Consider the following 57,671-nt stretch of genomic DNA (forward strand, 5'->3'; position numbering starts at 1 on the left):
ATTCTGTAAAATATATGCAGGTAAAATATATGCAGGATCACAAGGATGAAGAGTTCTTGGGCGTTATATCAGGTGTGACCGAATGGGGTATTTATGTGGAGATACTTTCGAATAAATGTGAAGGCATGTGCCGCATCCGCGAGATTAAAGACGATTATTACACGTTCGATGAAAAGCAATATGCTTTGGTCGGGCAAGTCACCAAAAATACCATCCAACTCGGTGATGAAGTCTGGGTCAAAGTGAAGAACGCCGACCTGGTCAAGAAACAACTCGATTTTACTTTTTTACGAAAAAATGAAAACTGATATGAAAAAGATCATTCTATTTTTTAGTGTCTTAGCTGCAATTACATCATCGGCCCAGGTTACAAAAGATCCGGGCGATTTTACCAAAGTCAAGATTTATGACAGGATTTCAGCAGAATTGATCCCGTCATCTTCAAATAAAGTGGAAATCACAGGTTCACGCGCCAAAGACGTTATCGTGGCAAACCAAAACGGTGAATTGAAACTGGCTTTGCCACCACAAAAATTAATGCAGGGAGAAGAAATTCAGGCCAAAATCTACTATAAATCATTGAGTAGCATCGATGGAAGCGAAGGTACCTATATTTCGAGCCAGGCCACCATAGAATCGGCCAAACTGGAAGTAGTTGCCAAAGAAGGAGCGGAAATCAAATTGATGCTCGACGTGGAATTGCTCAAAGTGAAATCGGTAACCGGCGGTACGATACGTTTGTCCGGAAAGGCCGATGAACAGGAAATTTCAATAGGTACCGGCGGAATGGTTTATGCCAAAGAACTTCAGACACAAAATACAGATGTCAGCATAAATGCCGGCGGGGAAGCCGAAGTCAATGCTTCCAAACTGGCAAAAGCCCGAACCAAAGCAGGTGGAAACATTACCATTTACGGAAAGCCACAAACCGTTGACCAGAAATCGATACTTGGCGGGAGCATAGATTTAGCCGACTGATAACAGATCATTTCGCAATCGATTTTTTCGGTTATATTTGTTTGACAAACCACCACAACATTTATGCTTTTAGAAGACATTCTCGCCGCGATTCCGCTTGGATTTTTCCTGAGTTTTTTGATTGGCCCTGTCTTTTTCGTATTGCTTGAAACCAGTGTTGTCAAGGGTTTCAGGGCTGCAGTCTGTTTCGATTTGGGTGCTGTTGTGGCTGATGTGATCTTTATCCTGATTGCCTATTTCAGTTCCTATAAACTTCTGGAAGCTATTAAGGACGATCCGGCTTTATTCATTTTCGGTGGACTTGTGATGCTGACGTACGGCATCATCAACCTGGCTAAAAACAAAAAATCGAGTAAGAATATTGACCCGGAAGATCCCGCGGAACTTGCCAAAACCAATTATTTAAACCTGTTCATCAAAGGATTTTTCCTCAATTTCATAAATATTGGTGTATTGGGATTTTGGCTTGCGATCATCATAGCCATGGGACCGAGATTGGAACTCAAACCGGTTCGTATGTTCACTTTTTTCGCTTCGGTAATCCTGAGTTATTTTATCATTGATGTTTTCAAGATATTGCTGGCCAAAAGATTACGAAATTATTTGACGCCGAATAATATCCTGCTGATCAAAAAAGGAATCAGTGTAGTACTTATCATTTGTGGTGTTTTCCTGCTGGCACAAGGTTGGTTTCCGCGTGAACGCAAGATTGTGGATAAAGCCTTGGAAAAACTCGAACAACACGATTAACCCGAATTTTTAAGGCAAACGTTTTAATTTTTGAAAGATTTGCCTACATTTGCCCACCTGTACAAAATGGCGTCGTGGCCGAGTGGCTAGGCCGGGCTCTGCAAAAGCTCTTACAGCGGTTCGAATCCGCTCGATGCCTCCAAAAACCTGTGAGATTTCTTGCGGGTTTTTTTATTTAATGAAGTCAGGACCTGAATTCTTCCAGAACGACACTGACACTTTCCACATCGCCACCCAAAGGCGGATTCACTTTTGAAACAGATACGGTGATTGTCGAAACCTGCGGCAACTCGGTGAAAATCCGGTCCACAATTCGTTTGGCGACTGTTTCCAGAAGCTTGGAAGGAATTGCCATTTCGTTCACTACGATTCTATTGAGAAGTACATAATCAACAGTATCCGCGAGTTCGTCACTGACAGATGCTTTGCACAAATCTGCTTTGACTTCAAGATCTACGGTATATTCGGAACCGATTTTGGTTTCTTCCGGCAGGCAGCCGTGGCGTGAAAAGGTTCGGATGTTTTTGAGGCGGATGATTCCCATTTTGATATGACAAGGTAAAAAGTTCCTCGCAAAGATAAGGTTTCAATTCGACCCGATTGCCTAGCCCCGATGGACGCGGCAGCCTTTTGAAAAAGCGCCGGATTTGTTGCCCAAATGTGCAGCGACCCCGGGAGCTCTCGACATTTGGCCGCAACAAACCACGATTTGAGAAAGCTATAGCAGACAGCGGGATTAGCTTCAAATACTTACAATCTTCCGAACCACTAACTTCCGAACTTTCCCTACCTTTGCACTTTCAAAATGCTATCATGTCAGAAGAAAAATCGCTCAATTTCCTTGAGCAAATCATAGAAGATGATTTAACGAACGGATTGCCGCAAAGCAAATTACGGTTCCGTTTTCCGCCAGAACCTAACGGCTATCTGCATATTGGACATGCGAGTTCCATTGCACTAAATTTTGGGCTTGGCGAATCCTATAACGCACCCGTAAATCTTCGTTTTGACGATACGAACCCGGAAAAAGAGGAACAGGAATTTGTCGATTCCATCAAGAAAGACGTGGAATGGCTGGGTTATTCCTGGGCTGAGGAACGTTATGCTTCTGATTATTTTCAGCAACTTTACGATTGGACAGTCGAATTGATAAAGAAAGGTAAAGCTTATGTTGACAGTCAATCTTCTGAAGAAATTGCAGAACAAAAAGGAACACCGACACAACCTGGAATAGCAGGACCTTATCGCGACAGATCTGTAGCAGAAAATTTGGATTTGTTCGAACGTATGAAGAACGGCGAGTTTCCGGATGGAGCTCATATTGTGCGTGCCAAAATCGATATGACATCTCCGAATATGCTCATGCGTGATCCATTGATGTACAGAATCATGCACAAACACCACCACAGAACCGGCGACGATTGGTGCATTTACCCTATGTATGACTGGGCTCACGGTGAAAGCGATTATCTCGAACAGATTTCCCATTCGCTTTGTACGCTTGAATTTTTGCCGCACCGTGAATTGTACGATTGGTTCCTCGACCAGATTTTTGACGATAAGAAAGTGCGTCCGAAACAACGTGAATTCGCCAGACGTAACCTGAGCCACACGGTTGTTTCCAAGCGGAAATTGCTCAAACTGGTTACTGAAAATTTCGTTTCCGGCTGGGACGATCCGCGTATGTCAACTATTTCGGGTATGCGCAGACGTGGCTATACGGCAGCTTCACTTAGGAATTTTGCCAATACGATCGGGATTGCAAAACGCGATAACCTGATCAATGTGTCGCTGTTGGAATTCTGCATCCGTGAAGATTTGAATAAAATTGCGCCTCGGGTTATGGCGGTCATCGATCCGGTGAAACTCATCATTACGAATTATCCCGAAGGAAAAGAGGAATGGCTTGAAGCTGAAAACAATCCGGAAGATGAGAATGCCGGTTTCAGGAAAGTACCATTTTCAAGAGAAATCTACATTGAGCGCGAAGACTTTATGGAAGAAGCGCCAGCCAAGTTTTTCAGGTTGTCGATAGGAAAAGAAGTGCGTTTAAAGAATGGCTATATTATTCAGGGAGAAGCTGTTGTAAAGGATTCCGACGGAAATACCACAGAAATTCACGCCACGTATGATCCGGAAAGTCTATCCGGAAGCGGAACCGAAGCCAGCCAGCGTAAAGTGGCCGGAACACTACATTGGGTCAGCTCTGCTCACGCATTGCCAGCAGAAGTCCGTTTGTATGACAGGTTGTTCACAGACGAATCTCCCGATACACATAAAGGAAAAGATTTCCTCGATTTCGTGAATCCGGATTCGTTGAAAGTGGTTCATGCTTTCGTTGAACCGAGTTTGAAATCTGCTGTAAACGAAGACAAATTCCAATTCCAACGCATCGGATATTTTACGGTAGATAAAGATTCGACTGCTGATAAGCTGGTATTTAACAAAACCGTCGGGCTTAAGGATGCGTGGGAGGAAAAAGGCAAGAAAGAAGAAAACCTGGTCAATAATTCGCTCAAAGAAATTAACAGGTATTTTAAATCGGCTTCAGATTCGGATAGGGATGACATTGAAAAGGCCATTGCAGCGAATATCGCCTCACTTGAAAATTTCAGCCTGATCCAGAATTCACTTCGAAAAAATATCGATAACAATAAAAGTGCACTGCTTTTTGCCAACTGGCTCCTTACCTATTCGGCTCATGTAAAACTTGACGATCTTGAAGATGACCAGCAATTGAAATTTGCAGGAATGAGTTTGAAAAGTGACAACCTGGTTCGTGAAGCTTTTTACAAGTTGGCAGATAAAGAACAAATCATAAAAGACAAGTTCAAAGATTTGCTTTTGGATAATTAAAAACACCAAATCAATTTTATTTATAAAGAGCCGGCTAACAAAAGTCGGCTCTTATTATTTAAAAAATCTATGAAAAAAATAAATCGATAGTTTTTTACTTTTAAAAACGGATCGTATATTTTGCTTCTGAGCGACTTTTTTGAAATTGTCGATTTCTGATACATTTGTAAAAATTTAGTTCATCAGATTTACGCTAATGAATTTTCGTTCATTTTAACCTAAAAATGGCATCTTCAAAATCGCTTCGGTTCAAATTTTAGGTAACTTTAGGTTCCTAATTAAAAACACAAAAAATCATGGCTGGAAATTCAAAAGCGGTTGCGGCACTTTTACTCGGAGCTGTCATTGGAGCGGGACTTGGAATTTTGTTCGCTCCTGAAAAAGGATCGGACACCCGAAAAAAGATAAAAGATGGATTCGATGATAAAAAAGATGAACTGAAAGACAAAGCTGATAAACTGGCGTCGTCACTGAAATCTAAATTCAGCAGTTCAAAGGCAGATCTGGAAACAGCTTTCGATGATCTTGCTTCGAACGTAGATGACAAAACCCAGGAAGTCGTCGCCACTTTGGAAAAGAAACTCGCCGATCTCAAAAAAGCCGCCGATTCATTCAAAGCGAAGACCACATAAAAAAAGAGGCCCTAAAGCCTCTTTCTTATTTTTGTTCGGTATCGTCCTGATAGTCAGAATTCTTGTCTTCCCTACTCTTTCGATTCGTGTTTTTGATTTTCGTTTTCATGGCTTCACCAACCTGGTTCGAAGCGGCGAAAGAAACCACCATGTTATTGAGCATTTCACTTGCGGCCTGGGGAGAATTCGGCAACAGGATCAGGTTTGAATTCGTATCGGAACCAATCGCCTGCAATGTATCGTAATGTTGTGTCACCACGATCAATGCCGAGGCTTCCTGGGAATTGATGCCAACATTATTCAGTACTTCGACACTTTCTACCAAGCCACGTGCAATCTCGCGTCTTTGGTCTGCAATACCTTGACCCTGAAGTCTTTTGCTTTCTGCTTCGGCCTTTGCTTTGGCCACGATTCTAATGCGCTGGCTTTCTGCCTCGAATTCCGTTGCGGTCTTTTCACGGTCGGCGGCGTTGATCCGGTTCATGGCATTTTTGACCTGTATGTCCGGATCGATGTCTGTGACCAAAGTATTGATGATGTCGTATCCGTAAGTCGTCATGGCCTCGTTGAGTTCGCGTTTTACGGCGATGGCGATGTCGTCTTTTCGTTCAAAAACATCGTCTAGGATCAGTTTCGGAACCTCGGCACGCACCACATCAAACACATAAGCGGTAATCTGATCGTGCGGATATTCGAGTTTGTAAAAGGCATCATACACTTTTTCCTGTATCACCTTGAACTGGACAGAGACCTTCATCTTCACAAAAACATTGTCTTTTGTCTTGGTCTCGATGATTACATCAAGCTGTTGGATCTTAAGATTAACACGACCTGCAAGCCTGTCGATGATTGGAATCTTCATTTGCAGACCACTGTTCCTTACGCTGTGGAATTTTCCAAAACGTTCAATCACAACGGCACTTTGTTGCTTTACCGTAAAAAATGCTGCGAATAAAATAAATAGGGCAAATACTATTATGATAATAGTTGTAATTTCCATGATGTTGGTTTTATTTGTATTGCTGTAAATTACAAAAAAAGCGGCTTCTTTATCCCTATAACTATGAGACATCTGATTTTGCCAATTGTAGCGCTATTTTCTTTCAACGCCTTTTCCCAAATGGATTACAAAGATTCGAACCGGATTGGTATTTTCGGGGGAATCACATCTTTCGATTTACAGACCAATGATTTCACGAACAAATCCGGAATTGGGTGGACAGTAGGAGCGGGCATACGCGGAAATTTCTACAATGATTTCGACATGATCTACACAATCGGCTTCTTCGAAAGTAAGTTTTCAGCTCCAATTGCCCCGGTTGCGGGATTTCCAACCCAGGAAACGGACTTTAAGATCCAGGGTGTGCAGATTGCACTGATGCCAAGTTATAACATTGTATACAACCACTTGTCAATTGAGGCGGGACCGGTATTTCAGGCAAACAGCAAATTAGGATATAAAAAAGACTTTGAAAATTATTATATGGACAAGCTTCCGTATACGTTGAATGATATGGAAAAAGTAAATTCATTCAATTTTTTGGGTGCTGTTGGGTTTACTGCAGGTATCCGTGAGTTGCGTGCAAGCTTCAGGTATATGTACGGATTTTCTAATTTTCTTGGTAAAATAGACCAGCCGGGAGCGAATTTCAAATCACATCCAAGTACGTTGGTCGGTACGCTTACGGTGTTTTTCTGATGAAATTAGTTGTCCAGATATTCGTATTGTTCTTTGGTTTTCAGATGGTTGCCCAACCAGTCTTATATCAAAAAGGTGGGAAGAAGCTAACGGTGAAATATGTTATTTCAGATCCGAAAAAGACATTCGTAAAAGTGGAATCGGACGGAAAAATCTCCAAAATCAACAATTCAGAAATAGACTCCATCCGAATGGAAAATCAATTGATGAAACCGATTCTGGACGGAAAAAAACCGAAGCTGTTTTTTATCATTTCCAAAAAAGGAAACCGGGAACTCGCTGTCAATAAAAGTGAAATAATCAAGAATCGCGGCGGATTCGAATCGGTTCAAACCTTTTATAATTTAGTTGTTTCAGAAGATGGTAAGATTTCCAAGACGCTGACTTTTTCAAATAGCGAAACCGAAAAGGAAGTATCAAACCGAAACCAAATATTCTCTTTCATAACAGATAATTTTGCCGACTGTCCAAAAGTCACATCTCATTTCCAACTCTTTAAGAACGATACGGACAAACTGAATCTCACGATTCTGAATTATCTCGATAAGCCTGATACAGTGAAATGCAAATAAAAAAGCTCCTTTTTACGGGAGCTTTTTCTTTATAAGTTGGCAATGGCATATTTGATCCTGCGGATGCTTTCGTCTTTGCCAATCAGTTCCAGAATGTCATACAAATGAATGCCTTTCATGCTTCCTACAAGGCTCACGCGCAACGGTTGCATGATTTTTCCAATCCCGATTCCATTCGCTGCCGCCCAATCTTTTACATAGGTTTCCAATGCCGATGCGTCAAACCCAGGTGCATTTTCCAACAATTGGAATAATTGGCTCATGATTTCCGCCGATTGATCGTTCCATTTTTTGGCGGCTCCTTCTTCAAATGTTTCCGGCGCCACAAAAAGGTAATCGGATAATTCCCAGAATTCAGATACAAAATGTGCGCGGTCTTTTATAAGGGAAACGATGCGTTCTGCTTTTTCAGGTGAAATTGAAATCCCTTTTTCAGACAGTATTTCCAGATAGTACTCCGCCAGTTCCGAATCTGGTTTTCCAACGAGATATTGATGGTTGAACCACTTATTTTTATCCGGATTGAACTTCGCACCGGCTTTGTGCACGCGTTCCAGATCAAAAGATTGTGCCAATTCATCTAATGTGAAAAGCTCTTTTTCCGTTCCGTCGTTCCAGCCCAAAAGAGCAAGGAAATTGACTACGGCTTCGGGGAAATATCCGTTTTCGCGATAGCCCGATGATATGCCTTCAGCTGTCTTCCATTCGAGTGGAAACACCGGAAAGCCCATTTTGTCGCCGTCGCGTTTGGACAATTTTCCATTTCCGATTGGCTTTAGGATCAACGGCAAATGCGCGAATTCAGGCGCCTGCCAACCGAAAGATTTATACAGCAAGGCGTGGAGCGGGAGAGAAGGCAGCCATTCTTCACCGCGTATTACGTGAGACGTTTCCATTAAATGATCATCCACAATATTAGCCAGATGATAGGTCGGCATGCCATCGCTTTTGAACAAAACCTTATCGTCGAGCAAATTCGTATCGAACTTAATTTCACCCCGGATCAAATCAGTAAGGATTAACGTTTCTCCTTCCGGAATCTTAAACCGGATTACATATTCGGCCCCATTTTCCAGGCGCTCTTTCGTTTGGGTCGCAGTCAGCGCCAACGAATTGTCAAGTACGTCGCGAACGGAATGATTGTATATGAATGTATTCCCATTAGCCTCGGCACTTTTGCGAAGGTTATCGAGACTTTCAGCCGAATCGAATGCATAATAGGCATGACCCAATTCCACCAATCTATCTGCGTATTCGCGGTACATTTCCTTGCGCTCGCTTTGTCTGTACGGCCCGAATTTTTCATTCTTCCCAACGGTTTCGGAAGGTGAAATCCCCAGCCATTCCAAAGCCTCGAAAATATAGGCTTCGGCACCGGGAACGAACCGATTCTGGTCGGTATCTTCAATACGAAGGTAGAATGTCCCGCCGTGTTTTTTGGCGAACAAATAATTGAAAAGAGCCGTACGGACACCGCCAATATGGAGCGGGCCTGTCGGGCTTGGCGCAAATCGAACGCGAACTGGTCTTGGCATTTGTAGAAATTTTTGCAAAGATATACTAGTCGTCAGTCAAATGAAGAAAGCGAAGCACTAAAACATAAATTGCCCGGATTAAACTATAATTATTTAGCAAATTAAGCCTGTTTACAAAAATCGCGTTTACAAAATTTTGTAAACGACTCATACGTAAACATTTTTTCGGCACTGCTCGACAATTCGTGCTTTTAGCTTCACATTTAGGAGCTGTTCCGGCTGTGCGCTATAGCTTTTTTGAAAACTGCCGCAATTTCAACGCGCTTCGGGAGCTTCCGTTGGTCGCTCCTTCGCTGCGGCAATTGCAGGCGGTTTTTTTCAAAAGGCTGCCACTTCCATCACGGGCTAGGCTGCTTTTCCATCAACAATCCCTTAACATATATTAAAACCGAAATCCTTACTTTTATCGGTTATAGGAACAAATTCCACCATTTTGGAAACATCGAACGTCATTTACGAAAAGCTTGAGGCTTTCATCCGGAAATATTATACAAATGAACTCATTCGCGGCAGCATCTTTTTTGTCGGAATCGGTTTGTTATACTTTTTGCTTACGCTTTCGGTGGAATATTTCCTGTGGCTCAAACCGGTTTACCGGACCATTTTATTCTGGGCTTTTGTAGCCGTTGAGATTTTCCTGTTGACACGGTTTGTTTTGTTCCCGATTTTTAAACTGACACGGTTGCAAAAAGGAATCGGTTACAAAGAAGCATCGGTCATCATCGGCAATCATTTTGGAGAAGTCAGCGACAAGCTCACGAATTTCCTGCAACTGAGCCAGGATGGAAGCAAATCTGAACTATTGCTGGCATCAATCGATCAAAAGGCATCAGGACTCAAACTAGTTCCATTCACCAATGCCGTCAACTTTAAATCGAATACCAAATACCTGCCGCTAGCGATTCTTCCGGTGCTTTTCGTGTTGTTCTTTTGGCTATCAGGGAATAACGAATTCCTAAGCCAGAGCCTGAATCGAGTTGTCCATTACCAAAGCCAGTTTTTACCGCCGGCTCCGTTCGAACTTACCGTTTTAAATAAAAGCCTTCAGGTGGAGCAGAACCAGGATTTTGTGCTGCGTGTCAAAGCCCAGGGCAAGGTAATCCCGGAGCAGGCGATGATTTTCCTTGGAGATGAAAGCTATTATATGGAACCTGTGGGAGCAGGGGAATTCCAGTATGTTTTTTCAAAACCAAGAGCGGATACTGAATTTTATGTGCAGGCGAATCAGGTTCAGTCGAAGGAATATGAGCTTTCTGTTGTTACGGTTCCGTCCATCGAGAACTTTGAAATGGTGCTGAATTTCCCATCGTACCTGAATAAGAAATCTGAGAAAGTCCAGGGCGGCGGAAATGCAATCGTCCCCGAAGGAACCAAAATCACGTGGAACATCAATACCATAGCGACAGAGCGCGTCGATTATACATCGGGTGGAAGCAATCTTGCCTTCGGGAAAAACGGAGATGCATTTTCACTCTCAAAATCAATCACGCAAAACACCGAATATCAAATCCGGACGTCGAATAAAAAAGTTCAGGATTACGAAAAGCTCAATTATCGCATTTCGGTCATCAAAGACCAATTCCCGACCATAAACGTAGGAAATGCGCCCGACAGCCTTAAAGTAGAGAAAAAGTACGTTTTAGGCCAGGTTGCGGACGATTATGGATTGTCTAAACTTCAGGTCGTTTATTATCCACAAGGCCAGCCGTCACAGGCAATCAGGGCCAATATCAATGTGAAAAAGGATGTTTTCGATCAATTCGTATTTGCTTTCCCGTCGAATCTTCAGGTCAAGGCAGGCATTTCGTATGATTATTACTTTGAAGTATTTGATAATGATGTGCTTAACGGATACAAAAGCAGTAAATCGTCTGTATTCTCGAATAGGATCCAAACCGAACAGGAAAAACAGGATGATGCTTTGCAACAGCAGAACAGCAACCTGAACAGCCTTGAAAAGTCGTTGCAGAATCAACAGAAGCAATTATCTGAACTCGACAAAATCCAGCAATCGGGTAAAGAAAAAGAAAGCCTTGAATTCAAGGATCAGCAAAAAGTAAATGACTTCATCAAACGCCAGCAACAGCAGGACAAGATGATGAAAGATTTTGCAAAGAAGCTTGAGGAAAACCTGGAAAAATTCAATCCGGACAAAAAGGACGAGTTCAAGGAAGAATTGCAGCGTCGTCTGGAAAAGACCGATAAGGAAATGGAGAAGAATCAAAAGCTTCTTGACGAATTGAAGGAACTCAATGATAAAATCAGCAAGGAAGAATTGTTTGAAAAAATGGATGAGTTCAAGCAGAATGCTAAAAATCAGACCAAGACTCTGGAACAATTGGTAGAACTGACCAAACGGTATTACGTTGAGAAAAAAGCCGAACAGATTGCCGATAAACTTGACAAACTCGGCGACAAACAAAACGAGCTTTCCAACAAAGACAAGGAAAATACCGAAAAGGCACAGCAGGAAATAAACAAGGAATTCGACGATCTCAAAAAGGAACTCGATGACCTTGAAAAAGACAACAAGGAGCTCAAGTCTCCAATGGATATACCTGACACGGATGCTCAGGAGAAAAGCGTAGAAGACGACCTTAAAAAAGCTACGGAACAACTGCAAAAGAATGATTCCGGAAAGGCCAAGCCCAAACAAAAAAGTGCAGCCAATAAAATGAAGGAAATGGGTGGCAAGATGATGGAAAGCATGGGAGGTGGAGAAATGGAACAACTGGAAGAAGACGTAAAAATGTTGCGACAGATTCTTGACAATTTGCTTGCATTTTCTTTTTCAGAAGAAGATTTGATGAACGATTTTAAGTCGCTCAGGAGGAATGCACCGTCGTTCAACAAAAACCTCAAATTACAACAGGATTTGAAACTGCAGTTCCGCCATGTGGATGATTCGTTGTTTGCCATGTCTCTGAGGAATCCGAAAATCACTGAGAATGTAACGGAGGAAATAGGAAATGTCCATTACAACATGGATAAATCGCTTGAAGCTTTTGCAGACGCACAGGTTCCGAAAGGCACGTCACATCAGCAATATGCCATATCAGCAGCCAATAGACTCGCCGATTTCCTCAGCCAGATCATGAACAGCATGCAAATGCAGATGCAAATGTCAGGACAAGGTCAAGGCGGAAAACCAAAGCCGGGCCAAGGACAAGGGTCAGGAATGCAACTGCCGGATATTATCCAAAAGCAACAAGGTCTTGGAGAAAAAATGAAACAAGGCATGCAGAAAGGGGATAAGCCCGGAGACAAATCTGGCGAACAACCCGGCGATGGACAAAAACCGGGACAGGGAAAGAAACCAGGTGAAAAAGGACAGAATCCGGGTCAGGGCGGACAAGGCCAACAGGGACAGAACGGTAAATCTGGCCAGAATGGAAAGAGCGGAAATTCAGGTGGTGGAAACGGGCAAGGTCAGGGTAATCAGGATAGCGATGGACGCGATGGGGAAGGAGATGCCAAAGCCATTATGGAAATTTATAAGGAACAACGTCAGTTGCGCGAAGCCCTTGAAAAGGAATTGCGTAAACAAGGCATGGGTGGAAACGGACAGGCTGCTTTGGATCAGATGAAATCCATTGAGAAACAGCTTCTTAACAAAGGTTTTAATAACGATGTGCTTCAAAAAGCATTAAATCTGAAATATGAATTGCTAAAACTTGAAAAAGCCGTCCAGCAGCAAGGTGAGGAAAAGAAGCGGCAATCTGAAACCAATCGCAAAGCGTTTAACAATCAAACCAATGCGCTTCCGGCCTCTCTTCAGGACTATTTGAACAGCATTGAAATATTAAACAGACAAAGCTTACCTTTGCGCTCCAATTACAACCAGAAGGTTCAGGAATATTTTAAAGCCAATGATTAGTTTTAACTACGAAACGGAATTTGAATTGGAAGACGAAGCATATTATGCCGATTGGGTTTCCCGTATCATTTCTTCCGAATCCAAAATAGAAGGAGACATCAATTATATCTTCTGTGACGATGACTATTTGCTTGAATTGAACCAGCAATATCTGAATCACGATACGTTGACCGACATTATCAGCTTCGATTATTCTGTAGGAAACGAATTACACGGAGATATTTTTATTTCTATCGATCGCGTCAAAGAAAACTCAGATGAATTTACCGTTTCGTTTGAAGACGAACTCAAAAGAGTTGTCGCCCACGGTGTATTGCACTACTGCGGTTATAAAGATAAAACAGAGAGTGACGAAAAGGTAATGCGGAACAAAGAAGAAGAAAAAATGTCTATGTTCCACGTGAAACAATAATGAAGGAGAAGTATGTTCAATGAAGTATACGATGTGATTGTTGTCGGAGCGGGACACGCAGGTTCTGAGGCTGCGGCGGCATCGGCAAATCTTGGGTGCAAGACATTGCTGGTGACTATGAGTTTGCAAAATATCGCCCAAATGTCGTGTAATCCGGCCATGGGAGGTATTGCTAAAGGCCAGATTGTTCGTGAGATTGACGCACTTGGAGGTTATTCCGGTATTGTGTCCGATAAGACAGCCATCCAGTTCAAAATGCTCAACAAATCGAAAGGCCCGGCCATGTGGTCGCCACGTGTGCAAAGCGACCGAATGCGTTTTGCCGAAGAATGGCGATTGATGCTCGAGGCAACCCCAAATCTTGACTTTTATCAGGAAATGGTTTCGGGGTTGATTATAGAAAGTGGGAAAGTTGCCGGCGTCAAAACATCACTGGGAATTGAAATCCGATCCAAAGCTGTTGTGCTTACGAATGGGACTTTCCTGAACGGATTGATCCACATTGGTGAAAAGCAATTTGGCGGTGGAAGAGCTGGAGAAAGTGCATCTTACGGAATTACTGAAGATTTAGTAAAAGCAGGTTTTGAAGCCGGTAGAATGAAAACCGGAACGCCGCCAAGGGTTGACGGTCGGTCACTTGATTATTCGAAAATGAATGAGGAAAGGGGAGATGAGAAGCCGCAGAAATTTTCCTATTCGGACGAAACTTCACCATTGAAAAACCAGCGTTCCTGTTACATGACTTATACTTCGCTCGATGTCCATGATATTTTACGTGAAGGTTTTGACAGATCGCCTATGTTTAACGGCCGAATCAAAAGCCTTGGGCCGCGTTATTGTCCTTCAATCGAAGATAAGATCAATCGATTTGCAGATAAAGAAAGGCATCAGCTTTTTGTTGAACCTGAAGGTTGGAATACGGTTGAAGTCTATGTGAACGGATTTTCTACTTCTTTGCCGGAGGATATTCAGTATAAAGCATTGAAGTCTGTTGTTGGATTTGAGAATGTAAAATTCTTCCGCCCGGGATATGCCATAGAATACGATTATTTTCCACCGACACAATTGAAACACACACTTGAAACCAAATTGGTTGATGGTTTATTCTTCGCCGGACAAATCAATGGAACTACAGGCTATGAAGAAGCCGGTGCACAAGGGTTGATGGCCGGAATAAATGCAGCATTAAAAGTCAAAGAACAAGATCCGTTGATTTTGCGACGTGATGAAGCTTATATTGGTGTTTTAATTGATGATTTGATTACCAAAGGAACAGAAGAACCATATAGAATGTTCACCTCACGTGCCGAATACAGGACCTTGTTGCGTCAGGATAATGCCGATTTCCGTCTTACCCCCAAATCATTCGAAATTGGTTTGGCATCTGAGAAACGAATGAAACGTATGGAACAAAAAATGGCTGAAAGCGAAAAAATGGTTCAGTTCTTTAAGCAGACGAGTGTTTCTGTTGAAGAAACGAATCCGATACTTTTAGAGAAGGAAAGCGCTCCCATTTCCCAGTCTGATAAAATGTTCAAAGTGTTTTCGCGTCCGCAGATTGAACTCGAAGATATGTTGCGATTTCGAGATGTTTCCGATTATGTCCTAGAAAACAATCTCGATGAAGAAATTGTAGAACAAGCAGCCATACAGGTCAAATATTCCGGATACATAGAAAAAGAGCGCAACAATGCGGATAAATTGACCCGACTCGAAGACGTTCGTATTCCGGACGCGTTCGATTACAGCCAGATTAAGTCCATGTCAATAGAGGCAAGACAAAAATTAGCTAAAATCAAACCCATAACTATATCGCAAGCATCTCGTGTCAGCGGTGTTTCCCCAAGCGATATTTCAGTTCTTTTAGTCCATATGGGACGATAGTTTCACGTGGAACAATCAGATTTTTACAAAAAGTGACAAAAACCATCTATTTATCAACCAAGGATCACTCAGTTAGCGGTGAAATTTTTGATTTAGAGTACAATTCTGAATCGGACTTGCTCAAAACGATTCCACAACCACCAGAATCGCAACTCGGCAACTATTATCAAAGCGAAGATTATATTTCCCACACCGATTCTAAACGAACGTTATTTGAGAAAGTATACCATTGGGTTCGGTCGTTTGCATTGAAGTCAAAGCTCAACCTGATTCAGCCATGGAAAGCAGCAAATTCCCGGTTGTTGGACATTGGTGCAGGAACAGGGGATTTTTTATCCGAAGCCACAAAATCAGGTTGGCAAACCACCGGATTCGAACCAAGTGAATCGGCCCGAAAAATAGCTTTGGGAAAAGAGGTAACACTTACAGACGACTTAAAGAATTTACCCGATTCCTCTTTCGATGCGATAACCATGTGGCATGTTCTGGAACACGTTCCGGACGTTGACGTACAAATTTTGGAACTCAAAAGGCTTTTGAAACCAACAGGGATTTTAGTCATCGCCGTTCCCAATTTCAAATCATATGATGCGAAGATCTATGGATCTTTTTGGGCAGCTTACGATGTACCACGTCATTTGACACATTTTTCGCGTCAGTCGATCTCAAGATTGTTTGCGAACCATCATATGGAACTCATCAAATATAAACCCATGTGGTTCGATGCCTTTTATGTGAGCTTATTGTCGGAAAAATATCGTTCCGGAAGTATGAAACCTATAAAATCTTTATTCAACGGATTGATTTCCAATATAAAAGGGTGTTTTTCAGGTGAATTTTCATCTCATATCTACCTCATTCGGCACAAAGCCTGAAATACTTTTCCCTACTAAACGAATTTTTATACTTTTACGCGAATTTTTTAAAACCGACAACCATAATGAAAAAGATAGTAACAGTGCTTGCCTTTGCTTTGACCCTAATTGCATGTGACAAACCGACTGAGCAAAAAGAGTTCAAAACCGCCTATGTAGACACGGCCAAAATGATGGAAGATTATACTGAGGCGAAAGATGTTGAGGCAAAATACAAAGCCAAATCTGAGGAAATGGGTAAGGAACTCGAAGCAGATGCCGCGCGTTTCAAAGCAGATGCCGCCGCGTTTGAACAAAAAGCACGTGCGTTGGGAGAAATCTGGGCTCAGCAAAACAGCGCTCCGTTGGCCAGAAGACAACAAGAATTGCAGTACAAGCAACAGGCACTTACACGCCAGATCCAGGATGAAAGCAGTACTGAAATGGATACGTTGGTGAAAAAACTAAAGAAATTCATCAAAGATTACGGTAAAGAAAAAGGATACGATTACATCTTTGCCACAGGTGATGTCGTTTCTATTTTGTCTGCCAAAGACCAATATGACATAACCAAAGATGTCGTAAAGGCACTAAACGATAAATATGCTTCCGAAGGCAAAAAAGAAGCTGCTGCTCCTGCGGCCGCTCCTGCGACAAAGCCGGAAGAAACCAAATAATCTTGCCGACCTAGCTTTGAAATGCTCTCTTAAACGGAGGGCATTTTTTATTTTGCAAACATCCAATCTGTTCCAAAAAATTGTAAATTCCCTGAATTATTCTAAGCCAAAATGATGAATCCAACTTCTACCGCAGACTATGTGCTGCGCTTTATCAATCACACCAACAGGAATATCTTCCTTACAGGTCGCGCGGGTACGGGAAAAACTACGCTGCTTCGCGAAATCATCCAGACCACTCACAAGAATACGGCTGTGGTAGCGCCCACTGGAATTGCCGCTTTGAATGCCGGCGGAGTCACCATCCATTCACTTTTCCAACTACCTTTTGCGTGTTTTTTACCGACCGATTCCGCTGCTGATTTTTCCACTTCGGTCAAATGCGAAACCCGGTCTTCGCTGCGTCGTCATTTCCGCATCAGCAGCCAGCGAAAAGCCGTCATTAAAAATCTGGAATTACTTGTAATCGACGAAGTCAGTATGCTTCGGGCCGATTTATTGGATGCGATGGATTTCATGCTTCGAAGCGTCCGGAAACGAAATGTTGCGTTTGGAGGCGTGCAGGTTTTGTTCATTGGCGATTTGTTGCAGCTTCCGCCTGTCGTGAACAATCAGGAATGGAATATCCTTCGGAATTATTATTATGGGAATTATTTTTTTCACGCCCAATGCCTTCGGGACCAACTGCCGCTTTACATAGAACTTACCCATATTTACCGTCAGACGGACGCTGAATTTATAGGCATTTTGAATAATCTGCGCAATAATGATCTGCAGCAACAAGATGTCGACCGGTTGAACCTTCAGGTAAAACCACATTTCAGCCTCGACCAAAATCCGGGTTATATCATCTTGACAACCCATAATGCCAAAGCCGATGCCATCAACACATCGGCACTTGAAAGCATCGATGAAACGGTTTTTGAATATCATGCGGAAATCACCGGAGAATTTCCGGAAAGGATCTTTCCCATAGAGGAAACGCTCAGGCTCAAAGTTGGCGCCCAGGTTATCCTGACCAAGAACGATCTGTCTGCAGAAAAAAGATACTACAATGGAAAAATGGCTGAGGTCACTTTTCTGTCCGATGAAGAAATCCAGCTGCGTTTTCCGGATGACGGCTCGTTCATAGAGCTCGAAAAATACGAATGGCAGAACATCAAATATTCTGTCAATCCAAACACACATGAAGTTACTGAAGAAATCATGGGAACGTTCGTGCATTTTCCCATCCGGTTGGCCTGGGCGATTACCGTCCACAAAAGCCAGGGATTGACGTTTGACAAAGCAGCACTTGACGTATCGCACATTTTCGCTCCCGGACAGGCCTACGTTGCTTTTTCGCGACTGCGTTCGTTAGACGGCCTTATTTTGCTTTCCAGGCTAAACATCAACGGACTTGACAACGACCGCGATGTGATTGATTTTGCCAAGAACAAATCGAACGAAGAAAGCCTTTTCGAGAATTTCTCCCATGATTCCAAACGATACGCCGAACAGAAACTGATCGATTGTTTCACGTGGCCTAATCTGGAACAGGAATGGCGCGATCTGTTTTTCCTAAAAGACAAAGATGAAACTACTGCGGCCCGGCGTAACGATGAAAAATGGGTTGTGTGGACTTATGAAAGATTCAAATTATTGCTTGAACCGGCCGCAGGTTTCCGGAACCAGATCATGCGTTTGTTTTTGGCAGATGAACCGGACATCAACTTTATCCGAGAACGACTTGAACTCGCCGTCAATTATTTTTACGAACATTTGAATGCGCTTGAAGAAGAATTGTTGCTCAGGATAGAATCGGTCAGTCGCATGAAAAAGGCAAAGGCCTATTTCGAATCGCTTTGCAGATTGGAAGACGAAACCAGCGGTGTCATTATCAATATGCTTCGGATCAAACGATTTATGGAATTGATTTCAGAAGGATCGGATCTGAATAAATCGAATCTTGAAAGCGCGGAAGCAGCCTCTTACCGCAAAACCAAAAACGATGAAGCCGCCGCAAAATACCGAGAGCAAAACGGCACACTGACCGGAGATGTGGAACCGGCCAGGAATCGAAAACCCGCAAAGAAAGAAAAGAAAGCGCCCCAGAAACATACATCGGAAGTCACATATGAGCTTTACCTGCAGAAACTTTCCGTGGAAGAAATTGCTAAAGAGCGACAGTTGACCGAGCAAACCATATACAATCACATGGCAAAATTGATAGAGGATGAGCGAGTGACGATTGACGAATTCATGCCGGACGACAGGCAACAGGAACTAGCCCAAATCTTCAAAGGACGCGACCACGAAGAAGCACTTGGCCCGCTAAAAATAGAATTGGGCGAAACCGTCACGTGGAACGAACTCAAATTATACCGGTCGGAAATCCGTCGTCAGCTGAGCCAGAACACGGCAAGCACTGCAGGAATAAAGTAAATGCCTATGGTGCGTGCCCCGTCGTAATCTTTGGCGATGCGTTGCCCGGCGAGCAAAAAGAGCAAGGTAATACTGCTGCAGACGGCACCGTAATATCCATATTCCGTCAATCCGTTGACCATGATCTGTATCGGGCCCATGATGCACAGGATTCCGGAAATGATTTCAAGTACGAGTATCATTCCAAGAGCGGCGGGAATGTTGTTTTTGAGAAAGGTAGAAGCAAAATGCGATTTCAACCAACCTACGTTTCCGCTCCAGTCGGCCACTTTATCATAACCCGATTGCAGAAAAGTGATCGCCAGGAAAAGCAGTACAAGAATAGCAGCTGTGTTCATTATTGTTTATGGATTAAGCGCGTGAGTTTTATGGATAAATCGGTCAATACGATTTTCGCGTTTGCATTTCGTTCAATATGGTACATGGCATCTGACAATTCCCTGAAAATATCGGCTATGTTCTTATCATTGACATAGGTGGCAAAATTCTCGAGGCGGAACTTTTCGACTTTCGGTTCGTAATAGACCAAAGGTGTAACCTGATAATTCAAAAGCAACGCCTGCCGGAACATATCGGTACAAAAATCAAGAAATTTCTTTTGGGTTTCGCGTCCCAACGAGGCAATCTTTTCACTCCAGCCAATCAGGTCATTGATTGCGGCTGCGTTTCCTTTCGCCCGAAAAGCAGCGCGTACCCAAACGACGAACCATTCCTCGAACGGGTTTTCCTCTGAATCCGAATGTACCAATTTCTGGGCTTTGTTGAAGTTTCCCTGTGCCTGGCGGGCCAATAACAACGCTTCACGTGGAGCAAGGCCGGTTTTTTCCATCAACGCATCGGCCATTACTTTTTCGGGCAAGGGTTTGAACCGGATTACCTGACAACGCGATTTGATCGTCGGTAGGATATCTTCTTCGTTTTCACTTATGAGGATAAAAAGCGACTGAGGCGTAGGTTCTTCGAGCAATTTGAGGATTTTGTTCGATGCCGCGATGTTGAGTTTGTCGGCCATCCAGACAATCATCACTTTATAACCGCCTTCATAGGCTTTGAGTGACATGCTTTTGACCATATCATTCGCATCCTCGACCCGGATTTCGCCTTGCTGGTTTTTGACGCCGAGCAGTTGCAGCCAATCGTAAAGGCTCCCATAGATATTCGTCTGAAGGAAATCACGCCAATCACCAAGGAAATCCAGGCTTTTGGGATTTTTCTTGACATCTTCATTGGTTACGGTCGGATAGACGAAATGTAAATCGGGATGGGAAAAATTCGAGAATTTGAGATTACAAGCCTGGTTTGGGCCGTTATTTTCTCCCGATTCATTTTTACAAAGAATGTATTGGGAATAGGCGATCGCCATGGCCAATGTTCCGCTTCCTTCTGCTCCGACAAAGAGTTGGGCGTGCGGAATCCTGCCTGAATCGGCACTGCTTGCCAAGTATTCCTTGACATCGTCCTGTGCGAGAATTTCCGAAAAAAGCATAGGCAAATATAGCCAACCCGAACCAGAGATAAGATGTTGGTCAGCGCAAATTACAACTCCGCAGGAATTCACTACTTTACCGAAAAAATTAGCCCGTCTTTTTTATGAGCAATACTTTTGACGGCAGAGTGGGATATTTTGCCAAACGTAATTTTGCTTTTTACGCCACGCATGTGAGTTTGTGTGTCGCGTTCCTGTTGTTGCCGTATATTTTTACAGCCAGCGGATCGTTCCTTCGCATTCCGAATTTCTACAATGGGCACGACCGGTTGTATTTTACGGTCTATGTTTTCCTGCTGCTGTTTTTTTATTTCAACTATTACATCCTTACGCCCCGATTGTATTTCAATCGGAAAAAAAGCCTGTATTTCTTTATTCTTTTTTTGTTCCTGACATTCTTCCTTGCCGCTTCATTTTTGTTCGACAGACCGGAAATGAGCATCATCCATACCGATATGCCGCCACCGAATATGCCGCCACCGCCCAAGTTTTTCCCAAATGGTCCGGGACATATGCCTTTTGGGCCGCCTGGAGGAATGCGCCCGAATGAAAATTCACATACCATCCTTATTTTCCTGACCGGAGTTCTGGCGAGTCTTTTCCTATCAATCAACCGAAGGCTTCAGGCCAGTGAACGCGATAGGATGGAAGCCGAATTGTCTCTTTTAAAAGCACAGATCAATCCGCATTTCTTGTTCAACACACTGAATTCGATTTATGCTTTGGCAATCCGGAAAGATGATCGTACGGCGGAATCCATTGTTCAGTTATCCGGGTTGATGCGATACATCATGAACAATTCCACGGGAAACAAAATCCGGCTCGATGCGGAGATTGGGTACATCGATAATTATATAGGGCTTCAGAAATCAAGATTGGGAGATACGGTTAATATAAAATATCAGGTATCGGGCGAAACGAAAAACCAGCAAATCGCGCCGCTGATTCTCATATCGTTCATAGAAAATGCATTCAAGCATGGTGTCAATCCCGACGAAAAATCGGAAATTGAAATCAAAATTGTAACCGACGGAAACAAATTGAAGCTTTATGTCTGGAATAAAAAGGTAAATTCCGTCCAGACGGAAAGCGGAATCGGGCTCAAAAATACACGGGATCGTCTCGAACTCACGTATTCCGGCGATTACAATCTTGAAGTATCTGATAAAGAAAATGAATACAGCATTGAACTAAAGCTCGAATTATGATCAGGACTATCGCTTTGGATGACGAACCGCCTGCACTCGAAGTACTTCACGCTTTGTGTGCTGATGTAGATTTCATCGAACTGCAAAAAACCTTCAGCAGCGCGTCCGAAGCCATGAAGTATATTCGCAAACAACCCGTAGATTTATTGCTTCTCGACGTGAACATGCCGTCGATTTCAGGTCTGGATTTCATTAAGGAACTGCCCCGTAAGATCCATATAGTTTTAACAACGGCTTATCCGGAATATGCGGTTGAAGGGTTCAATCTCGAAGTCGCCGATTACCTGCTAAAACCTATTGCGCCGGCCCGTTTTCGCCAGGCGATGGAAAAGGTGCGTATGCAGATGGATCTGCTTCAGCAACAGCCCGAACAAACCTTTCTGTACATCCGTGCCGATTACAGCCTGATAAAAATTGCAGTGGAAGACTTGCTCTACATTGAAGGCCTTGACGATTATCTGAAGATCCATATCGAAAACCACAGAACCGTTGTGACCCGAATGACGATGAAAGGGATCATGGAAAAACTTCCTGCCAATTTTATCCGTGTCCACCGCTCGTTCATTGTGCCCATCGAGCGCATCGAGCGGTTCCGCAACAAAACCATTTTTATGGGAAAGACAGAAATACCCGTAAGCGCGAGTTATGAGAAAGACCTCAAGGCCAGGCTAAATCCAGATGGATAATGGAATTGATACGATTTTGCCATAAAAGACATATTTCAGCCAATGATCCCAATTCGTGGAATCAGGCAGCGCATCAGTCGAGTTGGTTCGAATATAAGTTGCAAGTCCAGAATTATCCGGAATTCAATCCGAAAATGAGCTTTTCCGAATTTCTCAAATCGGTGCCGAAAGCAGATGAAATACATGCCCGTGTCAGTCCGTCGATCCGTGGACTGATCGGGTCTTTTGGTGGAAACCTTCCCGGTTTTCAAGATGCGAATCAAGACGCTATCGGACTTCAGCAATTCAAATTCACGATCCTCGATTCCGATTTCGAAGATGCATCGAAACACCGTATCGAAGTTTCACTATATTCGGCCCAATGGCTTAAAATTTTTGTGTCCCCGGCAGGATTTTTAGTTTGCGATCCGGAGTTGATTGAAAATTTAAAACGAAAAGAAGAAGTGCCTACACGATTGATTCCAATCCAACATGGGCTTGGGATTTCACACCTTCAATTCATCTGATGGAACAAACGGCACGTATTTTTTTATCGACCAGACGCGAAACCGAAGAAACGGAAATCTATCGCAAACAAAGTCTTTTCGCAGATTCCGGAATTGGCGATTTTCGTCAATTGAGCGATGAGGTCCTGGCTGCCGATACATCCAAAAACTATAATGCGGAACCTTTCGCGACACTGATTTTTCCGTTGATCGGCAATCTGGAATTCGAATCGGAAAGCCACCAGATTACGTTGATGACAGGAAATGTTTTAATTATTCCGGCTGATACGGTTTACATCATCCGGAATTTTTATGACGATTTGCAGGTTAATTTTCTTCAGATAAAGCTCAGTGTATCTTTAGTTTTCGAGCAGATTCCGCTTGAGCCGTTGCGAAACCAACTTCAGGTTATTGCCGAATTTCCCGGAATCAAACTCTCGCTCGGCATTTACGACGGACGGCAAAAAGCAGAAATCGAAACCAAATCTTCACTACTGGCATTCGTGATAAACGGTGCTTTTGAATTTCAGGACCGGCTTTTGGAAACTCGTGATGGATTGTTTTTGGAAGGATTTGGCGCAATCGATTATGAATCTTTATCTGGCGACGCCGTTATTTTATTGGCGGAAATCCTGAAATAAAACCTGTTTACCGCGGCGGTAAGTGTCTTTACCTCAAAAAATTGTTTAAATTGTTTTGTATTTCTTTTTTTGTCCAGCTAATACAAATGGTATGGAAAGAAAAGTATTTTTAAGAAACAGCATCGGGTTTTTAGGATTGGCGATGCTTGCACCGGAAATGCTCACAGCCGGAAAATCGGAATTGGAAGAGGCGTTGGTGTGCAGCCAGACGAATTCAGAAACAGCAGGTCCTTTCCCAACCATCAATCCGTCATCTTATGTTACTTCGGATATTGTTGGAGACAGAACCGGAGTCGGTTTCACGGTCAACATCACGATCAAAAATGTAAACGGTGGCTGCAACGGATATGAAGGCGCATTGGTCGATATCTGGCATTGCGACAAAGACGGCAATTATTCCCAATACGGCGGAACCGGAATGCAACCCACGAACTACACGGCGTATCATTTTCTTCGCGGACGCCAGGTGACCGATGCCAACGGATTGGTGACGTTCACTTCGATTTTTCCGGGTTGGTATACGGGCCGTGCCACTCATATCCATGTGCATATTTACAATGCCTCGGGAATTTCGCTTTTGGTGACCCAGATCGCTTTTCCGGAAGGAACTTCAAGTGCCGTAAATACCGTTAACGCCGCAACATCTTACGGTTATACCAAAGGAATGACAGGATACACCTACAACAGCAGCGACAATGTTTTTTCAGATGGCGTCAGTAATGAATTGTCGACCGTTTCCGGAAGCCTCGCAGATGGTTATGTATTGGATCATGAAATTTATGTAAACGGACCGACACTTGGCATATCGGATTTTGAGGCCGCCGAAGATTTCGCAGGTCAGAATTATCCTAATCCCGTGAAAGATACGACTACGATTCCAGTTGTGATGACAACATCCGGGAACGTAAGTTTTGAACTTTTTGATGCTGGCGGACGTCGTATCGGTCAGCCAAAACACTATCAATTATCTGCCGGGAACAATACTATTTTGCTTGATAAGAACGAATATAAGCTTGAAAGCGGCTATTATTTATATAAAATTACAATAGACAACGGAACACGTCTTGTTTCATTCACCCGGAAATTACTTGTAGCGTAAGCCTAAACTACCTGTATCCAAAACCCTTTTGCGGAAGAAATTTCACAAAAGGGTTTGTTTTTTTGAACCTATTCGTAACCAAAGCGGCGGACCAAAAAACTATATTTGCATTCCATCTAAACATAAAAGAATGAAAACGGTAGACCATTTCGATTTCAAAAATAAAAAAGCGCTGATACGTGTTGACTTCAATGTGCCTCTCGACGAGAATTTCAATGTGACCGACGACACACGTATTTCTGCAGCAAAACCAACGATAGATAAAATCCTGAACGATGGCGGAAGCGTGATCCTGATGTCGCATCTGGGTCGGCCGAAGGGAAAAGAAGACAAGTATTCGCTCAGACACATTCTGAAAAAAGCATCGGATATTTTTGGGAAAGAAGTCAAGTTCGCCGAAGATTGCCGCGGAGAAGTAGCCAAAAAAGCATCGGAAGATTTGAAACCAGGCGAGATCCTGTTGCTCGAAAACCTCAGGTTTTATGCCGAGGAAGAGGCCGGAGACGAAGGTTTTGCCAAAGAATTGGCTTCATTAGGTGACATTTATGTGAACGATGCTTTTGGAACGGCTCACCGCGCCCACGCATCGACTACTATTGTCGCCAAGTTTTTCCCGGAGGCAAAATGTTTCGGTTATCTGCTCGCCAAAGAAATCGAATCGTTGAATAAAGTATTGAACGACAGTCAGAAACCCGTGACTGCGGTACTTGGTGGCTCCAAGGTTTCTACTAAAATTACCGTCATCGAAAACATCCTCGACAAAATTGATCATATGATCGTGGGTGGAGGAATGACCTATACGTTCATCAAGGCGCAAGGCGGTCAAGTTGGTGATTCCATTTGTGAAAACGACAAATTGGATCTGGCCCTTGAAATCCTTAAAAAAGCAAAAGAGAAGGGCGTTGAAGTCCATATTCCTGTAGACGTAATTGCTGCCGATGATTTCAATAATAACGCCAACACCAAGGTGGTTGATGTAGATAAAATCCCTGACGGTTGGCAAGGTCTCGATGCAGGTCCGAAAACCCTCGAGAATTTCAAGGAAGTCATCCTGAAATCAAAAACGATTCTCTGGAACGGACCGCTGGGTGTGTTTGAAATGGAGAACTTCGCCAACGGAACCATCGAACTCGGAAATTATATCGCAGAGGCAACTAAAAATGGAGCTTTTTCGCTCGTCGGTGGCGGTGATTCGGTTTCGGCCGTAAAGCAATTCGGGCTTGAAGATAAAATGAGCTACGTTTCTACGGGAGGCGGTGCCATGCTTGAGATGCTTGAAGGAAGAACATTGCCGGGAATTGCGGCTATTCTGGAATAATTCCGGACAACCAAAAATTTATGTGCGGAATAAACGGCTACATCAGCGCAAATGAAATTTCTACGGAAAAACTTCATCAGCGACTGTCATCAATGAATCAGGAAATCCTTCATAGAGGCCCGGATCAGGATGGTTTTTTCAACGAGAATCATAACGGACGGGCAATTGGGATGGCTATGCGTCGGCTATCGATCATTGACCTGAGTTCTGGCCAACAGCCTATTTATACCGAAGACAGACAGAAAGTCATCCTGTTCAATGGCGAGATTTACAATTATCAGAAATTGCGCAAGGATCTGATTGCCGACGACATCCGTTTTGAAACCAATTCAGATACCGAAGTCATCATAAAATTGTATGAAAAGCACGGTGTCAAAGCCTTTTCGATGCTCGACGGCATGTTTGCCTTCAGCATTTACGACAAGGAAAAACAGATGCTTTACATTGCACGTGATTTCTTTGGGGAAAAGCCGTTGTACTATTATCAGAATGGAGATGATTTTCTTTGGGCATCGGAACTAAAATCAATTATTGAAGTTTCATCACACAAGCCGGAAATAGATAAAACGGCGCTGAATCTGTATTTCAGACTGACTTATATTCCAGCTCCGTATACCATTTACAACGGAATCAAAAAGCTTGGGGCCAATCATTACATCGCTTTCGACTGCAGGAATTTTACATTTTCAATCGAGGAAATCGAACAGAAATTCGAAGCATACGGCTCGTTTTCAAAAGCCGAAGCCGCAAAAAAAACGGAGGAACTTGTCCGCGAAAGCGTTGTTTCAAGATCTATTTCAGATGTACCGCTGGGTACTTTTCTTTCCGGTGGAGTAGATTCGTCGATCGTTTCGCTTTGTCTGGCGCAGCAATCGGAAAAAAAAATCGACACATTCTCTATCGGATTCGATAAGAAATCTTTTGATGAGACCGATAAATCCCGAACTGTCGCAAAACTAATCGGAAGCAATCACCATGAATTCATAATCTCGGAGGCCGATTTGTCTGATAACATAGATAAAATCCTGCTCAATTTTGACGAGCCGTTCGCCGATTCTTCTGCATTGCCGAGTTTCGTAGTTGCCGAAAAAACAAGACAGTTCGTAACCGTTGCACTTACAGGCGACGGAGGTGATGAGGTTTTTGGCGGCTACAACAAATATTATATGGGAAGCCTGAACCGCAAATACACATCGGTTGTCCCGAAAGGGTTGCACAAAGGACTTCAAAATGCCGTGATGCCACTTTTGAAAACGACGGACGATAACCGCGGAAAGCGCCTGAAGGCAAGAAGACTTCTGGAAGCGATCAATTATGAAGGTGATTTTTATTACAATATTATTTCGCTTGGGTTTGAATTCTCGGAAATCGCAGCCATATTAAAATCGGATTTTGTATCTGATAATCCGCTGGAAATCTATAAGAAACAAATTGGCAGCAACAATAAAACGCTGACGGATTTCCGTAATATTGACCGCTTGCTCAGTCTTGAAGGCGACATGCTGGTTAAAGTTGACCGGACAAGTATGTTGACTTCATTAGAATGTCGTGCACCTTTTCTGAACAAAGAATTGTGGCATTTTACCAGTCAGCTTCCGGAGAATTTCCTGATGAATGGCTGGGACAAGAAACACTTGCTTAAAGAGGCTTTCAAATCTTATTTTCCGAAGGATTTTCTTGATAAATCTAAAAAAGGATTCGGTGTTCCGGTTGGTGACTGGCTTCGTGGAAAATTAAAAGAAGAACTGTTGTCTTATGTAGACGCTCGTTTTCTTGAAGACCAAGGACTTTTCAATAGCCAGAAGATACTTCCGATAGTCCAAAACCATATGAACGGAAAAGCTGATAATACGTTTCGGGTCTGGACATTTTATTGTTTTCAGAAATGGTATGTGGCTCATTTCAACAATGCTCCTAAATTGGTGTGATTTCAACAGGAATTATATTAAACCACTTTTTTAAACGCAAAATTTTATCAGGGCCTTTTTTAAATTATTCGAAAGGTTAAGCAAAAATTGTTGATGAATATGTTAAAAAGTATACTTAAAAAAACACTTTGTAGTTATATCATTAGCGAATTTTGTTATACAATGATTATGTTTGCAAAAAGCCATTGTTAATTGAATGACTTTGTTGCACGATATTTGACAGAGTGCGCTTATTATTTCCAAGAACATAATACGAATAAAAGCCGGGTTTCTGGATTTCCGAACCTGGTATCTAAAACGTAACGAATGAATATTAGAAAGGCCACACTTACATTACTCCTCGCAGTTTCCGCAGCCGGCCTGGCACAGGAAAATACACAAAAAGACTCAGTTGCCGCTGTTCAGGTGGTTCCGACTCCCGAAGTCAAAATTTCTTACCTTGATTCTATAAAAGCTACATTTGTTCATGACCAACTGGCTTCATGCGTAGATAGCTTGTGGATGAAGGAATTGACCAATGTCGATATTTTCGATGACATCCAATCAGACATCAAGAATTTCGATCCGGAGAAAAAAGTAGTTTATGATGAGCTTCCGACAGAACTGCTTAAACAACGTCTCAAGGAAATGGACGCGAAATCACCGTTCAACATCGAATACAATCCGGGACTCGAAAACCTCATCAAGAATTTCCTTAAAAACCGCAAGCGTTCCTACGAGCGACTTATGGCTATTTCTGAATATTATTTCCCGATGTTCGAAGAAGCTATGGCCCGAAAAAACGTCCCATTGGAAATCAAATATCTGGCAATCGTAGAATCGGCTCTGAATCCTAAAGCGGTTTCAAGAGTAGGTGCAACCGGGCTTTGGCAGTTCATGTACCAAACCGGAAAACAGTACAATCTCAAAATAGATTCCTATGTTGATGAACGCAGCGACCCGTTAAAAGCGAGTGAAGCTGCGGCCCAATATATGGCGAATATGTACCGCATTTTTGGGGATTGGGATCTGGTACTTGCCTCGTATAATTCGGGTCCGGGGAACGTTGCCAAGGCGATCCGTCGTTCGGGCGGCCAACAGAACTTCTGGAACATCCGCAGGAATCTTCCTAAAGAAACACAAGGTTACGTTCCGGCTTTCCTTGCCACCATGTACATTTATGAGTACCACAAAGAACACGGAATCGTTCCGAACCGAGCGCTCGTAAAGCATTTCGAGACAGATACCGTCATGGTGCGCCGCCAGATTTCGTTCAAGCAGATTTCTGATTTGCTTGATATTCCGGTTGCCCAATTGCAATTGCTGAATCCGTCATATAAACTGAATACAGTTCCTGCATACAACGATGCACCTCACTATTTGAGATTGCCGAACGATAAGATGGCGATTTTCACTTCCAACGAAGATAAAATATATGCTTATTGCGCCCATGAGGAACTAAAACGCGAACGTCCGTTCAAAAGCAGTTCTTTGCTGGCATCACGTGACAGCACGCGCACGAAATCTGATAGCACGACCCGTACAAAATATTACAAAGTGCGTCGCGGTGACAGCCTTAGTGAGATTGCTGAAAAATACGATGTATCTGTTGCAAGCCTTAAAAAATGGAACCGACTCAAAAGCAACAAGGCGCCAATGGGCAAAAGCCTGAGAATTGTTACTACGGAGGCTGTCGCAGTAAAACCTCAAGTTGTTAAACCGACGAGCCAGGATGTGGCATCAGTTGAGGTTAAAGAAGTCAAAAAGGCAAAAGAAGATACAGATACCACGGCGACGACACGTTTGAGCCAGGTTTATGTGGTTCAGGCCGGTGATAATCTAAGTTCGATTGCGCGTCGTTTCAACGTTTCGGTAGACGATATCAAGAAATGGAACGATCTTCACGACAACAATGTGAAACTGGACAGCAAACTGACCATCGCCCAATTGATCACAGAGAACACGAACGATGCTGCAGTTGTCGATAATCAGCCAAAAACACAGGAATATGTTGTGGCTAAAGGCGACAACCTGAGTGCCATTGCCCGCAAATACGGAATCACGCTGAACGAACTCAAGGAAATGAACAACCTGACAGAAAACAGTGTGCTTCTGGGAACCAAACTGACTGTTCCTGCTAAAACAGATGTCGAGGATACTGCCGTAGCTGAAGCGGCTGCAAAAACTAAAAAAGAACGTATTGCAGCGGTCGAGAAGAAAAAATCGGAGCATTACTATGTCAAGAAAGGCGATTCACTTTTCAGCATTGCCAAGAAATATCCGGGGGTTTCGATTTCAGACATCAAGAAATGGAACGGAATCAACGGAAGTAACCTGAAACCGGGCATGAAGCTTAAAATCAGTGGGACTTAAAAATTAAATTGATACTTTTAGGGCTTTATTCAGAGATGAAAAAAGCCCTTTTTTTTTGGCTGATTGCAATCGTTCTATCCGGATGTGGGAAAACCGATGATTCGCGTAAGACGGAAGCTGCCGATAAACTCAATTCTGTGGCCGTGATCATTGACGATAATCTGTGGCTTGGAACGATAGGCGATTCGCTGAGGAACAAACTCGCCGCGCCAATGACGGGCCTTGATCAGGAAGAGCCGTTGTTCACCCTGAATCAATATCCGGCCAAACTTCTCGAAGGTTATATGACCCATAGCCGCAATATCATCGTCATCAAAAAAAACGACAAGCTGACCCAGAATGTATATCAGGTAAAACGTGACCAGTATACTCGGCCACAGACTATTTTTTCTATTTCGGGCAAGACTACGGCCGATATCATCCAGACGCTTGAAATGCATGCTCCGGATATGATTGCACGCATTCGGGCGGTTGAAATTGCCGAAAGCCAGAAATCGATCAAAAATGCACTTGCCGACGATAAGGATCTCGAAAAGATGTTCCGTATCCGGATGAATTATCCAAAGTCTTATAAAACGGTTCTCAAGCGACGCAAGTTCATCTGGCTAAAAAAGGAAATCACCAGCGGAAGTTCAAGCATTCTGGTATATCAGATTCCCGAATGGCAAATCGGGATTTCAAATGATATGGATGCGACGATAATCCGACAGCGAAATGCCGTAATCAGGAAGTACATCCGTGGAACACGCCGCAATACGCCAATGGTGACGGAGAATTCGTTTACGCCCTATTTCAATGAAATAACCCTGGCCGGAAAACCTGCTTATGAAATGCGCGGAACCTGGGAACTCGCCAATGATTTTATGCAAGGTCCTTTTTTAAGCTATTGCATTCATGACAAATTGCATAGGCGCTACGTTTTTGTAGAAGGCTTTTGTTATGCACCTTCACGCGAGAAACGTGATTTGATGTTTGAACTCGAAGCAATCCTTCGGACCGTATCTTTTATGAAATGACAGAACCAATTTGGAAAATAAGACGTTTTGAGCAACTTTCTTCGCTTGAACTATACCAACTGCTGCAATTGAGGAGTGAAGTCTTTGTGGTGGAGCAGGATTGCGTCTATCAGGACATCGATGGCAAAGATGCCAAAGCAATGCATGTCACCGGTGAATACGATGGCAAAATCGTAGCTTATTCACGAATCTTCAAACCCTGGGATTATTTCGAGCAGGCCAGCATCGGTCGTGTCGTGATTGATGCGAATTATCGCGACCGAAAATGGGGACACGAATTGCTGCGGCAATCGATCAAAGGCATCGAAACTTTTTTCGGGGAAAACAATATCCATATTTCCGCACAATGTTATCTGCAGAAATTCTACGAATCACATGGGTTTGTCGGAGTTGGCGAAACGTATATGGAAGACGGCATTCCGCATTTGGGAATGGACCTGAACTAGATTATACTTTTGTGATCACAAGCTCCACGCGGCGGTCGTATTCCGGTTCTTTTCCAAGAGGCTTTGTGTTTCCATAACCTTTGAAGGTCATGCGTTCCTTTGGAATCTTTTTGAAGATGAGGTATTTGTATACCGATTCCGCCCGGTTCGTAGACAATTTCCTTTTTTTAGTGGCTAAGTCTATGGCTTCGTTCTGATACGGAGGCGTACAGCAAACATGTCCCTGGATTTCGAATTCCAGATTCTTGTATTTCAAAAGCAACTTCGAAAGTTTATCCAATTGGGTCTTGGCCTGGAATGCCAGCTTACTGCTGCCACGTTCGAACAACAGACCTTCAAGGTAAATATGGTCGCCCACTTTATGGCTTTTCTGGATTCCGGTGTAGAATCCGGGAATGACGATTTCGGGCAACGGAAGCAAGTTCAACACCACATCTACGCGACGGTTCTTGGAACGTTTTTCCGGAATTTTTTCAGGTTCGATATCGTCCTCGATCATGATTTTACCCTTGCCTTCAATACTGACGATGATTTTGCTTTTAACACCGCTTGCAAGCAATTTGTCTTTGATTGCCGTAGCACGTTGGGTCGATAATTTGGTGTTGTAGGCCGCTTTTCCAACATCGTCCGTGTAGCCGAAAATCTGGATGGATTCGATTCGTGTGGAATCGGTTTTTTTGATGAAGTCGATAACCGCATCGGCCTGTTTTCCGTCCAGGGTGGCTTTTCCGGATTCAAAGTAAACAGATTGTACAACTTCTTCCTGGGCCAGAGAGATTTGGAACAGGAACAACAGCGGCAACAGCAGTAATGATCGCATCAGATTTTGAGAATTTTATTATAATCGGCGGGAACGTTGAGGATGGCAACGGCCTTTTTGATTTCAGAATTATTTTTGAGATAATATTGATAAAGTCCTTCTTTGTACGAGTAACGCTTGATGGCTTCGTCCAAAAGCAACGTCTTGATTTCCTTTTGGTTCTGGTTGAGTTGTGTCTCCTCGCTTTTCTGCAAGGCACTCAGTAATTGGGCGTATTCCGTTTTGATGGAAGAATCGACCTGTTCCTTCGTTGCCGCAGCCAATGTATTTTTAAGCGCGACTTCCGTTTCCGTATCGAAAGAGAAATTTGTGCGTTTGAGGAATTGCTTGAAATCGAGGAAATCCGCATCAGAAATCGTCGGCGTCTGTCCGGCGGCCAGCGGATGTTTGTAATAATATTCGGTTACATAATTGAAAATGCCGTCGTTGCGGACCAAAGCGTCAGAAATCGGGCTGGTTTTGGTCTCTGCCAGTTCCACATCTGGTAAAATTCCGCCGCCATCATAAACCGTACGGCCTTTGCGTGTTTTGAAGGCGTTATATTTTGTAGCTTCGGTCCGGATCGCTTTTCCGTCTTTGTCTCGGTGGGCGTAATCTAAAGCTTGAATACAACGGCCGGAAGGCGTATAATATCTTGAAATGGTGATTTTAAGCTGCGTTCCGTAAGTCAGGTCGATTGGACGCTGTACCAAGCCTTTTCCAAAACTGCGGCTCCCGACAATTACGGCCCTGTCCAGATCCTGCAACGCGCCGGCGACGATTTCAGATGCCGAAGCGCTTTTTCCATCGACGATGATGACCAATGGGATTTCAGCATCGACCGGATCACGTGTGGTTTTGTAGGTGTTGTTGTGTTTCTCGAGTTTCGATTTTGTCGTGACGATAGTTTCGCCTTTGGCCACGAAAAGGTTACAAATGTTGACTGCTTCGCCAAGCAAACCGCCCGGATTTCCTCTCAAATCCAAAACGATGCGTTCGGCTCCATCGCGTTTGAGTTGCTCGAGTGCTTCTTTAGTATCGGATGATGCTCTTTTGTTGAAAGCCGTCAGTGCGATGTAACCCGTTTTGTCATCGATTTTGGCAAAAAACGGAACTGCTTTTAGTTCCACCTCGTCAAGGACAAGCTGTGTCTTTTGGATTTTGCCCTGGCGTTTGTACGTGATGTCGACTTTAGTATTCTTGCTTCCTTTGAGCAATTGGCCCGCGTCTTCCTTGAAATCTTCGAGGTTTACGTCGCCAATCTGTATGATTTCATCTCCCGCTTTGAGTCCGGCTTTGTCGGCTGCGTAATTCTTGTAGGGTTCCTTGATGATGAGGCGTCCGTCTTTTCGCTGGATCAAAGCCCCGATTCCGGTGTATTCGCCCGTGTTGTTGATCTTGAATTTTACCACATCGGCTTCGTTAAAGTAAACCGTGTAGGGATCGAGATCGGCGAGCATGCTTTTTATGGCGTGATCCATCAGTTCTCCCGGATTGACTTCGTCCACATAATTCTCGCTTACGGCTTTGAACAGATTGGTGAAAATTTCTATCTGTTTGGCAACTTCGAAAAAATCTTCTTTGAAACTCGAGCCGACAAATAAAAGCCCGGCGCCGATTACGGGAAAAACATATCTTTTTTTGAAAGAAATCTGCATGTGTCAATCTGGGTTATGATGCTGCGGAACCCAATTCGGGCAGCATATGATAAGGCGATAAAAATAAGAATAAAACCACAGAGTCAAGGTTGCTCAACACGAATTTAACCTAATTGGCAAACAGATGGATTATTCCGTGGTGGAAGTATCTATTTTATGGGCTTCTGCCTCATTTTGCAAGTCGGCGAATTTCTTAAAAAGCTGCTCGATTTTGACCGTGATATCTGCATAAGACATGGTTTCGGAATTCGAATATACGATCATGCAGGCAACAGGGGATTTTGCAGCATCGATCAAAAGAGATTTGTTGTGCCGATACGCTTCCCGCAGCCTGCGCTTGATCAAATTACGATCGTGGGCCTTTTTAAAGAATTTCTTCGGGACGGATACACCGACCTGGATTTTGGAAACCGAATCCTCGATAGGGATAAAAACCAACCGCAACGGATATTTGGAAACAGATTTGCCTTCACGGAACAAACGTTCAATGGTCAATCTGCTCTTGAGTTTCTCTGAATTTGGGTAACTGCGATCCATTGGGCCAAAGATACGAAGCCGGATTGGGTATTTGACCGTGGCATGATTCCACGTTTCGTATCAAATGTATTCCACACTTTTCCCCACATTTGGATTTTTGCAAATTTCGGATCTTATGGAATTCGAAAAAAAATGCTTAGGACATAATCTGCTTAAAATCAGTAAGGTTATGGAGGTGCTGTTTTTGATAACAAGACAATCTGTTATCTCTATGGTTTTACAGGCACACCGATTGCCTTATTGCCCTCGAACATAAATTATGATAGAAATGAAAAAAGTATTTTTCGGTGCACTGCTTCTGATGGGAATGGGCGCCATGGCTCAGGAAACACCTAAAAAAGAAGAGAAGAAAGCCGCTACGGAAACAACGACAAAGTCAACCGATGCATCCCAAACTACAAGTCCGGCACTGACACCTCAAAAGTCTTCGACACCAACGACTTCATCTGATAAAACAACAACTACCACAAAGCCAGAGACGAAAGATCCGGCTAAAAAAGAGGAAACCAAATCTTCTAAATAAGAAGCCGAAAGGCACGGTGACGGCAATTTGGAAATACAAGTTGCCGTTACTTCTTAAAATGCTGTAAGCCAATCTGGAAATCCTGAAATGTTAACAAGGAATTTCTGGCTTACCTTTACATTAAGATAGAAAAGCAATATCCGCGGGTTGAAGAAACAACTGCTACAATAAGCGGGTAACTACATAAACATCAACACAACGACTAAGTCCGGAGATCGAATTTCCGGCATCTTCAGGGGAAAGCCAAATTTGGGCATACCTGAAAATAGAAACCCTTTCGGAATATGACTCGAAAGGGTTTTTTGTTATTTGTTACGGACAAGTTTTTTGGCGATATCGGCCAATAAATCCCGATTTTTGTCAACGAAAGCCAAACCGGCCTGAATGAGTTCATAAATGTTCTTTTCTCCAGAATTATCCATGTCCGGCGAGGCTTTTCCCAGATTCGGAACCAGGCGGTAATAATTTTGGCGATTGCGTTTACCCAGTGAATCGAACATTTTGCCCAAATGATAATCTACGGTTTCGGCATTGGCAGAAAGCAAAATATCTATAAGCGGCCCAATCCATTTGAGCTTTCCGGCGTTTTCAAACTTCTCGAATGTGTAGGACTTAAGTACTTCGCCTGTTCCGATTGAAACCAGGATGAGATCATTTATATTGGGATGGTCGGGCTTTTCAGGATCATTGAGGATTTCGGAAAAGCGAATTTTTCGCGCTTCGGTAAAGGCACACAGCGATGGATTGTTAGCAAACACACCTCCGTCTATCAAGGTAAATTCCTGTCCATAAAGTGATTTGATCTTAGCTGGTTCAAAATAGGTTGGTGCAGCCGACGTGGCCCGGCAGACATCTTTCACATAAAAATTTTCAAGTGAGGCCTTTGCTTCATGGCTTGTAAAAAACTTGGCGCGCCGGTCAAAAATATCATAAGCCGTAATGAGGCTTGGCTTTACAAGATCTTTAAGTTGAAGTGTTCCGAAAACCTGTTCGAGTTGCTTTTCGAGATTCCGCCTTGAAATCTTTTCATTGAACAGTCCGAAAATATTGAACATATGTTCCCAAAACGATACACTGAAAATGGTTTCTCCGTTCTTGGAATACAAGTCCAAAGCTTCCTGAACCGAAAACTTTGCTTTTCCGTCGTTTCCCGGACAGAGCAGGATAGAAGCTATCAATCCGCCTGTGCTTGTCCCTGCAACCAAATCGAAATAATCTCCGATACGGGCGTTCGGGTGATCGATCTTCTGAAGTTCTTCTTCGATATATTTTAGGATGACGCAGGTTATGATGCCGCGAATCCCGCCTCCGTCAAGGCTTAAAATCCTGATCTTCTTTTTCATGGTCTTTTCTCGTTTGTTAGTATTATATAACCTTGGTCGTTCACGGGAAGTTTGGAAAGCGTTCTCCAATCGCTGAATCCTGATTTTTCAAAATGAGAATAATCCTTATTCGTTTTCCAGTCGCCACCCCACAACCATCCATATTGTTTGAAAATTTTCACACATTCCATCCAGTCCGCTATTTTATCATCATCGAAATCTTTGCCGATGTCCCAAATGGCTTCTTTTCCGTCGACAATCAGGCAGATATCGACTGCAAAACCGTAATTATGGATTGATTGGCCGGCTTTGGCATTTGTGACTTTTTTCCCGGCAATCGTCCTCCCGATGGCGTAAAGTTTCCTTTGTTGTTCTAGAGTCCGAAGACCTTGAGTGATGCGAAGCTTTGCTTTTCCGGTCAGAATTTTGTTACAACTATCGACTATTGTGGCAACTTCTGTCCGGATTAACGGATGTAGTCTGGTGAGGTGAAGTATTGTGTGATTGTCCATAAGACAAAGATAGAAAATAATCTTACTAAACACAAATTAAACGAAGATTATTTACTTATATCGATGGATTTTGGTAATAAAAAACCGCTGCATGTTGGAGCGGTTTTAATTTTATAATACTGTAAAGAATTTTAAGTTTTGAAAAGTCACATATTTAGTCCAAGATGAAAATATTTATCATTGGCTGCATCGTACGTCAAATCAAAATTAGATGTTTTCCATGAAATGCTATGAACCAATTTTGTATCATCTATGATTGTAACTATCGGTGAAACGTCATCAGCATCTGAAAAAACAAAATGAACTAACCAGTAATCAGAATTATAATTCTCATCAATCTCTTTTGATACAAATGTAGATTTTTGATTTACGAAATTTTCCCATTGTCCTATATCTTCCAAGGCTTTCTTCGCCAACTGGAATGTTTGTTCTTCTGTTAAATTCATTGCTTATATCTTGAAAATTTGTAATATGGCAAACTCAATAAATCCTCCATTTCCTTCACAGCTTTAAAGCGTCCGGTTTCTAAAAGGGCAATTTTTTTGTAATATTGGTAGGAATCGACCAATTCATTTTCCGTCCATCTATTTTTGGACTGCCAAATTCGATCCCAAACCAATTCTTCATGTTTCCACTGGTCAATACTATAGAATTTTTTAGCTCCCATTTTCTTTAAATCCTCTAAATGCCATAATTCATGTTGCCAAGTAAGTTCGGTAATCTGTTTTCTGAAATAGATTTTTGGTGGCGGCCCCATGGAAAAGCTGCCTAATACTTTGCGAGCATTCCACTTAACAATTCTTTCGGCGTCCTTTACTTCATCGACAATATGAATCTCTAAATTAAAGTTTTTGTAGTCATGTAATAAATTTTTGATTCTTTTTCTAAGCAATCTTTCACCAATAAATTTTCCTCCGTCCCATGTGTTTATTGCCTGTCTTTCTAATTCTATTATGTCGTCCAAATGTTCGCTAAAATTATTGACATCCAACAACTCTTTCTTATTAAGTGAATTCCTGTTTTTTTCAAGAACAGTTTCTAAGTCAGCGGCCTTTTTTCTTAAAATCCTCGTACTTAAAGCATCTGTACCCAAAATGCACAATTCAAACCAGAACAAATACTCACGAAGTTTATTTACCAAATCGCGATTTTTGGAATTTTCGATAAGGCTAAGTCCAATGGAAATAACACTGCTCGAAACCTGAAGTATGCCAAATGTTGTGCGCAGGACAACAAAAGTGATTTCTGCGGTTTGGGCAATTCGTCTTAATTGTAACAAAGCTCCGACACCAGTGTATAAACTGATAAAATCCGCCGTTATCCAAAGGGCTTTTTCAAAATTTTCCCAAGCACCTTTATCGTCGAAAGCCTTGAGATAGAATGCAGGGATTTTGACACCTTCAGCAAGGATCAAATCTTCATTTTGGACTTCCTTTAGTGCTATAAGATCTACTGGCTGGAATACATGATAATGAGTATAGGTGTCTTCCAATAAAGGAATTTCCGTTGCTGTTGTAATGGTAATATCAGAACCTGACATCTCAAAATCGAAGTTGTCAAGCCGGAATCCCAAAATATAATCCTGAGTGTATGCTAAGGGAATCGGGATGTCATAATCATTGAAGACTTTATTCCCAGAATCGATGTAAATGCTTTCCGACCAGATTTTAGCCAATAAAATCATTGCTTGACTGAAATTATTTCCTCCACCCCAATCGTTCATTTTGTCATATATTGTAAGAAAAGCGTTTTGCCCATTTATATGGGTGGTCAAGAGTTTGTTTAGAAAAGATGTTGCATTGAAACTCTCTTTTTCTGTACATGTTTCTAAAAGCTTCAGAACAATTTGTTCTCTTGCATTAGGTAAAATATTATCGCTGAGTAATCCGAAGAGGAAATATTCTATTGTTGAATTTTTAAAAAACTTAAGTAAAAAAATAGGTAAGTCATATAAGACATGAAGTGCTAAAGGATTTGAAATCAATCCATCTTCTAGCTTACGAGCGACGTCTTTGAATATTTTTTCTATATACAGTTTTTGCTGTTTCTGATGCAAATTGCTAAGAATAATCAAAAGGCTATCCCAACTCAAATCAGATAGTTTAATGGCAGCGTTCTCTTTTAGGTATTCGATATTCGGATTGTTTAGGGATATATTGCCGTCATTTCTGTATGGGAAATACAAACAATATGGCGCATATCCCAATCCTTCATCACTCAAAAACACTTTTTCTGTATCTATATATGCAATTTTTTTATTCAAAATCGCCTTTCCAGTATATTCTGTGTCTTGAAATTCCCACGAATTTTCAACATTCGGACTTCCATTAATGAACTTTTTATAATCAAAAATTGATTTCTCATTATTTGCAATTACAATGACATCGTCCAGTTGATTTTTTTCTTCAAAGTCGGTAATGATTGCCATTGCCGCCCCAATATGGTAGAGAACCGCCATAAAATCTGTATATCCAGTATAAAATTCTCCTTTTGCTTCTTTATATAAAAGACTGTTTTTTCCAAAAGGGGTATTTAATGCATATTCGTTAGATATTTCTCTAAATTCTCTGGTGCTTTGTGAGTTTAAGAAATTGTTTTGTAATTCGAGGAAATTAATATTGTTTATATTTTCTAAACCCTCCGCATCAAAATCTGAAAATGATAATAGTTCCATATTGATATTTTTAAAACCCCCGCCATTACAGCGGGGGTTGATTAAACAATGATTAAGGGGCAACATGCTGAACTTCGAGATTCGCTTCCAGAACCTGGTCGGCATGCAGCTGGACTCCAATGGCCCGTGATCCGGAGACCACTTCATATGCATCGGTGGGCAAATCGTCATTAGCATCTATGAACAACTCATAGTTTCCGATAGGAATGGTGTTAAGTTCCCAATTACCGTCAGGCGTGGAATAGGTGAGATCCTGGATGACATGATCCAGACGCTTGAGTACCACTTTGATTTCCTTGCCCTGGTTACCTTCAATATGACCAATAATCTTGGCATATCCCTGATTCCCTAGCTGGGCTTCACTAATTTCGAAACTTTCAGACTGTGGAACAGCTTCCGGATCTTCGAAGTCTTCCAGGTCATCCTCGTTGAACGGAAGGGCTTTGCTCACTTTTAATCCGATGCTGTCAGCCTGCAGTATCGTCAATGAAGTTGGAAGACGAGTCGGCCAGGCTTTTCCTTCTTTGACCCCGACAGGCAATGTCAGCTCTTTCGTAATGGCCATGAATAATTTGTCTTCAATAAGAGGAACTTCTCCACCGTTCCAGATTTGCCCGGTTTGCAGGTAATAGCGAACGGCATCTTCAAATCCGGGGCGCACCGTTACAATTACACGTGCTGTACCGGCTTGCATGAAGCTTCTGAATAACGGGTCATTGTTGTCATACTGATACAAGGCGCCCCAATCTTCGCGTCTTCCCCAATAGTAAGGGTAGAAATTGTAGGACATGATATCCCATTCAAAAGCCTGCTCCATGAATTTAGACAAGGCAGCGTATTTATCAAGGACAGTCGTCACATTGACTTCATGATTTCCGAAATTTCTGGTTTCACCCGGATTCAATGGTTTAAACATATCTTTTCCATAGGTGCTTGTTGCAGCCGGATTTTGATCAATCAGATAGGAGATACAGTTTTTACGCAATATCATATTCTCAATCTGTCTGTAGAAACCCGGATTAGCTTCTTTTATGGCTCCTTCTTTGGCTTCGGCTTCGGCCATTTTTTGCTCGTATTTAGACAATGCGTCTTCATAAGCATCAATTACGGCTTTGAATGATTCGAGTCTCCATTTGTTCATCGTTTCAGGTGTCGGACGGCATTTCACGCTGGCCGTAATGTCTCCGGCAACGTGGTTCCCTAAAGTGAAAGATACAGGCACCTCGACTTGGTAAGGTATGATGTAGTCGTTCACAAACAATTGCTCCGCAAAGAAAGTGCTCTCATACTTGTTGGTCACATTCCCAATAGATAGGCTCAGTAATATTCCGCCACCGGAGCCGTTATCGCTGACAGCGGAAAAAACACCGCTCGCATAATATGCTTCATAGCCTTCCGGAACCTTGATAGAACCTTGACCGGCATTTGCTTCGATGCTGCCAAAAGTTACTGCTGATTCGTCATACAGAATTTTAAATGATGCTCCTGCGGATAATTCTGCGGTAGGTTGGGCCGGAATTTCTGCGTTGTATTTCCCTGCCCAATATTTCAGGTTGGAGTCGGTTATGGAATTAAAGTCTTTTAGCTGCAATAGTGCATCAGGAGGCGTATTGGGTAAATCCTCGAATGTCCTTGGATCTGCAGGCTTCTGGAGGACTACACCAGATTTATTAGCCTCCATTCCAAGCAAATGCAATTTTGCCGGTTCCGGGACCATAAATTCAAACATCAGACGCTTTCCATAATTTAAAATCTGGTTTTTGAAAATTTTATCGACCCAGCGGTAGACCCCTACAACATGTTTGTCGCCTTTGGTATTGTCATAACCGTGTTTGTTGTTCTCTTCAAATTCCTCGATGATTTTTTCAATACGCTCTTCCTTGACTTTGGTGACCATCCTGTCCAGGGCGCGCTCTGTAATTTCCTTTGCCTGATTTACAGCAAGCATATTACTTTCATCGCGGGAGGAATGTGTAGCAAAGCCGGCATTGGCACTGATTTGATAGGCGTCAGTTCCGTAATTTGCATTTACGCCGGCGGTAATATCCGTTGCCTCTGCTAAAACTTTTGCCACTTCAGAATGCATCTCAAATCTATCTGTAGAAGTCGTATCTGTGAGTTTTTCGCGTTCGCTTTCAGATGCAGAAGTAATGGTATTCTCGCTTCGCCTCAACCTTCTGGTAGCTTTTTCGCGATATTCTCGGGCCATGATGTTTTCAATGGCAGCTACTTCTCCTTCTACGTAACCCTGAACCGAAGTCTCAACCTTTTTGTAATCGGCTATACCAAGTTGTTTTACCCCAAATCCAGATGGAATGAATGAGCCTTCTGGTTGTGAGTCTGTGGGATTGGTTTCCGTCTCGTCATAGGGCTCTCTTTGGGTTTCAAACATTCCACGCATACAGCTTAACGTGCTGTAAAAGTTAGATTTGAACGACTTTACCGCCCCATTGCCAAACGAAATGGAGAATTCTATATATTCGATTTCTTCATAAAACGCGCCCATATCTAAATCTTCTTCATGCAGGTTGCTCAATGTGATATGGTTGCCGTTCCTGATCTGGGAATACGACTGGCGACCTACTTCCGAGCCGTTCTGGTAAACCGCCAATGTATCTACCGCACTTACTTCCCACGAAGTATCAGGCACATCGAATTCAAGGGCGAAATGGACATAGGTGTTTCCGTTGACATTACTCTTATAGTTTGTCGGGCAGCACTGGAATTCAAAAGGACGTTCGTCTTGCGTTTTTTTAGCAACGCGCACGCCACCAACTATCGCAGTGGCATCTGATGTGTCAGGATTGTTTGCAATGATGCTGTCTGCGGCTTTTCTTGCAGCACTATCTGTTAATTGTTCTACATCCTCGAATGTCAGGTCAGGTCTGAAGGTAATGGAACTCTGGATAATCTGTTGAAAAATACTGGACTGGGTTGAATCAGGATCACGTTCTACACCAAGTACATCCAACAAGGTAGCATAGGCGCCGCGTGAGAACATGGATTCCAAATTCAGGAGGTCCATTTCTGCCTTGTAAGTGAATTTGAATTCCGGGATGTCCAGATCTGGAGGCAACGGGATTTTTTGACAAGGATCCAAAGGGTCGTAAGCCACGCCTTCTGGCCTGACACCGCAATAGGAGTTTTTAAGTGACTTGACCTGAGCTTTGTAATTTTCGATTTCGGTTTTGTGATCTTCCAGGTAACCTTGCCGGTCCAATTCCAACGCCGAATTATATTTGTCCCAGTAAATGGCTTTTGCTTTAACGAGTTCTTTTTTTAGCGTCCCAAGCCTTACCAAAAAAGCAATAGATTCGTTCCGTTTCAAAACCTTTGACATGGTTGCGGAAGGATTTGATAAAACCATTTCACCCGGTTTAAATGAAGTCCTGAATTGAGCAGGCTCGGATTCCAGTAAATCCACGAATATTTCCCTAGGCAAAACCACCGTGGCTTTCAATGCAATCTCCAATTCATCCTTGTCTATCATTTGTATCACATGCAAAGCTGAAAGAAGCTGCATAAGGAGTTCTTTTGCATAAAAATCCTTTTGCATGATGATTTGGTAAAAAAGATTTTCCCAAAGTATTTGCAAATCATAAACCTGGGTAGAAGTAAGGTTGCCGTAATAATTAGCGACTTCAGATGCGGTTTTTGATTTTTTATTGCCCGCAAGCCAGATTGCGAAGTGATACAGCGCCGGTGAAACAGTTGCCTTTATACCAGCAACATCCAACACCAATGAATCGTCTTCAAAGCCGGACGCTTTCTCTTTAAGCACAGTCCACTTTTTCCCTGGATCCGCTGATATTGCATGGTGAAAAGTGGTTGTGATATCGTTTGGAATAAATATGAACCGAAAAATCTCATCGCGATCATCGGCCAATTCCGGCGACCTCATGGTCACAAACCGAAATAGCGTGTTTTTAATTTCTGAATTAGTCATTTTAAAAATTTTAATTGATTATTTTCCTCGTTTGTTATAAATAAGACGGCGGTTTTCCATTTTCCGGACAATGGCGGCAATGCCGAATTAATAACAATGCAAATATATAAGAATATAGTCATCTATACAAGTAATTTATAATATTATTTTCATCGCGCCTTGATGTTGGCTTTAATCTTTTATGCATAATCCATTCAAATGCTGTTGCTTTTGTTGTTTTATTTGAAGTGAAATTTTTCTAACAAAAATCTTTTTGTGGTATTTTTTTCTACCTTTGTGAAAATTTGAATTAAAATGGTTTCAGAAAGAGTTGGCCAATACATTGAAAAAAAGGGCATTAGCTACTATGCATTTGAAAATAGTCTTGGAGCAAGCCGTGGAAGTATATCAAAAGCGGTTAAAGAAGGAAAGAGTATCGGCTCAAATGTGCTTGAAAATATTATGGGTATTTACAAAGATTTGAATCCGTCATGGCTTTTGACCGGCCAGGGAGAAATGTTTATATCCGGAAATGAAGTATCAGCAAACCGTGAAATCCAGACTTTCCGGCTTAAGACAGATTCCAGCCTAGAAAGTCAACAGATTCCGCTCTACGATATTGAAGCTATGGCCGGATTGGTGCCGTTGTTCCAACATTCCGAATCACAAGAGCCAATAGACCATATTTCCATACCGCATTTGCCTAAATGTGACGGAGCGGTTTATGTCACAGGTGACAGTATGTATCCGCTACTGAAAAGCGGAGATATTGTGTTGTACAAGGAAATCCACGATATCCGCAATGAGATTTTCTGGGGTGAAATGTATCTGCTCAGCATTGATATGAGTGGTGAGGAATACATCACCGTAAAATACATTCAAAAATCGGAAATACCAGGTTCAGTTCGTTTGGTAAGCCAGAACCAACACCATCAGGATAAAGATGTGGAACTGGGAAAAATAAAGGCTTTGGCATTGGTCAAGGCAAGTATCCGCATCAACGCAATGCATTAAATAAATTTTATACAATCAAAAAACCCTTTCGAGTCCATATACCGAAAGGGTTTTTTATTTTGTATGGAAATAAGATTACTTTTTGAAGCTGTTGTTTTCCGGCTTCACATCGGCCATTAAGCCTTGAGGATCGAGTTGGACAGATTTAACCAATTTTCCGTCAATCTTAAACTCATATTGCTGCTGCGCCCAGGGCCAGTCTGATAAAACCGTGCGTTTGACATTCGGGAATGGATTCGGTTTCTGGTAATCCATCATGCGAAGCGGAATGTAGAAATACTCCTTTTCACCGTTTTCATATTCGACCAAAACATCCATCGGCATCGGTGTGCGGCCGATTCTTTCCAGTGAAACCATCGTGGATTTTGCATCAGCAGTAACCGATTTGATTCCGTAATCGATCGTGTTTGTCGTCTGCGTCCAATCGACCAGATACCAATCGAGCATAGCGCCGGAAACTTTCTCCGCGACACGTTTGATGTCATTCGGGTTTGGATGTTTGAATTTAAAATCGGAGTAGTAGCGTTTTAGGGTTTTCATGAAATTTTCTTCCCCGATCAGATAAATCAGTTGCGTCAGGAACAATTCGCCCTTTACGTAAGACGAAATGCTGTAGTTGCGGTTGATATCGAAACGATCGGCGTGAGTCGAAAGCGGCTGTTCCGTGCCTGAATTCGCCATCGAAGCATAGGTTTTATAAGCATTTGAAAACGGATTCGCCACTGGTTCCGCAGCGATTTTATTGAGGCCGTAATCTTCCAGGAAAGATGTAAAACCTTCATCCATCCAGCCGTGTTTGCTCTCGTTTGAACCGAGAATATGCTGGAACCACGAATGTCCCATTTCATGAGCCGTAACGCCAATAAGTCCGTCCAGATCACCATTACCCAAAATCAACGTACACATCGCATATTCCATTCCGCCGTCGCCGCCCTGTATCACCGAATATTGCTTATATGGATAATTGCCGACGGTTTTGTTGTAAATATCCATCAAAGTCGCCGTGTAAGGCTGTAATTTTTTCCAGTTATCATTGTGTTTGGCATCGTCGAGGTAGAAAAAATGCAGGTCGACTCCGTTAGGTCCGGCATAGGTGTCGTGGATGTAATTCTTGTCGGCCGCCCAGGTGAAATCATGCACGTTCGGTGCGATGAAATGCCAGGTCAGTGTTTTGGTGTTCTTCGGATACGTCACATTCGATGCATAGCCGTGGCCAATTTCGTTCGGATTCTGCAGATAACCCGATCCGCCTATGACGTAATCTTTGTCGATGGTAATATTGACATCGAAATCGCCCCAAACGCCATAGAATTCACGGGCGATGTATGGATCTGCATGCCAGCCTTCAAAGTCATATTCGGCCAGTTTCGGATACCATTGCGACATGGACAGTTCGACACCTTCTGAGTTATTTCTGCCTGATCGACGAATCTGGATTGGGACCTGTCCGTCAAAATCGAGTGAAAATTTCGTGGTCGAATTCGGAAGAATCGGCTTTGCCAGATCCACAATCAAAATAGTCCCGTTCGATTGGGCAGCTGCGTTATTTCCGTCTTGCTTGAAATTGGAGACATTCAAAAATCCAATCTCGTTGGGTTTCAGGTTTTTGATGCGGCTTTCTTTGACATCGCCTTTTTTTGTCACCATTCTGCCGTCCGGGTCTTTTATCGACCGCACGCGCATATCCATTTCGCTTCCTGGCTGGAACGCATTCGGATACAAATGGAAATACACTTTTTTTAAGGTATCGGGCGAATTGTTCCAGTATTCCAATTCCTGGTTGCCTGTGTATTTATAGGTTTTGACATCCATTTTGACATCCATTTTATAACTGACTTTTTGCTGCCAGTAACAATTTCCCTGAGCAAAAGCGAAAGATGAAAACCCTATCAGGGCAAACGAAAGCATGCGATTCATAGTGGTGTGAAATAAAAAACGGAAGATAATTCTTCCGTTTGTGATTTGAAAACCGTAAGGCCTATTTCTTGGATAGTTGCTCGGCCATTTTCAATGCGTTGTATGCATTTATAATTTTGCCCGAGCGACAAACTTTATCAAAAGTACGCGTCTCTTTTTCTTCTCCTACTTTCACCGGAACCGTGATTGGGGTTCCCGAATCCATAAGGATATGTTTCACTTGCGAAGCCGTCAGGTTCGGATAATAGGAACGGATCAAAGTTGCCACGCCGGCTGCATTCGGTGATGCCATCGAGGTTCCTTGTTCGTATTTGTATTTGTTGTTCGGAACCGTCGCATAGATTTTTGATCCCGGAGCGAATACGTCGACGTTATAGGTTCCGTAGTTTGAAAACCCGGCAACCAGATTTTCTCCGTAGGTGTTGTTCAAAGCCCCTATTGTCAACAGGTTGTCAGACATTTCGGTTTTTCCACCATCTTCTGAATCATTCGGGAAATTCTTGTACATATCAAGGTCGATGTCGTGGCTGTCGTTTCCGGCTGCGTGTACGATCAGCACGTCTTTGCTAGCCGCATACTTGATCGCATCGTAAACCCATTGTTTGTGAGGCGAAAAGCTTTTCCCGAAACTTCCGTTGATCACTTTTGCACCGTTGTCAACTGCGTAACGTATGGCAAGGGCGATGTCTTTGTCATATTCGTCACCGTTCGGAACCGCGCGTACGGCCATGATTTCTGCTGTAGATGCAACTCCGTCTCCGCCTTTTCCGTTTCCGCGAACCTGCGCGATGATTCCGGCAACGTGTGTTCCGTGCATGGAATCTTCTTTGTTAGGGGCGTAGACACGGTTGTTCCCGTATTTGGTGTCTGTGATGTCTTCCGGATTGTCACCGACGATTTTGCGTCCGTTGAAATCTTTATTGAGGTTGTAATTGATCTGGTCGTCTACCTGTTTTTTGTATTCGTTGAGGTCTTCGTTAAAGCTTGGCCCGGTTTGGCCAATGACCTGTGTCATGACCATTTTGCTGCGGTTGAGGTTGGCATCAGTAGTAGAAATCGCCTTCAATTCATCAAGCGTATAATTTTCTTTTCCAAGGTGTTTCTTGATGGCGTCGTTCGCTCCGAAGATAAAATCAACCTGCATTTTACCGGCAAGTGCCTGTTGGTATTCTTCATCGAAATCGGCTTTGGCTTTTTTGTAATCGGCAGACCCGTCGTCACCTTTTTTGACAATACGAACCATTTCGAGGTTTTCGTCGTTGGCATCACCAAGGAAATTCCATCCGTGGATGTCATCAACATAACCGTTTTTATCGTCGTCTATGTTGTTTCCGGCAATTTCTTTAGGGTTCGTCCAAATCATTCCCTGAAGATCTTCGTGATCGATATCTACACCTGAATCTACAATACCGACAATTACTTTCTGGCCTTTTTTGCCTTTAAGTAATTCTTCGTAAGCACGGTCTACACTCATTCCGGGAATGGAATCTTTGTAAATATCCAAATGGCTCCAGCGTTCGAGGTCTTTCTCGGCAAGTTCACCTTTTTTAGCTGTAATTGTAGTTGGAACCGGAGCTGCGGCTGTAGTTTTTTTGGAAGCCCCGCAAGAAGTAAGCAACGTTGCGGCAAGGGCCACACTCAGAATGCGATATTGCAATTTCATGAAATAGGTTTTTATGGAAAAATTGGTCGAAAGTATAATTTTTTGTTACAAACGATTAAGCGATTAACAGAAACTTATGATGGGAAAGCCTTATTTCTTTGCCATCTTTTCTGCCATCACCAAAGCATTGTATGCATTTACGATTTTGCCGGAACGACACGCTTCGGCTAATTTGCGCTTCTCGTGTTTGTTCCCGAAAGTCAGCGTCATATCAGTCGCAACACCGGAATTCATTAGTATTTGTTTTACCTGAGAAGCCGTAAGTGACGGATAATACGAACGGATCAATGCAGCGACACCAGCCACATTAGGAGCCGCCATTGAAGTACCTTGTTTGAAGTCGTACTTGTTATCCGGAATGGTCGCGTAAATTTTTGAACCTGGCGAAAAAAGATCCACATTATCAGCTCCGTAGTTTGAGAAAGCTGCCACCATACTTTCATTAAAGGTGTTGTTCAACGCTGCGATCGTAATCAGGTTATCTGAAATTTCAGTGGCTTGTTTTTCCGAATCGTTAGGCCAGTTCTTGTTGTCTTCCAGGTCAATATCGTGTCCGTCGTTTCCGGCTGCATGCACGATGAGCACATCTTTCGAGGCCGCATACTTTATAGCATCGAAAACCCATTCCGGATGCGGGGAATAACTTTTCCCGAAACTTCCGTTGATGACCTTGGCTCCATTGTCAACCGCATAGCGAATGGCCAAAGCCACATCTTTGTCATATTCGTCACCGTTTGGAACGGCACGTACCGACATAATTTCTACGTTTTCGGCAACGCCGTCACCGCCTTTTCCGTTTCCGCGGATTTGGGTAATGATACCTGCGCAATGTGTTCCGTGCGAGGCATCTTCCTTGTCAGGCCCATATACGTGGTTGTCGCCGTAAAATTTTGCATTGATATTTTCAGGGTCGTCTCCTGTTGCTGACTTGCGTCCATCAAAATCCACATTCAGGTTGTAACTCACCTGGCTTTCGTAACGCTTTTTTCCTGCCTGGATGTATTTGTCGAATTCCGGTTTGCTCATCCGGTTAAGGAAATTCAGGATACGTGGTTTCATGGCATTCACAGTCGAATCGTTGCTTTTCAGGGCTTTCAATTCATCTGCCGTATAGTTTTCCGTGGCGGTTTCTTTCCGGATCGTAGCATCTGCCTCAAGTATTTTGGCGATTACTTTGAGGCTTTCGGTCGCCTCCTTGTATTGTTCGTCATAATCGGCCTTCATTTTGGCATAACCCGGCGCTTTGGTGTCGTTCTTTTTGATCATACGCGTAATTTCGAGGGTTTCGTTTACGGTGTTTCCCAAAAAATTCCATCCGTTTACATCATCGACATAACCATTATTATCATCGTCTTTTCCGTTACCGGCAATTTCCTTTTTATTGGTCCAGATGCGGCCTTGAAGATCTTCATGTTCTATATCGACCCCGCTGTCGACAACTGCCACAATCACGGTTTTGCCCTTTTTTCCTTTGAGGAATTCGTAGGCGCGATCCACGCTCATTCCCGGTACGCTGTCTTTTTCAAGATCGAGGTCGCTCCAGCGTTTGAGGTCTGTTTCAGATAATGGTTTTTTCTTTGCCGTAACGTTTTTTGCCGAAACCTGTGCCGTGGCATCGGCGCCGATAAAAAAGGCAAATGCTACTGCTGAAAGTGTAATCGGGGAATAAAATTTCTTCATGGTTGGAATAATTGATTATCAGAAAACATCGGAACAATCAAGCACATTCTTCAAACGAATGCCGCGCTCTGTCTGCTCTACGGTAATGATTTGATTGTGAGCGTCGTGTTCAAGCATTACAAACATATCGTTTTCAAGCACAAATTTCAAAAAAGTTTCCTTTTCGGGCATGGTCAGCAGCGGACGTGTGTCGTAACCCATGACATATGGAATCGGCAAATGACCCGCGGTCGGTAATAAATCTGCTGCAAAAACAATCTTGCGGCCTTTGTATTCGATTATCGGGATCATCATTTTTTCGGTATGTCCGTCCACGAGGAAAATATCGAAACCGAGTTCGGAATTTGTAATCAGATTAGAATCAGACAAACCGACGAAATTCAATTGCCCGCTTTCCTGCATAGGCAGAATATTCTCCGGAAGGAACGATGCTTTTTCACGCGAATTTGGCGTCACGGCCCATTTCCAATGATTTTTATTGGTCCAGTATTTTGCGTTTTTGAAAGCTGGAAGATATCCGGTTTTGTCGGAATTCCATTGGATCGCACCTCCGGAATGATCGAAATGCAGGTGCGTCAAAAAAACATCGGTCACATCATCGCGGTGAAAACCTGCTTTTGCGAGAGATGAATCAAGAGAATGGCTTCCCCATAGATGATAATACCCAAAGAATTTTTCCGATTGTTTGTCGCCCATTCCGGTGTCGATCAGAATCAATCTGTTTCCATCCTCGACTAAAAGACAACGCGCCGCCATCTCGATAAGATTATTTTCGTCGGCTGGATTGGTTTTGTTCCAGATGGTCTTTGGAACGACTCCGAACATGGCTCCGCCGTCTAGTTTAAAGTTTCCGGCTTCAATACTATGTAGTTTCATGCTGTGGTTTTTACAAAAATACAAATTTGGAATTTTTGATTTGTAGAAAAAAAGCTTATATTTATTTAAATTTAGAAGAATAAATTCTTATGTTTGCCATATAAATTATTATCAAATGGAATCGTTTTTATCCAATCTTGCCGATCAGTCCAACGGTTACGCCATGGGGTCTCCGTTTAAAGAAAAAAGCCTGTTTTATGCATCGCCAGAATTACAATCTTTTTATGCAACATTCTCAGATGCTCAAAATTCCTTGTGGAAATATAAAATTATCAAGAGTGCCAAGGGTTCGGAACTGATTGAGCAATACAAAAGGTATGATGCCGAATTGGAAAAGTCGGAAGGTACTTTAAAAGAGGATCTCGACTTTATTGTTTTTATTGAAACTGATGGGAATATTAGTTTTGGAGATGTTCTCCTGATCAAAATGGGCAATGCGATGCTCAAAGCGTTCTTCACAAAACCGGGAATCGCTAAATCATGGTCACAATCATTGGCCAGGCAAATTGCGGAATTGGGTTTTAGGGAGAATGATTATCTGACGGCATTTGGGATTGAAGCCGAATATAGGTTAACAAAGAATACGGGTACAATCAAAGAAACGCCTCAGGAAATTGTCGGAAAGATGGTGCCTGAAATTTCAAAAGCAATTCGGAAATTGAAGTTGGACCCGGCATATTGGGATCCCGGATTGAAGTCGGAAAAATACCTGGGCTTCAAAGCTTCAGATGCGTTGGCTTTCCTTGAGAATTCAGTGGGAAGTTTGGAATCTGGATTATCCAATATGAACAAACAGCTTGTTCTTATTTCAAGGGTAAGGCTTATCGACCAGGACAATCCTTTTTTGAAATCTGCAGTTTCCGTTTTATCATCGCTGGAAGCAAGCATGGATGCAGTCGGAAAAACTGTGAAGAGATTGCGGACCATGATTCCTTTGGAGTTTGCTTTTATATGCGGTATTGTTGACGGATTGATAGAATTTATTTGCGGAATAGTCGATGCCATCCTGATTTTGCTGGAATTGTTCCTTCGGGCGCAACTAACAGAAACAGCAGAGGATTATTTGTTTACAATAGCTATCCGTGAAGCGTTGGAAGAATTGGCCGAAAAGTTTCTTGCCGATCCAATGTGGCTCTCCAAGGAAATGGATCAGATTTTAAAACAGATGAGCCAGGAAGCAAGAGCAGCAAACGCACAAAAAAATGCTTGCCAAAAGGCCCATGATGCAGGAGAATATCTGATATTTATAATTGATATTGTTTTGAGTTTTGTGGCATTGGTTAAAGGAATGGCAACATCTGAGAAGTATTTGCCTGAGGTTGTGGATTGGGTGGATGATATTTCTACAAGAAATAGGGGAAAAATATTAGGAACAGAAGGATATTTAGAAGATATTAAATATGGTAAACTTTTTAGGGTTCAAGGAGGGGCGGAATTACCTAATAGTAGTAAATATAGATTTTTAATCTATGAAGATAAGGTTTCAATAAAGGGGAAAGAAATGCTTCATATAACCTTTGACGATGGGTATCGCACAGCTGAAATATGGTCAAAAAGAGGGGATAAAGCTGAAGTTTTCATTGCCGATATTGAAGAGAAATTTATTGAAAAAATAAGAAAAGAGGCGGTGCCACAGGAATATGGCAGAGCCTTTCCAAAAAGGCCGCAAATGGACGACCTGACTAAAACGCCAAATTCATTCGGGATACCAGAAAATTATTTTGAAGAGTTGTTAAACAGCATTAAAGATCCCAAAATAGTCAAATATTAAGAAAGATGAAAAACACAGAAATTAAAAACATAAACGAAAATATCAACGGTGAAATCCCTAAAGGAACCAAGATTATAGTTCAAGTAAAAAATGTGGATGAACCAGAAAAAATAGTACGAAACACAAAGGAAATAATGTTAAAAATCTCAAATTTTGCCTATACAAATGAATGGCCGACGGATAAAGAATGGAAGGTCATATTGCCAGAATGGTTCGTTAAAAGCATGACTGACAAAAGTTTGGAAGAAATTATGAAAACCAAAGGACAATGGCATTTTGAATCCTGGATAAGTAATATTAAAGACCGGGCATGGATATGGCACAGTTCAAAAATTGAAGAAAGAGGAATTAAATTCGTACTGGAGACTTTGTCATACCCATACTTACAAGGAACTTTTTTATATATTTTGTTCAGTCAGGGAATTTCAATGGCACACATAGAAGTCATAGACGATTTAGAAATGGAATAGTGCTTTAATCAGATTTTTATGAAATTTGACTTAAAATAAAATGATCCACACACCCGAACAAATAAAAATATTGCTATTAAGGTTATGAATGATATAGGTTGGACGTACGATGAAAAATCCCCAATAGAACCTATTGAGCAAACAATAGAACATCAAATAGAAGAAATGGCATCTCAAAAAAACCATAAACGTTTCGATGAATACGTCGCATCATTATTTCCGTATTGGGTAATCGGGCTGGATTTTCCCGAAGATGATGGTTGGAATGGACGGAACGTAAACATCCTGTTGGCGAGGATTGATAGAAGAAATGGAATCTGAGGTTTTCAGCTGATGTAGTGACAATCCAGGCTTGATCGATCTAAACCAAATCTGAAACCCGCCATATCCCAAGCCTATACTGCCATTTGTTATAAAAATGTTTCTCACCCCGCCAAAAACCTTCTTTTGAGTTATCTTTGCGGTTGATTTAGACAAAATCCATAAAATCATGATCAAAGTTTCTGATACAGCACGGACAAAGATTGTCCAAATGATGGCCGAGGACGGATATGATGCAGCAAGCGACTACGTTCGTGTAGGCGTGAAAAGCGGCGGTTGTTCTGGTCTTGAATATGTCTTGAAGTTCGATAAAGATTTGGGTGAAACAGATAAGGTTTTTGAAGACAACGAGGTAAAAATCGCAGTCGAAAAGAAATCCTATTTGTACCTGGCCGGAACCACGCTGGAATTTTCCGGCGGCCTGAACGGAAAAGGTTTCGTTTTCAATAACCCAAACGCGAGCCGGACTTGCGGTTGCGGGGAAAGTTTTTCATTGTAAGACGAATGACAAAAGACAAAAGACAAACGAGTTTTCTGTCTTTGCAATGAGGGTGAAGTCCTTCGTCATTAATCATTCAGTCATTAGTCAAAAAATATGAGCAAATACACCGAAGACGACCTCAAAGTCGAACTCGAAAACAAAGAGTACGAATACGGATTTTATACCAACATCGAATCGGAGACGTTTCCTGTCGGTCTAAATGAAGACATCGTTCGTGCCATTTCCCAAAAGAAGGAAGAACCGCAGTGGATGACCGATTGGCGCATCGAGGCTTTTCGTGCCTGGAAAGAAATGATAGAGCCGGAATGGGCGAATGTGCATTACGATAAACCCGATTTCCAGGCGATTTCCTATTATTCTGCTCCAAAAAAAGTCGATCCGAACAAAACACTTGACGATGTCGATCCGGAATTACTCGCGATGTATGCCAAACTCGGGATTTCCGTCGATGAGCAAAAGATGATGAACAATGTCGCGATGGATATTGTGGTCGATTCGGTATCGGTCGCCACGACGTTCAAGAAGACATTGTCTGAAAAAGGCATTATTTTCTGCCCGATATCGGAAGCGATCAAGGAACATCCGGAACTCGTGAAGAAATATCTGGGTACGGTGGTTCCTCAAAAGGACAATTTTTATGCAGCGCTGAATTCGGCGGTTTTTAGTGATGGTTCGTTCTGTTATATTCCAAAAGGCGTTCGTTGCCCTATGGAACTCTCAACGTATTTCCGTATCAACCAGGCCGGAACCGGACAATTCGAACGAACATTGGTCATTGCGGACGAAGGCAGTTATGTGTCCTACCTTGAAGGTTGTACCGCTCCAAGCCGTGACGAAAACCAATTGCATGCGGCCGTTGTGGAACTGATTGCGATGGACGATGCCGAAATCAAATATTCAACGGTCCAGAACTGGTATCCCGGGAATAAGGAAGGAAAAGGTGGGGTTTTCAACTTTGTGACCAAACGTGGGTTGTGCGAGAAAAACGCCAAGATTTCATGGACTCAGGTCGAAACCGGATCTGCGGTGACGTGGAAGTATCCGAGTTGTGTGCTGAAGGGCGATAATTCCGTGGGTGAATTCTATTCGATTGCCGTCACCAATAACTTCCAGCAGGCCGACACCGGGACCAAGATGATTCATTTGGGTAAAAACACAAAATCGACGATCATTTCCAAAGGGATTTCAGCCGGAAAATCGAATAACAGCTATCGCGGATTGGTCCAGATTTCTGCCCGTGCCGATAATGCGAGGAATTTCTCCCAATGCGATTCGCTTTTGATGGGGAATAATTGCGGGGCACATACCTTTCCGTACATTGAATCGAAGAATCCATCGGCTAAAATCGAACACGAAGCAACGACATCAAAAATCGGTGAGGATCAGGTTTTTTATTGCAACCAACGCGGCATCCCGACAGAAAAAGCAATCGCACTTATTGTCAACGGATTCAGTAAGGATGTATTGAACAAGCTTCCGATGGAGTTTGCTGTCGAAGCGCAGAAACTTCTCGAAATTTCGTTAGAAGGTTCAGTCGGCTAAACAATTAAAAATAAGATAATTCGGGAATTGCCCGACTTTCCATACAAACATGTTAGAAATTAAAAACCTACACGCCAGAGTCGAAGATAAAGACATCCTTAAAGGAATAAACCTGTCTGTAAAAGCCGGCGAAGTACACGCTATAATGGGACCGAACGGTTCCGGAAAATCAACGCTTTCTGCCGTAATTGCCGGAAACGAGCATTATGAAATGACCGAAGGCGAAATTGAGCTCGACGGAGAAGATATTACGGAATTGGCGCCGGAAGAACGCGCTCACAAAGGCGTATTTTTATCGTTTCAGTATCCGGTGGAAATCCCGGGTGTTTCGGTGACGAACTTTATGAAAACAGCCATCAACGAATCGAGAAAGGCGCAAGGGCTGGAAGAAATGCCGGCGAACGAGATGCTCAAATCGATCCGCGAAAAATCGGAATTACTTGAAATAGATCGTAAATTTTTGTCGCGTTCACTCAACGAAGGCTTTTCAGGAGGTGAGAAAAAGCGTAACGAAATCTTCCAGATGGCGATGCTTGAACCGAAACTCGCAATCCTGGATGAAACCGATTCAGGCCTTGACATCGACGCTTTGAGAATCGTTGCCAATGGTGTCAACAAACTCAAATCTGAAAACAATGCGATTATCGTAATCACTCATTATCAAAGGCTTTTGGATTATATCGTCCCAGATTTCGTTCATGTGCTTTACAAAGGAAAAATCGTCAAATCTGGCGGAAAAGAACTTGCTTACGAGCTCGAGGAAAAAGGATACGACTGGATCAAAAACGAGAATTAAGATGGAGCTGAAGGAAAAGTTGATATCATCATTCATGGCGTTCGAAGAGCAAATAGATGTCAACACAGATTTGCACGACGTCCGCACATCGGCACTCAAAAACTTCGAAACACAAGGTTTTCCAACCAAAAAACTCGAAGCCTGGAAGTATACGTCATTGAATTCGGTGCTTAAAAACGACTTTACGGTTTTCCCTAAAAAGGAATCGGCAATTGGTTTTTCCGATGTCAAAAAGTATTTCCTGCACGAAATCGACACGTATAAAATCGTCTTTATCGACGGGGTTTTCAGTTCGTTTCTATCGGCGACTACACATGACGGAATAGACGCCTGTCTGATGTCTTCGGCATTGACCAAACCAAAATATAAGTTGGTAATCGATGAATATTTTAACAAGGTTGCGATGGCCGATGACAGCCTTACATCACTCAATACGGCATTTGCCCGCGAAGGTGCCTACATCAATATCCCAAAGAACAAAGTGGCCGACAAACCTATCGAGATCATGTATTTCTCTACCGGAAGCGAAGCCGCATTGATGGTTCAGCCAAGAAACCTGATCATTGTCAATGAAAATGCTAATGTCCAGATCATTGAACGCCATCAAAGCCTCTCCGGAAATCCGGTGCTGACGAATTCCGTGACGGAAATCTTCGCAAAAAAACGTGCTATAGTTGATTTCTACAAAATCCAGAATGATAACGACGAAGCATCGCTTGTTGACAATACCTACATTTCCCAAAAAGAAATGAGTACGGTCAAAGTCCACACGTTCTCTTTCGGTGGAAATATTACGCGAAACAACCTGAATTTCTACCACAAAGGCGAACATATCGATTCGACGCTTAAAGGAATCACAATCCTTGACGGAAAACAGCATGTCGATCATCATACATTGGTACAGCACGCCACGCCGAATTGCGAGTCGCACCAGAATTATAAAGGCATTTTCTCCGATAAATCGACGGGTGTTTTCAACGGAAAAATCTACGTCGAGAAAGAAGCCCAAAAAACCGATGCGTTCCAGCAAAACAACAATATTCTCATTGGCGACAAAGCCACGATAAACGCCAAACCGCAACTTGAGATTTTCGCCGACGATGTCAAATGTTCCCACGGCTGTACCGTCGGACAGCTTGATGATAGGGCTTTGTTTTATATGCAATCGCGCGGAATTCCCAAGAAAGAAGCTACGGCGTTGTTGATGTACGCTTTCTCGAACGAGGTTATCGAAAGCATCAAAATTCCGGAACTGAAACAGCGTATCAACTCGATTATCGCAAGGAAACTTGGTGTCAATATGGGGTTTGACCTGTAGAATTTGTCCATAAATCCAAAAGCCGAAGGCGTGTCC

The 57,671-nt window shown here is 42.7% G+C and carries 49 protein-coding genes and 1 tRNA gene (1 of these 50 running past the window's edge); 33 read left to right on the top strand and 17 right to left on the bottom strand.

What is annotated here, in order from left to right:
• The 4 genes from rnr to G6047_RS10230 form a co-directional block, all read left to right on the top strand.
• On the top strand, positions 1-308 hold the final stretch of the coding sequence (rnr, locus tag G6047_RS10215; protein ID WP_169527506.1) for a ribonuclease R. It extends 1,876 nt beyond the left edge of the window; only the last 308 of its 2,184 coding nucleotides appear in the window; its start codon lies beyond the left edge, outside the window; it ends in the stop codon at positions 306-308.
• A gap of 1 nt (position 309) precedes the next feature.
• Complete coding sequence (locus G6047_RS10220; RefSeq protein WP_169527507.1) at positions 310-978, top strand: head GIN domain-containing protein; 669 nt, start codon at positions 310-312, stop codon at positions 976-978.
• A 63-nt stretch (positions 979-1,041) separates the two neighbouring features.
• Positions 1,042-1,728 (top strand): LysE family translocator, encoded by a 687-nt coding sequence (locus tag G6047_RS10225; protein ID WP_169527508.1) that lies wholly within the window; start codon positions 1,042-1,044, stop codon positions 1,726-1,728.
• A gap of 68 nt (positions 1,729-1,796) precedes the next feature.
• A tRNA-Cys gene (locus tag G6047_RS10230) sits at positions 1,797-1,870 on the top strand.
• 42 nt (positions 1,871-1,912) lie between these two features.
• Here the strand turns inward: G6047_RS10230 and folB are convergent.
• A complete protein-coding gene (gene folB / locus G6047_RS10235; RefSeq protein ID WP_169527509.1) occupies positions 1,913-2,272 on the bottom strand; it encodes a dihydroneopterin aldolase in 360 nt (119 codons plus the stop codon).
• 266 nt (positions 2,273-2,538) lie between these two features.
• Between folB and G6047_RS10240 the strand changes: the two genes are divergently transcribed.
• Together G6047_RS10240 and G6047_RS10245 are read left to right on the top strand one after the other, a co-directional pair.
• A complete protein-coding gene (locus G6047_RS10240) occupies positions 2,539-4,584 on the top strand; it encodes a glutamine--tRNA ligase/YqeY domain fusion protein (RefSeq protein WP_169527575.1) in 2,046 nt (681 codons plus the stop codon).
• 296 nt (positions 4,585-4,880) lie between these two features.
• Positions 4,881-5,216 (top strand): YtxH domain-containing protein, encoded by a 336-nt coding sequence (locus tag G6047_RS10245; RefSeq protein ID WP_169527510.1) that lies wholly within the window; start codon positions 4,881-4,883, stop codon positions 5,214-5,216.
• 25 nt (positions 5,217-5,241) lie between these two features.
• Here G6047_RS10245 and G6047_RS10250 read toward each other — a convergent pair whose 3' ends face one another.
• Positions 5,242-6,216: an SPFH domain-containing protein gene (locus G6047_RS10250; protein ID WP_169527511.1), complete on the bottom strand. Its 975-nt coding sequence runs from the start codon at positions 6,214-6,216 to the stop codon at positions 5,242-5,244.
• Positions 6,217-6,279: 63 nt separating this feature from the next.
• Between G6047_RS10250 and G6047_RS10255 the strand changes: the two genes are divergently transcribed.
• Both G6047_RS10255 and G6047_RS10260 read left to right on the top strand, forming a co-directional pair.
• The gene (locus G6047_RS10255) at positions 6,280-6,915 is read left to right on the top strand and encodes an outer membrane beta-barrel protein (RefSeq protein ID WP_169527512.1); all 636 of its coding nucleotides are present in this window, start codon (positions 6,280-6,282) and stop codon (positions 6,913-6,915) included.
• Positions 6,915-7,487: a hypothetical protein gene (locus G6047_RS10260; protein ID WP_169527513.1), complete on the top strand. Its 573-nt coding sequence runs from the start codon at positions 6,915-6,917 to the stop codon at positions 7,485-7,487. The genes G6047_RS10255 and G6047_RS10260 overlap by 1 nt, the downstream gene beginning before the upstream one ends.
• A gap of 29 nt (positions 7,488-7,516) precedes the next feature.
• Here the strand turns inward: G6047_RS10260 and gltX are convergent, their stop codons facing one another.
• A complete protein-coding gene (gene gltX / locus G6047_RS10265) occupies positions 7,517-9,022 on the bottom strand; it encodes a glutamate--tRNA ligase (RefSeq protein ID WP_169527514.1) in 1,506 nt (501 codons plus the stop codon).
• 433 nt (positions 9,023-9,455) lie between these two features.
• Here gltX and G6047_RS10270 point away from each other — a divergent pair, with 433 nt between their 5' ends.
• The 6 genes from G6047_RS10270 (at position 9,456) to G6047_RS10295 (ending at position 19,150) form a co-directional block, all read left to right on the top strand.
• The gene (locus tag G6047_RS10270) at positions 9,456-12,899 is read left to right on the top strand and encodes a DUF4175 family protein (RefSeq protein ID WP_169527515.1); all 3,444 of its coding nucleotides are present in this window, start codon (positions 9,456-9,458) and stop codon (positions 12,897-12,899) included.
• Positions 12,892-13,311 (top strand): rRNA maturation RNase YbeY, encoded by a 420-nt coding sequence (ybeY, locus tag G6047_RS10275; RefSeq protein ID WP_169527516.1) that lies wholly within the window; start codon positions 12,892-12,894, stop codon positions 13,309-13,311. The genes G6047_RS10270 and ybeY overlap by 8 nt, the downstream gene beginning before the upstream one ends.
• Before the next feature lie 12 nt (positions 13,312-13,323).
• The gene (gene mnmG / locus G6047_RS10280) at positions 13,324-15,195 is read left to right on the top strand and encodes a tRNA uridine-5-carboxymethylaminomethyl(34) synthesis enzyme MnmG (RefSeq protein ID WP_169527517.1); all 1,872 of its coding nucleotides are present in this window, start codon (positions 13,324-13,326) and stop codon (positions 15,193-15,195) included.
• A 32-nt stretch (positions 15,196-15,227) separates the two neighbouring features.
• A complete protein-coding gene (locus G6047_RS10285) occupies positions 15,228-16,070 on the top strand; it encodes a class I SAM-dependent methyltransferase (RefSeq protein WP_169527518.1) in 843 nt (280 codons plus the stop codon).
• 65 nt (positions 16,071-16,135) lie between these two features.
• Positions 16,136-16,726 carry an OmpH family outer membrane protein gene (locus tag G6047_RS10290; protein WP_169527519.1) on the top strand — a complete coding sequence of 197 codons (591 nt, stop codon included), beginning with the start codon at positions 16,136-16,138 and terminating at the stop codon, positions 16,724-16,726.
• 111 nt (positions 16,727-16,837) lie between these two features.
• Positions 16,838-19,150 (top strand): helix-turn-helix domain-containing protein, encoded by a 2,313-nt coding sequence (locus tag G6047_RS10295; RefSeq protein ID WP_169527520.1) that lies wholly within the window; start codon positions 16,838-16,840, stop codon positions 19,148-19,150.
• Here the strand turns inward: G6047_RS10295 and G6047_RS10300 are convergent.
• Positions 19,108-19,491, bottom strand: coding sequence for a DoxX family protein (locus tag G6047_RS10300; RefSeq protein WP_169527576.1), 384 nt, complete (start codon positions 19,489-19,491; stop codon positions 19,108-19,110). The two genes, G6047_RS10295 and G6047_RS10300, sit on opposite strands and share 43 nt — an antisense overlap.
• The gene (locus G6047_RS10305) at positions 19,488-20,636 is read right to left on the bottom strand and encodes a DNA polymerase III subunit (RefSeq protein WP_169527521.1); all 1,149 of its coding nucleotides are present in this window, start codon (positions 20,634-20,636) and stop codon (positions 19,488-19,490) included. The genes G6047_RS10300 and G6047_RS10305 overlap by 4 nt, the downstream gene beginning before the upstream one ends.
• 104 nt (positions 20,637-20,740) lie before the next feature.
• On the opposite strand from G6047_RS10305, the gene G6047_RS10310 reads away from it, so the two are divergent.
• The 10 genes from G6047_RS10310 (at position 20,741) to G6047_RS10355 (ending at position 31,815) form a co-directional block, all read left to right on the top strand.
• Complete coding sequence (locus G6047_RS10310) at positions 20,741-21,844, top strand: sensor histidine kinase (protein WP_169527522.1); 1,104 nt, start codon at positions 20,741-20,743, stop codon at positions 21,842-21,844.
• Entirely contained in the window at positions 21,841-22,530 is a 690-nt protein-coding gene (locus tag G6047_RS10315) for a LytR/AlgR family response regulator transcription factor (protein WP_169527523.1), read from the top strand. The genes G6047_RS10310 and G6047_RS10315 overlap by 4 nt, the downstream gene beginning before the upstream one ends.
• Positions 22,530-23,036, top strand: coding sequence for a hypothetical protein (locus G6047_RS10320; RefSeq protein ID WP_169527524.1), 507 nt, complete (start codon positions 22,530-22,532; stop codon positions 23,034-23,036). The genes G6047_RS10315 and G6047_RS10320 overlap by 1 nt, the downstream gene beginning before the upstream one ends.
• Positions 23,036-23,656: a cupin domain-containing protein gene (locus G6047_RS10325; protein WP_169527525.1), complete on the top strand. Its 621-nt coding sequence runs from the start codon at positions 23,036-23,038 to the stop codon at positions 23,654-23,656. Before G6047_RS10320 ends, G6047_RS10325 begins: the two co-directional genes overlap by 1 nt.
• 91 nt (positions 23,657-23,747) lie before the next feature.
• The gene (locus G6047_RS10330) at positions 23,748-24,755 is read left to right on the top strand and encodes a dioxygenase family protein (RefSeq protein WP_169527526.1); all 1,008 of its coding nucleotides are present in this window, start codon (positions 23,748-23,750) and stop codon (positions 24,753-24,755) included.
• A 130-nt stretch (positions 24,756-24,885) separates the two neighbouring features.
• Positions 24,886-26,073, top strand: coding sequence for a phosphoglycerate kinase (locus G6047_RS10335; RefSeq protein WP_169527527.1), 1,188 nt, complete (start codon positions 24,886-24,888; stop codon positions 26,071-26,073).
• A 20-nt stretch (positions 26,074-26,093) separates the two neighbouring features.
• Positions 26,094-28,001 (top strand): asparagine synthase (glutamine-hydrolyzing), encoded by a 1,908-nt coding sequence (gene asnB / locus G6047_RS10340; protein WP_169527528.1) that lies wholly within the window; start codon positions 26,094-26,096, stop codon positions 27,999-28,001.
• A gap of 306 nt (positions 28,002-28,307) precedes the next feature.
• Positions 28,308-30,353 (top strand): LysM peptidoglycan-binding domain-containing protein, encoded by a 2,046-nt coding sequence (locus tag G6047_RS10345; RefSeq protein WP_169527529.1) that lies wholly within the window; start codon positions 28,308-28,310, stop codon positions 30,351-30,353.
• A 35-nt stretch (positions 30,354-30,388) separates the two neighbouring features.
• A complete protein-coding gene (locus tag G6047_RS10350) occupies positions 30,389-31,369 on the top strand; it encodes a DUF4837 family protein (RefSeq protein WP_169527530.1) in 981 nt (326 codons plus the stop codon).
• Positions 31,366-31,815 (top strand): GNAT family N-acetyltransferase, encoded by a 450-nt coding sequence (locus G6047_RS10355; protein ID WP_169527531.1) that lies wholly within the window; start codon positions 31,366-31,368, stop codon positions 31,813-31,815. The genes G6047_RS10350 and G6047_RS10355 overlap by 4 nt, the downstream gene beginning before the upstream one ends.
• Before the next feature lies 1 nt (position 31,816).
• Here the strand turns inward: G6047_RS10355 and G6047_RS10360 are convergent, their stop codons facing one another.
• The 3 genes from G6047_RS10360 to rnpA all read right to left on the bottom strand — a co-directional run bounded on the left by G6047_RS10360 (position 31,817) and on the right by rnpA (position 34,809).
• The gene (locus G6047_RS10360) at positions 31,817-32,635 is read right to left on the bottom strand and encodes an OmpA family protein (RefSeq protein ID WP_169527532.1); all 819 of its coding nucleotides are present in this window, start codon (positions 32,633-32,635) and stop codon (positions 31,817-31,819) included.
• Positions 32,635-34,272, bottom strand: a complete 1,638-nt coding sequence (locus G6047_RS10365; protein ID WP_169527533.1) for a S41 family peptidase — start codon at positions 34,270-34,272, stop codon at positions 32,635-32,637. Before G6047_RS10365 ends, G6047_RS10360 begins: the two co-directional genes overlap by 1 nt.
• A 129-nt stretch (positions 34,273-34,401) precedes the next feature.
• Complete coding sequence (rnpA, locus tag G6047_RS10370) at positions 34,402-34,809, bottom strand: ribonuclease P protein component (protein WP_169527534.1); 408 nt, start codon at positions 34,807-34,809, stop codon at positions 34,402-34,404.
• Positions 34,810-35,077: 268 nt separating this feature from the next.
• On the opposite strand from rnpA, the gene G6047_RS10375 reads away from it, so the two are divergent.
• Positions 35,078-35,332, top strand: a complete 255-nt coding sequence (locus tag G6047_RS10375; protein ID WP_169527535.1) for a hypothetical protein — start codon at positions 35,078-35,080, stop codon at positions 35,330-35,332.
• A gap of 305 nt (positions 35,333-35,637) precedes the next feature.
• On the opposite strand, the gene G6047_RS10380 is transcribed toward G6047_RS10375, so the two are convergent.
• The 5 genes from G6047_RS10380 to G6047_RS16720 form a co-directional block, all read right to left on the bottom strand.
• Positions 35,638-36,675: a patatin-like phospholipase family protein gene (locus tag G6047_RS10380; RefSeq protein ID WP_169527536.1), complete on the bottom strand. Its 1,038-nt coding sequence runs from the start codon at positions 36,673-36,675 to the stop codon at positions 35,638-35,640.
• The gene (locus G6047_RS10385) at positions 36,672-37,166 is read right to left on the bottom strand and encodes a M15 family metallopeptidase (protein ID WP_169527537.1); all 495 of its coding nucleotides are present in this window, start codon (positions 37,164-37,166) and stop codon (positions 36,672-36,674) included. The genes G6047_RS10380 and G6047_RS10385 overlap by 4 nt, the downstream gene beginning before the upstream one ends.
• Before the next feature lie 146 nt (positions 37,167-37,312).
• Positions 37,313-37,612: a hypothetical protein gene (locus G6047_RS10390; protein ID WP_169527538.1), complete on the bottom strand. Its 300-nt coding sequence runs from the start codon at positions 37,610-37,612 to the stop codon at positions 37,313-37,315.
• Positions 37,609-39,840, bottom strand: coding sequence for a zincin-like metallopeptidase toxin domain-containing protein (locus G6047_RS10395; protein ID WP_169527539.1), 2,232 nt, complete (start codon positions 39,838-39,840; stop codon positions 37,609-37,611). Before G6047_RS10395 ends, G6047_RS10390 begins: the two co-directional genes overlap by 4 nt.
• 52 nt (positions 39,841-39,892) lie before the next feature.
• Positions 39,893-43,786, bottom strand: coding sequence for a hypothetical protein (locus G6047_RS16720; RefSeq protein ID WP_211165425.1), 3,894 nt, complete (start codon positions 43,784-43,786; stop codon positions 39,893-39,895).
• 294 nt (positions 43,787-44,080) lie between these two features.
• Here G6047_RS16720 and G6047_RS10405 point away from each other — a divergent pair, with 294 nt between their 5' ends.
• Entirely contained in the window at positions 44,081-44,779 is a 699-nt protein-coding gene (locus G6047_RS10405; protein WP_169527540.1) for a S24 family peptidase, read from the top strand.
• A gap of 75 nt (positions 44,780-44,854) precedes the next feature.
• Here G6047_RS10405 and G6047_RS10410 read toward each other — a convergent pair whose 3' ends face one another.
• The 4 genes from G6047_RS10410 to G6047_RS10425 all read right to left on the bottom strand — a co-directional run bounded on the left by G6047_RS10410 (position 44,855) and on the right by G6047_RS10425 (position 50,915).
• Positions 44,855-46,696, bottom strand: a complete 1,842-nt coding sequence (locus G6047_RS10410) for a M1 family metallopeptidase (protein ID WP_169527541.1) — start codon at positions 46,694-46,696, stop codon at positions 44,855-44,857.
• A 61-nt stretch (positions 46,697-46,757) separates the two neighbouring features.
• On the bottom strand, positions 46,758-48,359 hold the full coding sequence (locus G6047_RS10415; RefSeq protein WP_169527542.1) for a S8 family peptidase: 1,602 nt from the start codon (positions 48,357-48,359) through the stop codon (positions 46,758-46,760).
• A 90-nt stretch (positions 48,360-48,449) separates the two neighbouring features.
• A complete protein-coding gene (locus G6047_RS10420) occupies positions 48,450-50,039 on the bottom strand; it encodes a S8 family peptidase (RefSeq protein WP_169527543.1) in 1,590 nt (529 codons plus the stop codon).
• A gap of 18 nt (positions 50,040-50,057) precedes the next feature.
• Entirely contained in the window at positions 50,058-50,915 is an 858-nt protein-coding gene (locus G6047_RS10425) for an MBL fold metallo-hydrolase (protein ID WP_169527544.1), read from the bottom strand.
• 115 nt (positions 50,916-51,030) lie between these two features.
• Between G6047_RS10425 and G6047_RS10430 the strand changes: the two genes are divergently transcribed.
• The 7 genes from G6047_RS10430 (at position 51,031) to sufD (ending at position 57,635) form a co-directional block, all read left to right on the top strand.
• Positions 51,031-52,686, top strand: a complete 1,656-nt coding sequence (locus tag G6047_RS10430; RefSeq protein WP_169527545.1) for a hypothetical protein — start codon at positions 51,031-51,033, stop codon at positions 52,684-52,686.
• Positions 52,687-52,691: 5 nt separating this feature from the next.
• Positions 52,692-53,156 (top strand): hypothetical protein, encoded by a 465-nt coding sequence (locus G6047_RS10435; protein WP_169527546.1) that lies wholly within the window; start codon positions 52,692-52,694, stop codon positions 53,154-53,156.
• Between the two features lie 84 nt (positions 53,157-53,240).
• Positions 53,241-53,477, top strand: a complete 237-nt coding sequence (locus tag G6047_RS10440) for a hypothetical protein (protein WP_169527547.1) — start codon at positions 53,241-53,243, stop codon at positions 53,475-53,477.
• A 169-nt stretch (positions 53,478-53,646) separates the two neighbouring features.
• Complete coding sequence (locus G6047_RS10445; protein ID WP_169527548.1) at positions 53,647-53,976, top strand: HesB/IscA family protein; 330 nt, start codon at positions 53,647-53,649, stop codon at positions 53,974-53,976.
• A gap of 96 nt (positions 53,977-54,072) precedes the next feature.
• Positions 54,073-55,521 carry a Fe-S cluster assembly protein SufB gene (gene sufB, locus G6047_RS10450; protein WP_169527549.1) on the top strand — a complete coding sequence of 483 codons (1,449 nt, stop codon included), beginning with the start codon at positions 54,073-54,075 and terminating at the stop codon, positions 55,519-55,521.
• A gap of 49 nt (positions 55,522-55,570) precedes the next feature.
• Positions 55,571-56,317 carry a Fe-S cluster assembly ATPase SufC gene (sufC, locus tag G6047_RS10455; protein WP_169527550.1) on the top strand — a complete coding sequence of 249 codons (747 nt, stop codon included), beginning with the start codon at positions 55,571-55,573 and terminating at the stop codon, positions 56,315-56,317.
• A gap of 1 nt (position 56,318) precedes the next feature.
• Positions 56,319-57,635, top strand: a complete 1,317-nt coding sequence (sufD, locus tag G6047_RS10460; protein WP_169527551.1) for a Fe-S cluster assembly protein SufD — start codon at positions 56,319-56,321, stop codon at positions 57,633-57,635.
• Positions 57,636-57,671 lie beyond the last annotated feature (36 nt).

This window comes from Flavobacterium silvaticum, from assembly GCF_012911565.1.
Classification (GTDB): Bacteria; Bacteroidota; Bacteroidia; order Flavobacteriales; family Flavobacteriaceae; genus Flavobacterium; species Flavobacterium silvaticum.

Coding starts and splice junctions, on each gene's coding strand:
- G6047_RS10220 (WP_169527507.1), top strand. CDS start 310: ATGAAAAAGATCATTCTATTTTTTAGTGTCTTAGCTGCAATTACATCA.
- G6047_RS10225 (WP_169527508.1), top strand. CDS start 1,042: ATGCTTTTAGAAGACATTCTCGCCGCGATTCCGCTTGGATTTTTCCTG.
- folB (WP_169527509.1), bottom strand. CDS start 2,272: ATGGGAATCATCCGCCTCAAAAACATCCGAACCTTTTCACGCCACGGC.
- G6047_RS10245 (WP_169527510.1), top strand. CDS start 4,881: ATGGCTGGAAATTCAAAAGCGGTTGCGGCACTTTTACTCGGAGCTGTC.
- G6047_RS10250 (WP_169527511.1), bottom strand. CDS start 6,216: ATGGAAATTACAACTATTATCATAATAGTATTTGCCCTATTTATTTTA.
- G6047_RS10255 (WP_169527512.1), top strand. CDS start 6,280: ATGAGACATCTGATTTTGCCAATTGTAGCGCTATTTTCTTTCAACGCC.
- G6047_RS10260 (WP_169527513.1), top strand. CDS start 6,915: ATGAAATTAGTTGTCCAGATATTCGTATTGTTCTTTGGTTTTCAGATG.
- gltX (WP_169527514.1), bottom strand. CDS start 9,022: ATGCCAAGACCAGTTCGCGTTCGATTTGCGCCAAGCCCGACAGGCCCG.
- ybeY (WP_169527516.1), top strand. CDS start 12,892: ATGATTAGTTTTAACTACGAAACGGAATTTGAATTGGAAGACGAAGCA.
- mnmG (WP_169527517.1), top strand. CDS start 13,324: ATGTTCAATGAAGTATACGATGTGATTGTTGTCGGAGCGGGACACGCA.
- G6047_RS10290 (WP_169527519.1), top strand. CDS start 16,136: ATGAAAAAGATAGTAACAGTGCTTGCCTTTGCTTTGACCCTAATTGCA.
- G6047_RS10295 (WP_169527520.1), top strand. CDS start 16,838: ATGATGAATCCAACTTCTACCGCAGACTATGTGCTGCGCTTTATCAAT.
- G6047_RS10305 (WP_169527521.1), bottom strand. CDS start 20,636: ATGCTTTTTTCGGAAATTCTCGCACAGGACGATGTCAAGGAATACTTG.
- G6047_RS10310 (WP_169527522.1), top strand. CDS start 20,741: ATGAGCAATACTTTTGACGGCAGAGTGGGATATTTTGCCAAACGTAAT.
- G6047_RS10315 (WP_169527523.1), top strand. CDS start 21,841: ATGATCAGGACTATCGCTTTGGATGACGAACCGCCTGCACTCGAAGTA.
- G6047_RS10320 (WP_169527524.1), top strand. CDS start 22,530: ATGGAATTGATACGATTTTGCCATAAAAGACATATTTCAGCCAATGAT.
- G6047_RS10325 (WP_169527525.1), top strand. CDS start 23,036: ATGGAACAAACGGCACGTATTTTTTTATCGACCAGACGCGAAACCGAA.
- G6047_RS10330 (WP_169527526.1), top strand. CDS start 23,748: ATGGAAAGAAAAGTATTTTTAAGAAACAGCATCGGGTTTTTAGGATTG.
- G6047_RS10335 (WP_169527527.1), top strand. CDS start 24,886: ATGAAAACGGTAGACCATTTCGATTTCAAAAATAAAAAAGCGCTGATA.
- asnB (WP_169527528.1), top strand. CDS start 26,094: ATGTGCGGAATAAACGGCTACATCAGCGCAAATGAAATTTCTACGGAA.
- G6047_RS10345 (WP_169527529.1), top strand. CDS start 28,308: ATGAATATTAGAAAGGCCACACTTACATTACTCCTCGCAGTTTCCGCA.
- G6047_RS10350 (WP_169527530.1), top strand. CDS start 30,389: ATGAAAAAAGCCCTTTTTTTTTGGCTGATTGCAATCGTTCTATCCGGA.
- G6047_RS10355 (WP_169527531.1), top strand. CDS start 31,366: ATGACAGAACCAATTTGGAAAATAAGACGTTTTGAGCAACTTTCTTCG.
- G6047_RS10360 (WP_169527532.1), bottom strand. CDS start 32,635: ATGCGATCATTACTGCTGTTGCCGCTGTTGTTCCTGTTCCAAATCTCT.
- G6047_RS10365 (WP_169527533.1), bottom strand. CDS start 34,272: ATGCAGATTTCTTTCAAAAAAAGATATGTTTTTCCCGTAATCGGCGCC.
- rnpA (WP_169527534.1), bottom strand. CDS start 34,809: ATGGATCGCAGTTACCCAAATTCAGAGAAACTCAAGAGCAGATTGACC.
- G6047_RS10375 (WP_169527535.1), top strand. CDS start 35,078: ATGAAAAAAGTATTTTTCGGTGCACTGCTTCTGATGGGAATGGGCGCC.
- G6047_RS10380 (WP_169527536.1), bottom strand. CDS start 36,675: ATGAAAAAGAAGATCAGGATTTTAAGCCTTGACGGAGGCGGGATTCGC.
- G6047_RS10385 (WP_169527537.1), bottom strand. CDS start 37,166: ATGGACAATCACACAATACTTCACCTCACCAGACTACATCCGTTAATC.
- G6047_RS10390 (WP_169527538.1), bottom strand. CDS start 37,612: ATGAATTTAACAGAAGAACAAACATTCCAGTTGGCGAAGAAAGCCTTG.
- G6047_RS10395 (WP_169527539.1), bottom strand. CDS start 39,840: ATGGAACTATTATCATTTTCAGATTTTGATGCGGAGGGTTTAGAAAAT.
- G6047_RS16720 (WP_211165425.1), bottom strand. CDS start 43,786: ATGACTAATTCAGAAATTAAAAACACGCTATTTCGGTTTGTGACCATG.
- G6047_RS10405 (WP_169527540.1), top strand. CDS start 44,081: ATGGTTTCAGAAAGAGTTGGCCAATACATTGAAAAAAAGGGCATTAGC.
- G6047_RS10410 (WP_169527541.1), bottom strand. CDS start 46,696: ATGAATCGCATGCTTTCGTTTGCCCTGATAGGGTTTTCATCTTTCGCT.
- G6047_RS10415 (WP_169527542.1), bottom strand. CDS start 48,359: ATGAAATTGCAATATCGCATTCTGAGTGTGGCCCTTGCCGCAACGTTG.
- G6047_RS10420 (WP_169527543.1), bottom strand. CDS start 50,039: ATGAAGAAATTTTATTCCCCGATTACACTTTCAGCAGTAGCATTTGCC.
- G6047_RS10425 (WP_169527544.1), bottom strand. CDS start 50,915: ATGAAACTACATAGTATTGAAGCCGGAAACTTTAAACTAGACGGCGGA.
- G6047_RS10430 (WP_169527545.1), top strand. CDS start 51,031: ATGGAATCGTTTTTATCCAATCTTGCCGATCAGTCCAACGGTTACGCC.
- G6047_RS10435 (WP_169527546.1), top strand. CDS start 52,692: ATGAAAAACACAGAAATTAAAAACATAAACGAAAATATCAACGGTGAA.
- G6047_RS10440 (WP_169527547.1), top strand. CDS start 53,241: ATGAATGATATAGGTTGGACGTACGATGAAAAATCCCCAATAGAACCT.
- G6047_RS10445 (WP_169527548.1), top strand. CDS start 53,647: ATGATCAAAGTTTCTGATACAGCACGGACAAAGATTGTCCAAATGATG.
- sufB (WP_169527549.1), top strand. CDS start 54,073: ATGAGCAAATACACCGAAGACGACCTCAAAGTCGAACTCGAAAACAAA.
- sufC (WP_169527550.1), top strand. CDS start 55,571: ATGTTAGAAATTAAAAACCTACACGCCAGAGTCGAAGATAAAGACATC.
- sufD (WP_169527551.1), top strand. CDS start 56,319: ATGGAGCTGAAGGAAAAGTTGATATCATCATTCATGGCGTTCGAAGAG.